37 protein-coding genes are annotated in these 55,937 nt (G+C 39.5%); 15 read left to right on the forward strand and 22 right to left on the reverse strand.

Going from position 1 to position 55,937, the window contains the following annotated elements; genetic code table 11:
• Window positions 1–32: 32 nt before the first annotated feature.
• The 3 genes from VB797_RS25590 to btpA form a co-directional block, all read right to left on the reverse strand.
• The gene (locus tag VB797_RS25590) at window positions 33–2,243 is read right to left on the reverse strand and encodes a CHASE2 domain-containing protein (RefSeq protein ID WP_323240573.1); all 2,211 of its coding nucleotides are present in this window, start codon (window positions 2,241–2,243) and stop codon (window positions 33–35) included.
• 866 nt (window positions 2,244–3,109) lie between these two features.
• The gene (locus tag VB797_RS25595; protein WP_323240574.1) at window positions 3,110–4,108 is read right to left on the reverse strand and encodes a vitamin K epoxide reductase family protein; all 999 of its coding nucleotides are present in this window, start codon (window positions 4,106–4,108) and stop codon (window positions 3,110–3,112) included.
• 272 nt (window positions 4,109–4,380) lie between these two features.
• Window positions 4,381–5,223 (reverse strand): photosystem I biogenesis protein BtpA, encoded by an 843-nt coding sequence (btpA, locus tag VB797_RS25600; RefSeq protein WP_323240575.1) that lies wholly within the window; start codon window positions 5,221–5,223, stop codon window positions 4,381–4,383.
• A 1,163-nt stretch (window positions 5,224–6,386) separates the two neighbouring features.
• Here btpA and rimO point away from each other — a divergent pair.
• Both rimO and VB797_RS25610 read left to right on the forward strand, forming a co-directional pair.
• Window positions 6,387–7,700, forward strand: a complete 1,314-nt coding sequence (gene rimO / locus VB797_RS25605; protein WP_323240576.1) for a 30S ribosomal protein S12 methylthiotransferase RimO — start codon at window positions 6,387–6,389, stop codon at window positions 7,698–7,700.
• A gap of 83 nt (window positions 7,701–7,783) precedes the next feature.
• Window positions 7,784–9,367: a DEAD/DEAH box helicase gene (locus VB797_RS25610; RefSeq protein WP_323240577.1), complete on the forward strand. Its 1,584-nt coding sequence runs from the start codon at window positions 7,784–7,786 to the stop codon at window positions 9,365–9,367.
• 263 nt (window positions 9,368–9,630) lie between these two features.
• On the opposite strand, the gene VB797_RS25615 is transcribed toward VB797_RS25610, so the two are convergent.
• Complete coding sequence (locus tag VB797_RS25615; RefSeq protein ID WP_323240578.1) at window positions 9,631–10,581, reverse strand: aldo/keto reductase; 951 nt, start codon at window positions 10,579–10,581, stop codon at window positions 9,631–9,633.
• A gap of 180 nt (window positions 10,582–10,761) precedes the next feature.
• On the opposite strand from VB797_RS25615, the gene VB797_RS25620 reads away from it, so the two are divergent.
• The gene (locus VB797_RS25620; RefSeq protein ID WP_323240579.1) at window positions 10,762–12,240 is read left to right on the forward strand and encodes a BCD family MFS transporter; all 1,479 of its coding nucleotides are present in this window, start codon (window positions 10,762–10,764) and stop codon (window positions 12,238–12,240) included.
• A gap of 404 nt (window positions 12,241–12,644) precedes the next feature.
• Window positions 12,645–13,445: an inositol monophosphatase family protein gene (locus VB797_RS25625; RefSeq protein WP_323240580.1), complete on the forward strand. Its 801-nt coding sequence runs from the start codon at window positions 12,645–12,647 to the stop codon at window positions 13,443–13,445.
• A gap of 340 nt (window positions 13,446–13,785) precedes the next feature.
• Here VB797_RS25625 and VB797_RS25630 read toward each other — a convergent pair whose 3' ends face one another.
• Both VB797_RS25630 and VB797_RS25635 read right to left on the reverse strand, forming a co-directional pair.
• A complete protein-coding gene (locus VB797_RS25630) occupies window positions 13,786–14,553 on the reverse strand; it encodes an ABC transporter ATP-binding protein (RefSeq protein WP_323240581.1) in 768 nt (255 codons plus the stop codon).
• Window positions 14,554–14,673: 120 nt separating this feature from the next.
• A complete protein-coding gene (locus VB797_RS25635) occupies window positions 14,674–15,924 on the reverse strand; it encodes an FtsX-like permease family protein (RefSeq protein WP_323240582.1) in 1,251 nt (416 codons plus the stop codon).
• 861 nt (window positions 15,925–16,785) lie between these two features.
• Here VB797_RS25635 and VB797_RS25640 point away from each other — a divergent pair.
• From VB797_RS25640 to VB797_RS25650, 3 genes are all read left to right on the forward strand, one after another.
• Complete coding sequence (locus VB797_RS25640) at window positions 16,786–18,492, forward strand: GH3 auxin-responsive promoter family protein (protein WP_323240583.1); 1,707 nt, start codon at window positions 16,786–16,788, stop codon at window positions 18,490–18,492.
• A 479-nt stretch (window positions 18,493–18,971) separates the two neighbouring features.
• The gene (locus VB797_RS25645; protein WP_323240584.1) at window positions 18,972–20,684 is read left to right on the forward strand and encodes a GH3 auxin-responsive promoter family protein; all 1,713 of its coding nucleotides are present in this window, start codon (window positions 18,972–18,974) and stop codon (window positions 20,682–20,684) included.
• Between the two features lie 234 nt (window positions 20,685–20,918).
• Window positions 20,919–21,671, forward strand: a complete 753-nt coding sequence (locus tag VB797_RS25650; RefSeq protein WP_323240585.1) for an aspartyl/asparaginyl beta-hydroxylase domain-containing protein — start codon at window positions 20,919–20,921, stop codon at window positions 21,669–21,671.
• A gap of 168 nt (window positions 21,672–21,839) precedes the next feature.
• On the opposite strand, the gene VB797_RS25655 is transcribed toward VB797_RS25650, so the two are convergent.
• The 4 genes from VB797_RS25655 to VB797_RS25670 form a co-directional block, all read right to left on the reverse strand.
• Window positions 21,840–23,045 carry an MFS transporter gene (locus VB797_RS25655; RefSeq protein ID WP_323240586.1) on the reverse strand — a complete coding sequence of 402 codons (1,206 nt, stop codon included), beginning with the start codon at window positions 23,043–23,045 and terminating at the stop codon, window positions 21,840–21,842.
• 222 nt (window positions 23,046–23,267) lie between these two features.
• A complete protein-coding gene (locus VB797_RS25660) occupies window positions 23,268–24,560 on the reverse strand; it encodes a cyclopropane-fatty-acyl-phospholipid synthase family protein (protein ID WP_323240587.1) in 1,293 nt (430 codons plus the stop codon).
• Between the two features lie 185 nt (window positions 24,561–24,745).
• Window positions 24,746–25,579 carry an acyl-CoA desaturase gene (locus tag VB797_RS25665; RefSeq protein ID WP_323240588.1) on the reverse strand — a complete coding sequence of 278 codons (834 nt, stop codon included), beginning with the start codon at window positions 25,577–25,579 and terminating at the stop codon, window positions 24,746–24,748.
• A gap of 189 nt (window positions 25,580–25,768) precedes the next feature.
• Entirely contained in the window at window positions 25,769–27,364 is a 1,596-nt protein-coding gene (locus tag VB797_RS25670) for a B12-binding domain-containing radical SAM protein (RefSeq protein WP_323240589.1), read from the reverse strand.
• A gap of 975 nt (window positions 27,365–28,339) precedes the next feature.
• Between VB797_RS25670 and VB797_RS25675 the strand changes: the two genes are divergently transcribed.
• On the forward strand, window positions 28,340–29,416 hold the full coding sequence (locus VB797_RS25675) for an aromatic ring-hydroxylating dioxygenase subunit alpha (RefSeq protein WP_323240590.1): 1,077 nt from the start codon (window positions 28,340–28,342) through the stop codon (window positions 29,414–29,416).
• A 499-nt stretch (window positions 29,417–29,915) separates the two neighbouring features.
• Window positions 29,916–31,202: an aminotransferase class I/II-fold pyridoxal phosphate-dependent enzyme gene (locus VB797_RS25680; RefSeq protein ID WP_323240591.1), complete on the forward strand. Its 1,287-nt coding sequence runs from the start codon at window positions 29,916–29,918 to the stop codon at window positions 31,200–31,202.
• A gap of 219 nt (window positions 31,203–31,421) precedes the next feature.
• On the opposite strand, the gene mnmE is transcribed toward VB797_RS25680, so the two are convergent.
• A complete protein-coding gene (gene mnmE / locus VB797_RS25685; RefSeq protein WP_323240592.1) occupies window positions 31,422–32,816 on the reverse strand; it encodes a tRNA uridine-5-carboxymethylaminomethyl(34) synthesis GTPase MnmE in 1,395 nt (464 codons plus the stop codon).
• 223 nt (window positions 32,817–33,039) lie between these two features.
• Here mnmE and VB797_RS25690 point away from each other — a divergent pair, with 223 nt between their 5' ends.
• A complete protein-coding gene (locus VB797_RS25690; protein ID WP_323240593.1) occupies window positions 33,040–33,243 on the forward strand; it encodes a hypothetical protein in 204 nt (67 codons plus the stop codon).
• A gap of 94 nt (window positions 33,244–33,337) precedes the next feature.
• Here VB797_RS25690 and VB797_RS25695 read toward each other — a convergent pair whose 3' ends face one another.
• From VB797_RS25695 to VB797_RS25710, 4 genes are all read right to left on the reverse strand, one after another.
• On the reverse strand, window positions 33,338–34,108 hold the full coding sequence (locus tag VB797_RS25695) for a Uma2 family endonuclease (protein WP_323240594.1): 771 nt from the start codon (window positions 34,106–34,108) through the stop codon (window positions 33,338–33,340).
• Between the two features lie 134 nt (window positions 34,109–34,242).
• Window positions 34,243–36,852, reverse strand: a complete 2,610-nt coding sequence (locus VB797_RS25700) for an isopeptide-forming domain-containing fimbrial protein (protein ID WP_323240595.1) — start codon at window positions 36,850–36,852, stop codon at window positions 34,243–34,245.
• Between the two features lie 132 nt (window positions 36,853–36,984).
• Window positions 36,985–40,650: a hypothetical protein gene (locus VB797_RS25705; protein WP_323240596.1), complete on the reverse strand. Its 3,666-nt coding sequence runs from the start codon at window positions 40,648–40,650 to the stop codon at window positions 36,985–36,987.
• Window position 40,651: 1 nt separating this feature from the next.
• The gene (locus tag VB797_RS25710) at window positions 40,652–41,584 is read right to left on the reverse strand and encodes a hypothetical protein (RefSeq protein ID WP_323240597.1); all 933 of its coding nucleotides are present in this window, start codon (window positions 41,582–41,584) and stop codon (window positions 40,652–40,654) included.
• Window positions 41,585–42,997: 1,413 nt separating this feature from the next.
• Between VB797_RS25710 and VB797_RS25715 the strand changes: the two genes are divergently transcribed.
• Entirely contained in the window at window positions 42,998–43,249 is a 252-nt protein-coding gene (locus VB797_RS25715) for a HetP family heterocyst commitment protein (RefSeq protein WP_323240598.1), read from the forward strand.
• A 469-nt stretch (window positions 43,250–43,718) separates the two neighbouring features.
• On the opposite strand, the gene VB797_RS25720 is transcribed toward VB797_RS25715, so the two are convergent.
• Window positions 43,719–44,225 carry a hypothetical protein gene (locus tag VB797_RS25720; protein ID WP_323240599.1) on the reverse strand — a complete coding sequence of 169 codons (507 nt, stop codon included), beginning with the start codon at window positions 44,223–44,225 and terminating at the stop codon, window positions 43,719–43,721.
• A gap of 32 nt (window positions 44,226–44,257) precedes the next feature.
• Here VB797_RS25720 and VB797_RS25725 point away from each other — a divergent pair, with 32 nt between their 5' ends.
• The gene (locus VB797_RS25725) at window positions 44,258–44,857 is read left to right on the forward strand and encodes a cytochrome b/b6 domain-containing protein (RefSeq protein WP_323240600.1); all 600 of its coding nucleotides are present in this window, start codon (window positions 44,258–44,260) and stop codon (window positions 44,855–44,857) included.
• 147 nt (window positions 44,858–45,004) lie between these two features.
• On the opposite strand, the gene VB797_RS25730 is transcribed toward VB797_RS25725, so the two are convergent.
• Entirely contained in the window at window positions 45,005–45,991 is a 987-nt protein-coding gene (locus tag VB797_RS25730) for a Rieske 2Fe-2S domain-containing protein (RefSeq protein ID WP_323240608.1), read from the reverse strand.
• A 171-nt stretch (window positions 45,992–46,162) separates the two neighbouring features.
• Here VB797_RS25730 and VB797_RS25735 point away from each other — a divergent pair, with 171 nt between their 5' ends.
• Window positions 46,163–46,825 carry a TetR/AcrR family transcriptional regulator gene (locus tag VB797_RS25735; protein WP_323240601.1) on the forward strand — a complete coding sequence of 221 codons (663 nt, stop codon included), beginning with the start codon at window positions 46,163–46,165 and terminating at the stop codon, window positions 46,823–46,825.
• 31 nt (window positions 46,826–46,856) lie between these two features.
• Here the strand turns inward: VB797_RS25735 and VB797_RS25740 are convergent, their stop codons facing one another.
• From VB797_RS25740 to topA, 5 genes are all read right to left on the reverse strand, one after another.
• Window positions 46,857–49,385, reverse strand: coding sequence for an HDIG domain-containing metalloprotein (locus tag VB797_RS25740; RefSeq protein WP_323240602.1), 2,529 nt, complete (start codon window positions 49,383–49,385; stop codon window positions 46,857–46,859).
• A gap of 210 nt (window positions 49,386–49,595) precedes the next feature.
• Window positions 49,596–50,489 (reverse strand): ADP-ribosylglycohydrolase family protein, encoded by an 894-nt coding sequence (locus VB797_RS25745; protein WP_323240603.1) that lies wholly within the window; start codon window positions 50,487–50,489, stop codon window positions 49,596–49,598.
• A 168-nt stretch (window positions 50,490–50,657) separates the two neighbouring features.
• Window positions 50,658–51,143 carry a type II 3-dehydroquinate dehydratase gene (aroQ, locus tag VB797_RS25750; protein ID WP_323240604.1) on the reverse strand — a complete coding sequence of 162 codons (486 nt, stop codon included), beginning with the start codon at window positions 51,141–51,143 and terminating at the stop codon, window positions 50,658–50,660.
• Complete coding sequence (locus tag VB797_RS25755) at window positions 51,133–51,255, reverse strand: DNA topoisomerase I (RefSeq protein ID WP_323240609.1); 123 nt, start codon at window positions 51,253–51,255, stop codon at window positions 51,133–51,135. Before VB797_RS25755 ends, aroQ begins: the two co-directional genes overlap by 11 nt.
• 326 nt (window positions 51,256–51,581) lie before the next feature.
• Window positions 51,582–54,242, reverse strand: coding sequence for a type I DNA topoisomerase (gene topA / locus VB797_RS25760; RefSeq protein ID WP_323240605.1), 2,661 nt, complete (start codon window positions 54,240–54,242; stop codon window positions 51,582–51,584).
• Window positions 54,243–54,717: 475 nt separating this feature from the next.
• Between topA and VB797_RS25765 the strand changes: the two genes are divergently transcribed.
• Together VB797_RS25765 and VB797_RS25770 are read left to right on the forward strand one after the other, a co-directional pair.
• Window positions 54,718–55,011 carry a hypothetical protein gene (locus tag VB797_RS25765; RefSeq protein WP_323240606.1) on the forward strand — a complete coding sequence of 98 codons (294 nt, stop codon included), beginning with the start codon at window positions 54,718–54,720 and terminating at the stop codon, window positions 55,009–55,011.
• A 374-nt stretch (window positions 55,012–55,385) separates the two neighbouring features.
• Window positions 55,386–55,715 (forward strand): RNA-binding protein, encoded by a 330-nt coding sequence (locus VB797_RS25770; RefSeq protein ID WP_323240607.1) that lies wholly within the window; start codon window positions 55,386–55,388, stop codon window positions 55,713–55,715.
• Window positions 55,716–55,937: the final 222 nt, after the last annotated feature.

Below are 55,937 nucleotides of genomic sequence, written 5' to 3' on the forward strand. Positions count from 1 at the left end.
TAACTCCCAACTCCTAACTCCCAACTCCCTATTCATTCAGCAAATTCATAACGATTTTTCCCCAGATGCTTCGCACGATACATTGCAGTATCCGCTTGCTTGAGTAATGTTTCTGAGTTGTAAGCAGTATACGGATAAATGCTGATACCGATGCTCGCGGAAACCTTGGCACTATGACCTTCTAAGGTAATTGGTTCTGTAAGACTTGTAAGAATTTTATCAGCAATTTTAGCAGCAACTTGTGGGTTAGGAATCCGACGTAAAATAATTGTGAACTCGTCCCCCCCCAAACGGGAAACAGTATCGCTACCACGCAAACAATTGTTAAGTCGTTGACCAACCGTTACTAACAAAAGGTCGCCCATTTCATGTCCTAAAGAGTCATTTACTTGCTTAAAACCATCTAAATCTACAAACAGCAATGCTAGCAAGTAATCACCGTTTTGGGCCCAACACAAAGACTCATGAAGTTCTTCTGTAAAAGCTTTCCGATTTGGTAATCCGGTAAGAGCATCGTGATAAGCAATATAGCGCAAATGGTCTTCTTGATGTCTTAGTTCTTTATTAGAACGATACAATTCATCGGCAGTACGCTTAAGTTCTTCTTCTATAAGTTTACGTTTAGTAATATCGCGAATTACACCAACTAAGAATAAGTTACCAGCAGCATCTTTATGAAGCGAACGTTTAGTCGCGAGTAGATGAAGCTTACCATTAGCATCTGTAAGTTCTTCTTCGTTTTCTAATAATTTTTGAGTTTGAAAAACATACTCATCTTTTTCTCTAAAATCATCAGCTTCATGTCTAGGGAAAAAATCATAGTCTAACTTATCGATTAAGTTATTTTTAGGACAGCCAACCAACTCACAGTAAGCATCGTTTAAAACAATCCATTCATGCTTTTCATTTTTAACGTAAATAGGGTCTGCGACTGTATTAATAACTTGTCGTAAAAACTCTCTAGAACGTTTAAATTCTTCCTGAGAATGAGCGATTTGACTGGTAATAAAAATTACTGAGGTAACGTAAGTTATTAAGGCAGGAACCAGTGGTATCCACCAGCCTTTTAAAAATAACAAATAAGCGCTACCTGTTAACATAAAACTGAAAAGCAATACTAATAATAAATTGGTGCTTGAACTCCTAATTCGCCATCTAGTTATTGCCCCTACATAAGCCCAAATTATAATCCATACGCATTCCATAGGTTCAGACCACACTTTAAGTAATTCCCTTCCTTCGACAGCTGCGGAAAGAATTTCATCAATAAAATAAGCCTGTAATTCTACACCAGCTATAGACTGCGGTTCTTTGTCCGTAAAATCGCTAGAGTATGGAGTTAATTTTAAATCCTGTAAGCTGGGTGCAGTAGAACCAATTAGCACGATACGGTCTTCAATCCAACTTCTGGGTACTTCTCCATCTAATATTTTTATTAAAGGTATTTTACGAAAACCATAGCCTTTTTCACAGCTTTCGTTACAAACAGGTTTGGAAAAGTTAGATAAAAATTGATAACCACCATCATCAGCTTTGATGTAGCCACCATCATTTTGTTTAAATCTAGTAAATGTAGCTTTACCTAATTGTAAATAGTCAGAATTTTCTGCATTTTTAGGTGTAATACCCTCAGCTTTCAAATATAGTCGCGCCAATTTTAAAGCAAAGCTTTCATATCCAGTATTATTAATATGCAAATACAGTAAACCGCGACGCACTTTACCATCAACATCCACTATCACATTATTAAAACCTACTTGGTTTTTTTTGCTTAATATAGGTGGTGGTTTAACCCGGTCGTTTGGATTATCTGAGAGTAATTCAATACCAACTAAATTCGGTGTTGATGCAAATACTTCTTCCAAGTTTTTACTACCAGGTGATACTGCTAAATCTCTATAAACGTCTAAACCAATAGCACGGGGTTTATAAGCTTTTATTTTTTCTAATAATTCAGCTACTTTGCGATCGGAAATGGGCCAAGAATTTAGTTCTTGCAAAGAAGCTTCATCTATAGCGACTATGGTAATACGTTCTTGATGTTGTTCAACTGGACGTAATTGAAAGAACTGGTCTAAAGCAGTCCATTCTAAAGATTGCAATAACCCTAGGTAGCGTAATACAAGTACACAAAATACAACGCTAGAAGCAGTTATTAATTCTCTGTGTCTTCTAAAAAGTTTTGTTTGCAGCGCAAAGATTGATTTTTGTACATCTTTGCCTAGTTTTTTTCTTGTTCCCATTACCAAATCGGGAGAAAAATTTTCAAGTAAGTCGGCATAAATAAAACCAACTATGTAACGGAATGTAAACTGGTATCAAAGCCTTGTCCCTACTCCCTGTGATGATTACGATTTTCAACCCCGACCTACTTAATACAGTTAAGGTGCTAACTATACTTTGTACTTAGAGATTTTGGTAAAATGATGAACATATGCATAAAATCTATTTAATTGAATGTAATTAATAGACCAAGTTGTTCTAACTGTTTACTAAAATTTTTAGAAATGTTTTAGCTGAGTATGGTTCCCTAGGGAAACTTACATAGCTCTATATTTTATGTCAGTGATTGTATCTATGAACCAACGGCACATTTTCAAGTAATTACAAGTATCTGTTTAGTACAAGTAGTGATTTTACATAATTAAAGGGTACTTACATAAACATCCTATCGGCAAGTGCTAAATATTAAATTATTGATGTTTGTATATAAATTTTAATTCTCCTTTACTATTTAGGTATAAACCGAATTTTATGTAAGTATGTAAAAAATTATCTTTTACGAGTAAATGTAGAATAGTCGCGAATATTCTTTTTGTGACTCACTAGGCATGGGTTCCAAAGAATTATTTGTTTTCGATTTTTAAGTACTTTAACTTATATAAAATAATATATAAATATATTTTTTATACATTGTATTGCGATTATCTTTTTAATGAAAATAAAAAGCCAACAGAAGCTAATACCTCAGTTGGCTTTTTAGATTTAATTTTTGCAAATTGGAATTTGTCTAAGGGACTTGCAAACTGAAAAATATCTAATTTTCCAACGGTAGCGCGTGCTAGGTCACATTACGATTATTAGATAAATTATTTTTTGCAATCCGATCTCAACGACGTAGATAATACTTGAAATTGGTCGGACCTTGATAACCAGAAACTTTTGCTAATTCTTCAAGACTTTGCGCTCCTGTATAGGTTTTACCCTTGATCTTCCAAGTAGGATAGCTTTCAATCCCGGCTGTTTTACACTCCGGTTTCACATTATTAGGATTATCAGCTGGAGCGCAATCTGTATGAGGTACTTCTTGATAGGCTTCCTTACCAAATAATAGCTTTTGCTCGTGACAGTGAGGACACCACCAAGCAATATATTCTTTGGCTCCAATTTCTTTGAGATGACGTGCTAATGCGATTTCTGCTTCCCCAGAAGTGGTGGTAACTTCCCAACCAACTCCGGGTTGAGGATTTGCTTGGGGAACAAAGCTAATTGGCCCACCTTTAGTAGAATCGGTTGTCTGAGTTCCATTAGGTGTCACACCAGCATAAACACCTAATGTCCCAATCAGCGTTACCATGCCGACAATTACCGCAGTAAAGAAAATTTGCCCTATATCTTCCCAACTACGACCGATAATAGTTAAGACCAGCATCGTTAGGGAAAATAGAGCGGATGCAATACAGTAAGGACAAACAGTTTTGATCTGGCTAAATAAAACATACATTAGATAGCTGCTGAAAACCGTCATGGCGATCGAGCCAATCAGCAGAAATGTCCATGTTAAGTTTTCTAACTTCTGACGCTGCTCTTTATTTTCCCCACTTTTTAAAAGCAAAGGTGCAAGAGCAAATACCAGCATACTAAAATATGCTAGAAACCCGAACAAAGCTAATGGCTGTCCGAGAACAGTTGCCCAAGGACTAGAAAGAACGCTGTTGCATCCAGAAGCCGACCCCGCAGTTGCAGAGGAAGCAGTACAGGCAACTTCTCCTCCTCTTAATTTGACAATGGTCAGATAGCCAGTTACTAAAGCACCGCAAGAAGCAATTCCTGCGATTAGTAAACGGGAGAAGCGATGAATCCAAGGAGTAGAACGACGACGAATCATAAGCTAAAACATTATTAATTGGGATTAATAAATCGGAAATAGGTAATAAACTAGGACGTTATATTCTAAATCTGTATAACACCAGCAATTAAAATCTGATGTCTCATAGCTTACATAGCTTAATTTAGTTAAAATTAACTTGTGTTGCAAACTAAACTTAAAATCCGTAAGTATGACGACAATTCAGGCAATACAATATTATTGTGTTGGTTCTTGAATGACGAACGCTAATTACTACAATTGTTAACCACTACAATTCCCAATTTCCGTTCTTAAGAATGTAGCTTGAAAGAAGCTGATTCGTGACCTTTGGAATTAAAATTGAGTCGAGCAGCTTCTACAAACTGGCTGACGCGGATTGGGTCTATAGTTTGGTCGCGGTTCCCGTGACGTTTCAAAGAACTAGAAACTATTACACCATCCGCAGCTTGCATTAGTGTAGCAATATTATCCCAACTCGCCCCACTACCAACAAATACCGGAGTCCCTTTCGCTGCATTTGATGCTAGTTCCAAATCATCAGGATTGGGAGGATTACCCGTAGCCCAACCCGATAAAATCACTGCATCCGCTAATCCCCGCTCAATTGTATCTTGAACGGCAGTTGTCAAATTAACCGAACCCAGGGGACGAGCGTGTTTCACCAATACATCCGCCATAATTTTGACATCACAGCCTAATTCTCGCCGGTATCTAAGTAATTGATGCGCTTCTCCTTCTATTAATCCTTGGTCTGTTGCCATTACCCCCGTTAGCACGTTAACGCGGATAAATTGCGCTTGGGTACAGCTGGCAATCGCGATCGCGCTTCTGGCATCGTTCCGCAACACGTTTAAGCCGATAGGCAAAGTGACAAGATTTTGTATCCGCTGTACCACTACAGTCATTGCACTGACAATCGCTGGGTCTACATGATTCTTTGTAAACGGCGCATCAAAAAAATTCTCGACAATAATACCGTCAATTCCGCCGCTAGCAAGGGCAACTGCTTCTTGTTCCGCACGGTCAATTATCGCTTTGAGACTACCTCCCCAGCGTGGTGAAGTAGGCAGTGGTAACAGATGAACCACACCAATAATTGGTCTTCGTGTCTTAAATAACTGATATAGATCCACGTCTTTTTTTTTTACGGACTTTATGTGGTTTCCCGGCAGAGAGGCAAATGGCACGTTTGTTTATTGTTAATAAAGCAAAAGCAACGTTGCTACGACCGATATTACCCTGGTATCCTGTTTGACTTGATAATATATAGTACAGTTCGGCGGTAATAAAACTACCATTCAAAATGGCTAAAAAGCATATAGAATAAGCTTTCTTTCGTAATAAATGCCTTTTTACTTTCGCCTTGCTGTACTAGTACGGGAATTAACCAGCAAAGGAGTGATTCGTACCATTAACTTGGATAAAACCCAAGTAAAAAACACATGAAGACTATTTTACAGAATTTCAAGCAAAAACCACCGCATTTATGGGTGGGATGTAGCGGTAGCACATTTATATGCTGTCAACGTTTTTTGGACGGTGAATAACTATATTATAATTATACAGCTTCAACTACCCCGCCCTGCCCTTTAGGGCTGAGAACGGGGATTGCTAAAAATAAATTTAGCAACGTAAGCAACAAAAAAGCAGTATGTCAACGCTATCTTTTAAAACCGGGATAAATAAATTTCCTTATTTGTGATTCTCTTTAAAAATTGACTTTAGATGAAAAAATAATCTACCTCTACCAATAGACCTAATTTGCCACAAAAAATTTCATAAGATATGTTAAGATAGAGAGAGTAAGACAAGAGGAGTCTGCCGCTCATATTCCTGCGGCTTGCAGCTTTACCTAAAAGAGTGTATGGTCTGCTACAGATACAGGCAATCGTCTGGGGAAAGGGTAATATTACCGCTAGCTAAAGCGTAACTCAGCCTGCGATTTCCTTTAGGGTAGCGACTTCTCTACAAAAAACCGATGTTAGTCGGTTGCTTCCTAATGAGCAAATTCAGTGTTGTTTACGGATTGCGGTAATGAAAAATACCACAAATTAATAATATGTAAATAAAACGATTCAAGGTTCAACAGTTAAAAAGACTGTTTTATACCTATGGAGAACGAATAGATTTTAAGTAAGGTAGAAAAAATATTTTACCTACAGTGGGTGTATATTGCTTAAGAATAGTGAGGTGTAAGTCTAGAAAATTTTTGCGATCGAAAAATGGCAAAAATCTATAACCAATCGCTCATTATGTCCGGAAATTTAACTCGAAACAGCAAAATATCTTTTATAATATGGGTGATAAGCCAACAATTGCATTTTCTCACCTAGGCTGCGAGAAAAACAGAATTGATACAGAGCATATGCTCGGTTTGCTTGTAGAAGCAGGTTATGGCGTAGATTGTAATGAAGAATTAGCAGATTACGTTATTGTCAATACTTGTAGTTTTATTGCGGCAGCGCGAGAAGAATCTGTTAAAACTTTAGTAGAATTAGCAGAAGCCGATAAGAAGATAGTCATTACTGGCTGCATGGCGCAGCATTTTCAAGAGCAATTACTCGAAGAACTGCCAGAAGCAGTAGCGGTTGTAGGTACGGGCGATTACGATAAAATCGTAAATGTAATTGAGCGAACCCAAGCAGGCGAACGTGTCAAGCAAGTAAGCGCCGAGCCTACTTTTATCGCCGATGAAACAACGCCTCGCTATCGGACTACTTCAGAAGGTGTAGCTTATTTAAGGGTCGCGGAAGGGTGCGATTATCGCTGTGCGTTTTGTATAATTCCTCATCTACGAGGGAAGCAACGTTCGCGTACTATTGAATCAATTGTCGCAGAAGCAGAGCATTTGGCATCTCAAGGAGTACGGGAGATAATATTAATTTCCCAGATTACGACAAATTACGGTATAGATATTTACAAGAAACCCCAGTTGGCAGAACTATTTCGCGCTCTGGGTAAGGTAGATATACCGTGGATTAGAATGCACTATGCTTATCCAACGGGACTAACCCCAGATGTGATTGCGGCGATTAAAGAAACACCGAATGTTTTGCCTTATTTAGATTTACCGTTACAGCATTCCCATCCTGAAATTCTTCGCACTATGAATCGTCCCTGGCAAGGACAGGTGAACGATGCGGTTATCGAGCGCATAAAAGAAGCGCTACCGAATGCTGTGCTGCGAACAACCTTCATCGTGGGTTTTCCTGGGGAGACAGACGAGCATTTTGAGCATTTATGTGAATTTGTCGAGCGTCATGAGTTTGACCATGTAGGTGTTTTCACTTTTTCACCGGAGGAAGGAACAGAAGCGTACAACTTGCCTTTGCAATTGCCGCAACAATTAATGGATGAGCGGCGAGATATACTAATGCAAATTCAGCAGCCGATTTCTTGGAAGAAAAACCAGATCGAAATTGGTAAAGTAGTTGATGTGTTAATTGAGCAAGAAAATCCCACTACGGGAGAACTAATAGGTCGTTCTGGTAGATTTGCGCCAGAGGTAGACGGACAAATATATGTTCGTGGAGAAGCTCGTTTAGGAGCAATTGTGCCAGTAGAAATACATAAGGCTGATACATACGACTTATACGGTAAATTGGTTTAAATTTAGCTTGCTGTATTTGATTAAGCTGACAAATTAATTAACACAAATAATCGATCAAATAAACTTAGAACATAGGAGAATTGATGAGTCTTACTTTTGAAGATTTAGGGATTTCACAACAGCGCCTTGCACAACTAGAAAAACTGGGTTTTACAACACCGACTAATATTCAAGAACAGGCAATTCCTCAACTGTTATCAGGTCGCGATGTAGTAGGTCAATCTCAGACTGGAACTGGTAAAACGGCAGCATTTTCCCTACCAATCTTAGAGCGGCTAGATGCTAATGAAAAAGCAGTCCAAGCTATAGTTTTAGCTCCAACTCGCGAACTTGCAATGCAGGTTCATAGTGCTATTGCAGAATTTGTTGGCACTGAAAGATTGAAAATTGTGGCAATTTATGGTGGTCAGTCAATTGACCGTCAAATGATGCAGTTAAAACGTGGAGTTCACGTTGTTGTTGGTACACCGGGACGAGTAATTGATTTGCTCGATAGAGGCTGCTTGAAGCTCGACCATGTAAAGTGGTTTGTGCTGGATGAAGCCGATGAAATGTTGAGCATGGGCTTTATTGATGATGTAGAGAAAATTCTTTCTAAAGCACCAAAAGAGCGTCAGACAGCTTTATTTTCGGCGACAATGCCGCCCTCAATTCGCCAATTGGTGAATAAATATTTAAACGACCCCGTAACAGTAACGGTTCAACAACCAAAAGCTGCTCCGAATAAAATTAATCAGGTAGCTTACTTGATACCGCGTCACTGGACTAAAGCTAGAGCTTTACAACCGATCTTGGAAATGGAAGATCCGGATACGGCATTAATTTTCGTTCGTACCCGACGTACCGCAGCCGAATTAACCAATCAGTTGCAGTCAGCCGGTCACAGTGCTGATGAATACCACGGTGATTTATCCCAACAAGCGCGGGAAAGATTGTTAGGACGCTTCCGCAATCGTCAAGTTCGTTGGGTTGTAGCAACTGATATTGCTGCAAGGGGCTTGGATGTTGACGAACTTACCCACGTAATCAACTTTGATTTACCTGATAGCGTAGAAACTTACGTTCACCGTATTGGTCGTACTGGTAGAGCTGGTAAAGAAGGAACTGCAATTTCCTTGGTACAGCCATTTGAGCGACGCAAACAGCAAACAATTGAACGTCACAACCGCCAGAATTGGCAAATGCTTTCTATTCCTACCCGCGCTCAAATCGAAGCGCGACAGTTGGAAAAACTGCAACTTCAAGTTAAAGAAGCTTTGAGTGGCGAACGTTTGGCTTCATTCTTACCAATAGTGCGCGAACTAAGCGAAGAATATGATGCTCACGCGATCGCAGCAGCAGCTTTACAAATGGCTTACGACCAAACCCGTCCGGATTGGTTAAAAGCAGAAAGCATTCCCGAAGAAGACGCGAACTATACGAGTTCAAACCAACCCAGATTACGTTCTTCTTCACGTCGTTCCTCTGGTGGTGGAGATAAAAACCGCCGTTGGGTGCAGGAAGGCAATAGTGGAAATGGAAATGGAAATGGAAAACGTGGTGGTGAACGTGGTGGTGAACGTGGTGGTGGATCTCCGAAACCCAAACTTAAAACAAACCAACGAGAAACTTCTGCCATGCATCAGAGTCAATACGGTTCTAGCACCGCAAAAGAATCTGCATCTTAATTAATAAATTGGTTTTGTTGTAGAAATAATCTCTACTAGTTAGTAAATTTCAGAATTTATTTAGAACAATACTGGTAGAGAGATCAAATCAAAAGTCAAAAAGTAACTGGTTCCAATGCAATCATGCTTCCGAACAAGGAAGAAGAAAGTTAAAACGATCGCAATGGAGCCAGTAATTATTTAATTTTAGATTTTAGATTAGTTAGTACCACCGGAGTTAAGAATTATCTTCCCAATGCCCAATCATTAATAATTGTTAATTGTTAATTCAACCAAGGACGGCTAATTCGATCTAATTGAGCAACCTCATCATCGCTCAATTTCCAACCCAAAGCACCAGCATTTTGTTGAACCTGTTCTGCTGTTTTGACTCCAGAAATAGGAATGACATTACCTTGAGCAATTAACCAGTTGAGAGCGACTTGCGCGGGAGTACGACTATATTTTTCGCCAATAGTTCGTAATAATGATATAACTGGCTCGATTTTTTGTAAGTTATCTTTACTAAATCGCGGGTCTATTTTTCTTGCACCAGTCGGATTTATAGTATTATCTGTCGTATATTTTCCTGTTAGCAATCCTTGAGCTAAAGGACTATATGCCAAAATTGTCACACCTAATTGTTTCGCGGCACTAATAATTCCTTGGGTTTCAACTTGACGAGTTAATAAAGAATAACGCACTTGATTAACTGCTAAAGGTATACCGCGACGAGCTAAAATTTCATGTGCTTCCTGCATTTGACTTTGGGAGTAATTACTTACACCAATAGCTTTAATTCTGCCGAGTTCTACCTCCGTTGCTAAAGCATTCATCAATGTTTCTTGGCTGAGAAAAAAAGTAAATGGCCAATGTACTTGATACAATGCAACTTGTTGTACTTGGAGACGTTTAAGACTCTCAGTTAATGCATCGCTAACAGATTCAGCAGAAAATCGCCAGGGTAAAGGACCGAACTTGGTGGCAATTTGCACTTGTTTATCCGTTTTTTTGATAAACTGTCCGAGCAATTCTTCTGAAAGCCCCAAACCATAGACTTCCGCAGTATCAAAAAACGTAATACCCGCCTCGATCGCAGCATTAAAAGCTTGTTCTACCTGTTCGGAACCGTATTCATTACCATAATTCCAAAATAGTTTATCACCCCAAGCCCAAGTACCCAGACACAAAGGGGTGACTGATACTGCATTTTGTCCTAATATGATGCTTTCCATTATTGATTAAATACTTTTACAATACTTTACCTAAAGTGTATCGCTGTTGTTGATATTAAAAGCTTTATTGATGAATCGTTAGTGAGATAATAGCAAAGCAACAACCGATTAAATTAGATAAGTGTTTCAGTTTAATTTTGGTTACTCCCGCTTGATTTATAGTTTTATTTTTAAGTAGTTATGGCAAGCAGTAATCCTAATCCAGAATCTAACAACTCGGAACAAATCAAATCGCTTCCTAGAATCAAGATTTTAACCATGTTCCGCTTGGGTTTGTTTCAAATGGGACTGGGGATTATGTCCCTGCTGACATTGGGGGTACTCAATCGAGTCATGATTGACGAACTCAAAGTTTTACCATTGATTGCAGCAGGTGCGATCGCGATGTACCAGTTTGTCAGCCCTGCACGAGTTTGGTTTGGTCAAATGTCCGATGCAAAAACGATTGGCGGCTATCATCGTTCTGGGTATGTATGGATTGGTGCAGCTTTTTTTACGGTAATTTCTTTTGTGGCGCTGCAAGTGGTGTGGCAGTTGGGCTATAGTTTACAGGCTCGCGGATGGAGTTTCCAAACCTACGGTTGGGCTGCAATACTGGCATCAGTTTTTGCAGTTTACGGTTTAGCTCTCAGTGCAAGCTCTACACCTTTCGCGGCTTTATTAGTAGATGTAAGCGACGAAGACAACCGTTCTCAACTAATTGGGGTTGTCTGGTCAATGTTGATGGTTGGGATTGTCATTGGGGCAATTGTTAGTTCTAAATTGTTAGAAACACCAGAAGTTTGCGGTTCAGCTATATTATCTTACGACCCTTCTCAAACAGGGAAAATAGCTGATATAGCGCAACTGCAAGCCACAATTAACCCCGTATTTATAATTATGCCAGCCATAGTTTTCGGACTATGTATATTGGCAACTTTCGGTGTAGAAAAAAAATATTCCCGTTATTCTTTACGTTCGCAAGCTGTAGAAAGAGAAGACCAAATAACTTTAAAAAAAGCATTAAAAGTTCTCACAGCCAGTCGTCAAACTGGTTTCTTTTTTGGCTTTTTGATGGTATTAACTATCAGCCTTTTTATGCAAGATTCAATTTTAGAACCTTACGGTGGAGAAGTTTTTGGAATGTGTATTGCCGAAACCACAAGATTAAATATTCCTTTTGGCATCGGTACTTTAATCGGAATTGGTTCGACTGGCTTTTTATTAGTACCGCGTTTGGGTAAAAAAAATACTACTAAATTTGGATGTATCGGCGCGGCGCTATGCAATGGTTTAATTATTATGGCAGGATTTAGCGCTAGTAAAAGTTTGTTGATGTTTGGCTTGCTGCTATTTGGATTATCATCTGGAATGTTGACAGCAGGAGCCACTAGTTTGATGTTAGATTTGACTGCTGCGGAAACTGCGGGAACGTTTATTGGTGCCTGGGGATTAGCGCAATCAATGGCCAGAGGTTCGGCAACTGTACTTGGTGGAGGATTTTTAAACTTAGGTAAAACGTTATTTGAATTACCAGCAATGGCCTATGGATTAGTATTTGTATTGCAAGCGATAGGAATGATTTTTGCTATTTTATTATTGCGTCGAGTTAATGTTAAAGAGTTTCAAAAAAATGCCAAGTTAGCGATCGGTTCTATTTTGGAAAATGAATTAGATTAAAATAGTTTTTCTTGTTCCCAGGTTCCACCTGTTTTCTTGTTCCCAGGTTCCACCTGCTTTCTTGTTCCCAGGTTCCACCTGCTTTCTTGTTTTTTCTTGTTCCCAGGTTCCACCTGGGAATAAAGTTTTCTTGTTCCCAGGTTCCACCTGGGAATAAAGTTTAGAAGGCTCTGCCTTCTTCTTGATCTCTAGAGGCAGAGCCTCTTGAAATGCGTTCCCAGCCGGAGTCTGGGAACGAGTGTTACGAGTGTTGCCCTATTCCCTATTTCTTGTTCCCAGGTTCCACCTGGGAATAAAGTTTAGAAGGCTCTGCCTTCTTCTTGATCTCTAGAGGCAGAGCCTCTTGAAATGCGTTCCCAGCCGGAGTCTGGGAACGAGTGTTTCCCTATTCCCTTTTAAAAAACATGAATGATTTTTGGAATAATATTTTAGAATTTTCTCAAAGTATTACGAATAGAGTCGGAAAGCAGTTAATGCAAGATTTTGGAAAGGTACAAGCCGATCGCAAGGCTGATGGTAGTTTGGTCACGAAAGCCGATAAGTGGGCTGATAACGAAATTCAAAATGCGATCGCTGCTCAATTTCCCGATCATGGTATTCTCTCCGAAGAAAATAACAAGGTTTTCCCCGATACTGAATGGTGCTGGGTAGTTGACCCTTTAGACGGTACGACTAACTTTACGAGGGGAATTCCTATTTGGTGTATTTCTCTAGGTTTACTCTACAAAGGTACACCTGTATTTGGCTATGTCTATGCACCACCAACTGATGAAGCTTTTTATGGATATTGGCAAGGTGATTCTGGATTAGATTTACCTTCAGGGGCATTTTGCAATCATCGTCAAATAAGAACTAGTAGGGATGATCTGAGTAAAAATCATTTTTTTAACTTATGTTCTCGGAGTACTTCGATAATTAATCCAGATTTTCCCTGCAAAATCAGAATGCTCGGTGTTGCTAGCTATAATTTCCTGACTGTAGCGACGGGGGCTGTATTGGGTGCTGTTGAAGCGACACCCAAGGTATGGGATATAGCAGGTGCTTGGGTAATTTTACAGGCTGCTGGAGGTTGTTGGATATCTTTGAAATCCGAGCCGTTTCCTTTGGTTGTAGGTGAGGATTATACTGCAAAATCTTTACCGACTTTGGCTGTAAGTCGTTCAGAATTAATTGAAGTATTTAAACCTTTTGTAGTTAATTGTTAGTTGTAGTTGTAGGTTGGGTTAGGCGCACAAAGAATGGTAGTTTTTAACTAGAAATTAGTCTATGCGCCGTAGCCCAACATCTTAATTTTTGGTATTCTACACGATCTTAAAAGAAGAATGTTGCGTTACGACATGATAATCATGAATTTAAGTTATTTTTGTGTCTAACCCAACCTACGATCTACGAGCTAAATTTTCGGTGTTTTACAATATCTCAAATTATCTTAAAAGAAGAATGTTGGGTTACGACACGATAATCATAAATTTACGTTTCCTATTTAACTTATTTTCGTGTCTAACCCAACCTACGAGCTACCAATTACCAATTACCAATTACCCATTACAAATAATTTTCCGTAATTTCACCATCTTCCAAGAATGCCACGTTGTCAGCAAAACTTTGAATTCGAGAATCGTGAGTTACCATGACAACAGTACTTCCACCTTCTCTAGCTAAATTACACAGCAATTCGATTACAGCTTGTCCGTTGTGAGAATCTAGTGCAGCAGTTGGTTCGTCTGCCATAATTAACCGGGGGTTTCCTGCTAAAGCACGTGCGATCGCAACCCGCTGTTTTTGTCCACCAGATAGATCGCGAGGAAGCACATTGGCTTTATTGGCTAATCCCACCATATCTAATAGCTCTAAAGCCTGATGAGTGGCGGATTTTCCCTTAATACCTTTGATTTCTAAAGCAACTTGCACGTTTTCTACTGCATTCAATGCACCAAAAAGGTTAAAGCCTTGAAAAATAAAACCAATATTATCTCTTCTAAACTGAGATAGCTTTTTGCGCGACATCCGCGTAATCTCTTCTCCCAAAAGATGCACTTTCCCAGATGTAGGGGTCAAAATCCCTGCCAAAATTGATAGTAAAGTCGTTTTTCCAGAACCAGAATGTCCCATTAACAGTTGGATGGTACCCTGGGGAACATCCAAATCGATTCCTTTGAGTGCTAAGTAGCGCTGTCTGCCAGATTGATATACCATTTCCACTCCTCTGGCAGAAATAGCAGAGGTTTTCAATTTACTTACATCAATAGACTGTGAATTATTCCAACTGTCAATTCTGGAAGTCACTATACATCGATTTTGAGAAATAGTCATTTCTTTTAGGGAAGGATATTGATTTTTGAGCTTTGTGCAAGGAGAAGTGTAAATTTACTTATAGTTGGCTATGTAAATAAAATTAACTTTTAAGATAAAACACTCTAGCCACATGAGATACTATGCTTTGAATACAATTGCGGGATCAACTTTACTGACTTTCTGAATTGCAAATAAAGCTGAACCGACACACATCAAAACGGTGATGCCAAAAACTCCCACGACCGTTAATGGACTAATTAAGATGACAATACCTTGAGTTGCTAATGTCCAAGCACCTAATCCCCAGCAAAGCAACATTCCGGGAATATAGCCAAGAATCGCCATCCACAAAGCTTGCTCGATAATTACGCCATATATCATTGTGTTAGACGCTCCCATCGCTTTGAGTGTTCCAAATTCTTGTAAATGGTCGGCTACGGCTGAGTATAAAATCTGACTGACAACTACCACCCCTACAACTACACCGACTGCGGCACCTAAGCCTAAAATGAATCCGATCCCCGTGGACTGCTGCCAAAATACACGTATCTTTTGAGACAATTCGGCGGTGGTATATGCTTTGGTTTCCGGGAAGGTGGCCTCTAAACGTTTTTTAAGCTGTTGGATATTTTGACCGGGTTGTGCTTGGATTAGCACATAAGATATTGGGGTATTTAAGCTCAATGCAGGTGGTGGTTCGTTAGCTGACTGCTGTTTTTTCGCATCAGCATCTTTTTGATAAACGTTCCGACATTGAAGTTCTTCTCCAACCCAGGTACAGTTAACGTTCGTGGTCACGCTAGCATTAGCGTAAGCATTTGCTGTTTCTAAGGAAGTAAATAGGAAGGGACTGGAAACAATTGATTGCGTGTTTTGAGTTAAGCCGACTACCTTTACTGGTAAAGACCCAATTTGACCAGCATCTGCTATTTTTTCGATTTCGAGAGACTTTAAATTGGTTTGATCAATTATTGCGGTGTATGGGTTTCTCAAAGATTTTACATCACCCTTAACCATATCTCCGGGTTGAAATAGTCTTCCCGTAGGAGAAAACCCGTATATTTTAACCACATTAATTTTGCCATCAGGTGCATTCCATTTAGCTGAACCTTGCAATAAAGCTTCTGCTCGTTTTACACCATCAACCTTTCTAGCTCTAACCGCATAATCGTATAAAAGCGGTTGAGTTAATTCGAGTTGTACCATCTTGTCCGATGTTAACCAGATATCGGCTCGGGAGTTTTCGACTAAAGTGGTAGTAGAGCGAATAACCCCATTGAATACTCCGGTTTGAATAGTCACCAAGCTGACAGCAAACATAATTCCTGCTTGAGCCACTAAAAAGCGAGGAATGTCTTCAAATAGATTTTTACGAGCAATCGAAACCATTGATACAGAATCACCAAAAAAATTTACTTGACTTGCAACCTACCTTTCTCTGTCAATTGATGCAAGGTAAGAAAACAATCATTAGAATACGGGGATTTAAATTTTGGATTTTTTACGGCTAAACTGTGCATTCATTTTTTTAATTTATATTTGGAACTAAAAGTATTTCAATGGCATATCTATATCATTATCATTTACTTAAACTTATTAGGAAATCAAGACAATTTAATTAAAAATTCTAATTTATAGTTAATACTCCATAACTAACCTCATTTCATAGACCATAAAATAATTCCTATGTTCCTTCTTACCAGGTTTCGGATTCTTGTATTCCACGAAAATTTGAAAATCAAAGCCAGATGACGGGTGAGAAGTAGATTCACAAATGCTTTTTAATGATGTTATAGTAATTATCCCTGGATACATCGAGCGATCAATAATTCTATAAATAAATGACCTACTCAATTTTGAGTTTTGTATTTTACACAGCCCAATTCTAGTTTAAAGCAAAGTGGTTCCAATTATGGAACTTTTTAATAATCCTTGAGTCTTTCGTTCGTAGAACTATTGCCACTGCAAAATCGATTTAGTGTATATTAAATTTCTAAATTTCAAAACTTCCAAATATAAAGTTGATTTTTATTCCTATAGATTTACGGCGATCGCCAACACTACTTAAAACATCATAAATACATTGTTTGTAAATTACTTCTCTCGACAGACCGAGATATAAGTAGTAATATTTTCCTCACTTTCAAGCTTTGGTAGTCATATTTCCCTAACTTTAATGAGTTATAAATAGTTTTGTAAAGTAGCTTCATAGATTGTTCATATTTCTTTAATAATGTGTCTGAGGTAAAAATGGTAAATTTCGCTTTAACCCTATTGAGTAATGGGGCAAGATTGTCTCAAATAGATTTTGTGCGTAAAACCCGCAATCCTACGATTGTTCAGGAGAGATTTTTGCTGTCGCTGCTTAAGGCTTATCAACATACAGAATTTGGTAGAGAGTACAAGTTTGCAGAAATTAAAAGTGTTGACGAGTTCCGGGAACGTCTGCCAATTTTACCTTACAGCAGCTACGAACCTTACTTAGAGCGGATTGCCAAGGGTGAACAAAATATTCTGACACCCGATCCGGTTGTTTACCTGAATTTAACCAGCGGTTCGACTGGAAAACAAAAGTTAATTCCAGTTACTCGACAATCGCGCAAAGTCTTAAATCGTGCCAATAGAGTTAGCATGGGCTTTGTAGCTGAAGCCGCACGAAGAAGGGGTTTACCAGTTGGTAAAATATTCCTCACAAGTTCCGTGCAATTATACGGACGCACCAGCGGGGGAATTGATTATGGTCCGGTCAGCGTTGGTGATTTACGTCTGAACAATTTTCTCTATCAGCAAGTATTTGCGCTTCCTTATGAAGCCTTGCAGATACAAGATAATTTGGCTCGTCATTACGTTTGTTTGCTTTTTGCTTTACGAAATCCGTCGTTAAGAATTATCGCTTCTAATTTTCCTGTTTTAGCACTACAACTGTGTAACTATTTGGAATCTAACAGCTTAGATTTGATCGAAGATATAGAAACAGGAACTATCGCTCCTTGGGTGAATTTGAAACCGGAACTACGAGCAAAACTAGAAAATCAATTATCCCCATCTCTGAAACGAGCCGCACAACTGTATCAGATATTACACGACCAAGGAAGACTTACACCAAAACTAGTTTGGGAAAATCTCTCATTCATTTCTACTGCTCGCGGTGGAACATCAAATTTTTATTTACAAAGATTTCCTGAATACTTTGGTGATACTCCGGTCTTTGGGGGAATCTATTCTTCTGCTGAAGGTACTTTTGGTATTCATCACGATTTTAATTGCGATGGATCGATTTTAGCGATCGAGACTAGTTTCTTTGAATTTATCCCGGAAGAGCAATGGAATGTTTCGCAACCGAAAACACTTTTAGCTGATGAGGTGGAAGTAGGAAAATATTACCGGATTTTAATGTCTAACTACAGCGGTTTCTATCGTTACGATATTGGGGATGTGGTGGAAGTTGTGGGTTGGTACGAACAAACACCTTTAATTGTATTCCGACATCGTTTGGGAGGTTTACTATCTTCCACAACAGAAAAAACAACTGAATTTCACGTTACTCAGGTAATGCAGCAGCTACAAAAGGAATTTAATGTGTCTTTAGAAAACTTCTGTATTACTTTATCGGAAGATGAAATTCCTCCTCATTATCTAGTAAACATTGAATTAGCATCGGGTCATACACTTAATAATCCTCAAGAATTTATCCTTGAATTCGATCGCATCCTACAAGAAATTCATGTTTCTTACGCAACGAAAAGAGCAACTCAAGTTCCATCACCCCAATTAAGAATTATGACTGCTGGAAGTTTTGCCACTATTCGCGAGCGGCTTTTAGAAAGAGGAATTCCGGCTTCACAATTAAAATTTCCTCATATCAGCGACGATAGACAATTTTTAGCGGGACTGACTGTTGAGCAAGAAATCAAAATGCCATTGACCACAAACCAGATCTCAAACAATGTGTTTTAGATTTAATAAATATTAATTCCCGATGAAAACTTTTATTTATTTTTTGAGGGCGCGATCGGCTGATGTGTAGGAAAAAAGCAAATCACTTTAATCTGACTGATAACTCTACATAAGCATACTAAGCTGATGTGCAGCTAAATTGTATAAGTCAAAAATTTAAAAGAATTGTAGTATGGGCATCTTGCCCGCTTACTGTATACAAACTAGATGCGTAGTAGCTTATTCTAACTATTCTATGATTGCGTCTTGTGTTAATACAAAAACTTGATCGCGGTTTTGTATATTTTTATTGCTTATCTTTTAATAAGACAGAATCTTTCCAAGTTCTTTACATTTCTCTTATAGGATAAGTGAGCAATTTAGTTTGTTGTGAAGAAGCAGATAAAATTTAACTCTGTATTTTTTACAAAACTAATTTTGTAATTTTTCTTCCTGAAGAATCATAAATTACAGTAGTTAAATTCATTTTATTAAATCAAATGACTAGCCTTTCTTCATCGCTTTTGACTGCTTATGCGACCTATCATAAAGTTAGATTTGCTCGTAAAACTCTTCAAGTATACTCAGTCCAAGAGCGGTTTTTACTCAATCTCCTCCAAGCCCACAAAAATACTGAAATGGGCAAAAAGTTAGGATTAAGTACGATTAAAACCATCGAGCAATTTCGCGAGCAAGTGCCGATTCTACCTTACGAAAGCTATGCACCTTATGTTGATCGCATTAGTAAAGGTGAAAAAAACGTTCTTAATCCCGAACCAGTAATCTACATTAATCTTACCAGTGGTTCCACGGGTAACAAAAAGCAGGTGCCTGTAACTCGCAGCTTTCAAGCTTCCTTGCGACGGGCCGATTTAGCTAGTATGGGCTTTGCACTCAAATTGCTTCAACAACGGGGGCTTAAATTTGGAAAAGTGTTACTTCCTAACTCAGCAAATTTACAGGGGATTACAAGTGGTGGTATTCCCTATGGTCCGGTGAGTGTCGGCAGTATTCGCAAGGGTCAGTTTTTGTTTGAGCAAATTTTTGTCTATCCCTTTGCAGCGCTTAAAATTGCCGATAGTCTGGCTCGTCATTATGTCTGCTTACTATTTGCCCTGCGGAATCGAGATTTGCGGGGATTTACGGCTAATTTTCCGATGTTGGTTTTGCGTACTTGCGGCTATCTAGAAGATTATGCAGAAGACTTAATTAATGACCTAGAAACAGGAGCGATCGCCTCTTGGCTAAAACTAGAGCCGCATATTCGCGTCAGCTTAGAGCGTAAATTGTTACCCGTACCAGGACGAGCCGCAGAACTCAGGGAAATCCTCAAAACAGAAGGTAAGCTTACCCCCAAGCAAGCATGGTCTGGTCTATCCTACGTTCTCACCGCTCAAGGAGGAACATCGGACTTTTATTTGCAGCACTTCCCCCATTATTTTGGTGATACCCCTGTGTTTGGTGGGGTGTATGGTTCGGCGGAAGCTACATTTAGCGTTTATCATAACTTCAATTCCGAAGCTGGCATCCTAGCTGTTGAAAGTGGGTTTTTTGAATTTATTCCCCAAGAACAGTGGGAGGTAGAAAATCCCAAAACGCTTCTAGCAACTGAAGTAGAAATCCACAAACTTTACCGCATTTTGGTTACAAGCTATAGTGGTTTTTACCGCTATGACATTGGCGATGTTGTAGAAGTATTAGGATTTTACAATCAAGCTCCTCTAATTGCGTTTCGCTACCGTCGCGGTGGATTGCTATCTTCCACGACCGAAAAGACAACTGAATGTCACGTAATTCAGGTAATGGAAGCACTACACAAAGAATTCAATCTGCGCTTAGATGATTTCTGTATTACACTGTCAGAGCAGGAATTTCCCGCACATTATATAGTTAATATCGAACTGGCTGCGGGAGAAACATTAAGTAATCCCCAAGGGTTTCTAAATCGCTTTGAGTATTGGTTGACACAGATAAATACTCCCTATGGAACCGTGCGTGACGGACAAGTACCATCACCTCGATTGCGAATTTTGCAAGCAGGTAGCTTTGATTTGGTTCGTCAGCGACAAATAAAAAGAGGAATGCCTGACTCTCAACTTAAATTGCCCCATATCAGCGAAGATCGTTCATTTTTAGCTGAACTAACTGTAGAATATGAAGTTAATTTATCTAATGAATACGTAAATCAGATTCCCGACTCTCTTGTGTTTTAAAAGGTTAAAAAATTTGTAATTTAATGGAAATAAGCCCAATTATTAATTAAGCTTATTTTCAATAAATTAGCAATTAATAGTTATGTAACCTCAAGAAAACACCGATACAAATTTATGTATCTAACTCTAGACATATTAAGCGGAAATATCTTGTTATACAAGGCTTTTGCTATGATGATTAATATCGAAAATTCCGTCAAATAGCACCAATTAATTTAAATTTTATGCATTTCTATGAATTTATCTAATATAGCTGTTAAACAATTAGAAAAATTACTAACTAAAGATGGTTGGTTAGAAACATTAGTTGCAAAAAACTCTAAAGTCGGAAATCCAGTATTTTTCGATGTTGAACAGTTTCCTTGGGCTAAAGATTTAGAAGCTAACTGGATGGTGATTCGTCAAGAATTAGATGGGGTATTGGAAAGAGTAGACGAATTACCAAATTTCCAAGATATTTCTAAGCGTCAAACTCGCATTGCTAATGATAATCGCTGGAAAACCTATTTTTTCTATGCATTCGGGTTTAAAGCTACTAAAAATTGTGAAAGATGTCCGGAAACAACTAAGTTACTTGAACAGATACCGGGAATGAAAGTAGCGTTTTTCTCGATTCTTGCTCCCGGTAAACATATTCCCAGACATCGCGGTAAACTTAAAACTTTGATTCGCTATCATTTAGGGTTAATTGTTCCAGAACCCAAACAAAAATGTAAGATTCAAATAGCAGATGAAATCAGATATTGGGAAGAAGGTAAAAGCTTAATCTTCGATGACACATTTTATCATGAAGTGTGGAACGATACGGATGGTTATCGCGTTGTACTATTTTTAGATATTGCTCGTCCCTTAAAATTTCCTCTTTCCCTTATCAGTTCTTTAGCTAATAAATTAATTACTGCTTCTCCTATAGTGCAAGAAGCGAAAGCTAGTCATAAATCTTGGGAAAATAACTTTGAAGAGAATAAAACAAAAGAATTGGTTTGAATCATAGATATTAGGAGACGTAGCAGTGCTACGTCTCTACATTTATAGGACTTACGCAACAACAACGGGAAATATAGTGTTCCAGAGAATTTTGATCCCCCCAACCCCCCTTGGGAAGGGGGGCTTGCGTAAGTCCTAATTTATTATGATTAATTTAAAACTTTAAATTTAAAAACGGTCATATTTTGCTTTTTCAAGTACTTTACTTTGCTGGATGCTGAGAAATGCGGTAATTAAAGCTACCCCAGCACCGACAAAAAATACTGTTATACCGGCGTTCTTCCAAACTGGGCCGAGAAAAATTGGCGAGAAAAATTGTCCTAAATTACTCGCTCCCGTTCCAATCGCTAAAACGCTGGAGCGTACTGCTGGAGGATTTGATTTAGATAAACCGTCATATAAATTGGGCATGACAATACCGAATCCCATACCGAAAATAATTGCGGTTGGTAGGATAAAATAAACTTGAGCTAAAAAAGGAATAGTAATTAATGTTACCGCCATTAAGATAAATCCCAAAGCGATCGACTTCGCACTGCCGAAACGCTTGGCTAACTTACTCGCACCCACAGCAGAAATCACAGCGGCTCCAATAGCTCGCGCTGCTAAAATTACTCCATTTAGAACCGAATCGGCTCCAATTGTTTCTTTAAAATATAGAGGAGCGTAGACAATTACTACATAAAAGATTGCCGATGACAAGGCTAAAGCTGTAAATAGAGTTAAAGTACTGGGAGATTTCAAGCTTTTAATCAGTTGGTCTTTTTGATTTAAACCGATTGATAAGGAACCTTTACCTTCTCGTTTTGGTAATATTAGATAAGCAATTAAGGCAGCGGGTAAACCTAAGCCATAGAGAAAAAAGGTGAATCGCCAATTATAAGAACCAATTAAACCACCTAAAAGCGGAAAAATAATACTGGCGATCGCTAATGCACTGGTGGTGTAACCGAGGACACGAGTGCGTCTTTCTCCTTCGTACATACTGCTCAGAATGCCGATACTCGCAGCCGCAACCCCTCCACTAGCAGCCCCCAATAATGCCCGCGAGATTAATAATGGGGTAAAACCCTGCATCAAACCCCCAATACTACCGAAAATTGCGTAGCAAATCAGTGACGGAATTAACACCTTGACCTTACCAATGCGATCGGCGAGGATGCCACAAATCGGACTAAATAAGAAGATAGTCAGACAATGCATACTCACCAAGGTTCCTACCCACCGGGGGTCAATGGCAAGTTGCTCTTTCAAATCCGGCATAATTGGTGCAACAACACTTCCCGTCATCGTGGTTAAGCTACCACAAACAAGCAATACCAATAATGTGGGAATTTGTTGGCGATTTTCTTTAGCTAGAAGCGACATAGACATATAAATAATTCCTGGACAAGGGATTAAAACTTATTTCTAAAACTTTTTCTGCTTTCGGTATCTTTTTAAAAACGGTGATAATTAGGGATATTGGAGCATAACAAGTAGATTAAACTAATTTATTCACTGTGAATAGGCAATTTTGATCGCAAAATACCCCCCATATAAATAGTTGGAGGGATAAATAGTATTTTATATTTTGAATACAAAGCCTTAATTCCGTTACGAGAAGCTTAAAGGAATATGCAATGGCCATTGTTTGCCTTTGTAAAACAGTATCTGATGAACATGAAGGCTACCGTAGCGAAACGAAGCTTCAAAAGACTGTAGATAAAGAAACCACATCCGCAAGAATCGCTCATCATAGGTTTTCCCTAATGATGAAATTTTGTCTCGGTTATTAGTAAAATTAATCGCCCAGCGCTTCATTGTCTCCGCATAGTGGGGCTTAAGATTTTCACAATGAGCAACTGGTAATTTTGCGAACCGAAGTTCCTGCATTATCTCGTGAAGTTGCGGAGCATAACCACCAGGGAAAATATATTTAGCACTCCAAGCACCGTTTCGTTCATTGCTTTGGGTGACAATTGTATGCAGCATACCCACACCGTTCGGTACTAAAAGTTCTGATACTTTCTGCATGAATGTCGCAAAACTGTCTTTACCGACGTGTTCAAACATCCCGATGCTGACAAATTTATCGTATTGCCCTTTTATCTCTCGGTAATCGGCAATCTCGATTTTGATTTGATCGCTCAAACCTTTCTGTTCAATCCTTTGTTTGGCTAATGCGGCTTGTTCTACACTTAGAGTGATACCCGTTCCCGAAACACCATATTTTTCGGCTGCGTAAATCAGCATTCCACCCCATCCACAACCAATATCAATCAAAGATTCTCCCGATTGCAGTGCTAGCTTTTTACAAATTAATTCGTACTTTTGCAACTGCATTTGTTCGAGGGAATCAGTTTCTTGAATCCGATAACCACAGGAGTAAGTTAAGGTTGGGTCGAGGAAAAGCTGATAGAAATCGTTGCCTAAATCATAATGATGCTGGACGTTTTTGCGACTATTTTGAATTTGGGTGGGAACTGTTTTCAGTCTCTGAGCTAATACCTTTATTAACAACGTAATTGTAATCCGTTGATTCGCTTTAGAGTAAACATTACTGCGATAAAACAAACCGATCAGTTCAACTAAATTGTTATTTTGTTCATCCCACCAACCATCCATATAAGCTTCACAAAACCCCAGTGCGCCAAATGCCAAAATACGGTCATAAGTATCGGGGTTATGAATTTTTAAACATAAGCCTGGAGAAAGTTCTTCACCAAAATGGAAAACCTGACCAGAAGGGTTAATGACTGTCAGATTTCCCTCTTTAATAAAGCTGAATAGCCGATAAAGATAGCGTTCTCCACTAGGTAGCCTAGAAATCATACTGCTCCAATTCTGGCTCGAAGGAGTAATGATTTCTTGTGTATTTTGTTTGTTCGGCGCTTGAGTTTGTGTCATTCAATTTTAGATTTTAGATTTTAGATTTTAGATTGAAGATGAGGAGTTAGGAGTTAAGAGTTAGTACCACCGTCCTTGATTAATCAGTGTCATCAGTGTCATCCATTTAATCCGTGTTCGGAGTTAGGAGTTATAAATTTAAATATTTCCTTGTCCCCTTGTCCCCCCATCTCCCCATCCCCCCATCACTCCTGCGGAAGCTTAACGTTGGTTGCTAATCCCAGCAATTGCAGTAATCTAATAGTCATCCAGGTAATATCAATTTCCCACCACTGCAAACCATGACGGGCAGAATATTGAAAAGCATGATGATTATTGTGCCAACCTTCGCCGAAAGTTAGTATCGCAACCCACCAACAGTTGGTAGAGCCGTCTTTGGAATCATGAGTACGGTATCCTACCATATGACAAGCACTGTTAACGAACATAGTGGAGTGAATGCCGACAAACAAGCGGACAAAGATTCCCCAAACTACAAAAGACCAGCCACCGAGCAAATATAAAATAACTCCTAATACCACTTGTAGTTCAATATAATATCGATGACAGAAACGATAGAAAGGGTCTTCAGCAATATCTTTCGTCATCCGTGGAAGTTCGGGTTTAGCAGGAACGGTGTGCATCAACCAGCCGATGTGACTCCACCAAAAGCCTTCATTGGGTGTATGGGGGTCTCCTTCTTGGTCGGAATGCAGATGATGTACTCGGTGATATCCAACCCAGCCCATAACACCACCTTGGAGAGCCAAAGTACCGCAGAGAATCAAGAAATATTCTAACCACTTGGGAACTTGTAAGCTGCGATGGGTTGCTAAACGATGAAAACCAAAAGCAATTCCCAAGCCGATTGTCATCCAGTGCAGAAACACTGCTACCCCTACAGCAGCCCAGCTAAAGTTTTGGGGTAGGAATGCTAATAATACTGCTAGATGAAGAATGACAGTAAAAATAATCACCTTCAATCGAGGAGAAGGTGGATTTAATTGCGGTAAAGAAGCTTGAGATAAATTGCTAGTCATGAATATTTTTTGACCTACACCTACTAAAACTAAAGATAATTTTTCGCTGTACTTTGTGCCGCGTTTTGTTTATGTTGAGAAGATGTTTTTAGAACTAACCTCCTACCCTAAAAGAAAATGAGAATTTCCAAGTCTCTCTTCTATAAGGAGAAAGGTTTTGAGTATATTTATAGATTTCCCCAACATCCTTTAAACAACCAAAGATTGATTAATCTCAACTTGGTCAGACTTTTGTTTGAGATTCAACTTGCGAAAATCAGCTATTTGTCCTTCAATTTCATTCTTGACAATTTGACGGTATTCAATATGATGCTCCAAAAGAGCGCACATGGTTATATAAGAAATTAATACTCTTGGATTGTGCCTAAGTATTGCGAAAAGTTGGCTCCAAAATTGAAAGCGTGTATCGCGTTTAATACCTTGTCGCCAAACAATAATTAATAGTGCCTTTAATTCTATTAATTTAGGCATTTGGAACTCTTTCTTATAAGGTCGAGGTGCCATTTCCAGGTAATGACGATAAACCCGTCCCAGAAATTTCTTTGGTTCGTATAATTCCCAGAAACAATTTACATATTCAGAGGCTAATTCTTCTATGGGACGAGTCGGGATAAAGTTAGTTAAGGAGGTTGTTTGATTGCCACTGTTGCCTTTTTGGTCAATCTCTAATAAACGTCCTTCTTTTTCCAATCGATGCCATAATGCTGTGTTTGGTAAAGCTTGTAGCAAACCAAACATTGCATTCGGAATTGCAGTCGTCTCCACAAAATCAATAATGCGATCGCCAGCTCCGGCTTTTTCTCCGTCAAAACCGAGAATAAAGCCAGCCATGACTCGCAAACCTTTACGATTAATTTTTTGAACGGCTTCTACTAGGGAATTACGGGTGTTTTGATGCTTCTTCGTTAATGACAAACTATCCGTATCGGGTGTCTCAATTCCCAAAAATACGGAGGTAAAGTTAGCAGCAATCATTAAATCGAGGAGTTCGTCGTCTTGCGCTAAATCTACTGAAGCTTCTGTTTGTAAGGTGAATGGATAACCTCGCTCTGCCATCCAAGGAATAATTTCTTGGACTAAAAGCTTGACATTGCGTTTATTACCGATGAAATTATCATCCACCATAAACACCGAATTTCGCCAACCTAAATCGTACAGCGTTTGTAATTCAGCAAGCAGTTGGGCTGATGTCTTAGTCCGGGGTTTGCGTCCGTAAAGCACGATGATGTCGCAAAATTCGCACTGAAACGGACAACCGCGAGAAAACTGCACCGACATCATGTCGTAAGCGTCCATCTCAAGTAAATCGTATCGGGGTATCGGTGTACCAGTAATATCGGGCTTTTCACCATCAGAACGGAATATCCCGGAAGTTTCCCCTCTACGGAGTGCTTCCACAAATAGGGGTAAAGTTATTTCTCCTTCATCTAAAACCAAAAAATCTACCCCTGCGGCTTGAGCTTCCTGGGGTACGGAAGTTACGTAGGGACCTCCCACCGCAACTAATTTATTACGCCGTTTTGCTTCTTTTATTAAGTGCAGCAAATCTGGTTTCTGAACAATCATTGCAGAAAGAATGACTAGTTCTGCCCATTCCCAATCAGCTTCGGTTTCTGGACCGATATTACGGTCAACTAAACGGAATTCCCAATCTTGGGGTAAAATAGCCGCGACTGTAATCATCCCCAAGGGAGGGAGAGTTACTTTATGTCCAACTAACTCTATAGCTCTGTCAAAAGACCAAAAAGATTTCGGAAACTCAGGATATAGCAGTAAAACTCGCATTTATATAAAAATTTAGGTAAAGATTGCCGAAGTTATTTTGTCACGCTCAAATCCGAGGCTTGAAAATTTTTAAAATTTTAGCTACCGATATTTAATCATTTTTTTACTATTGTAGTTGTCGATGCAATAATTTTTACTATTGCGGCAAAACCATAACAAAGAAGAGTGTTATTAGTCAATAAAATCTCCACGGGTGATTTGTTTATATGTCCTGAGTCAAGCAATCGCTCGGCAATTTCTAGTTTTTGAGAAAAATATATCAAAGTTTGAAAAAAATAAGCTTAATTTAAAACTTTTTTTATTTCTTGCCGCTATGGCATTATTGATGGGATTTTCGATCTTATGTTTCCTTATATTCAATATTGCGGTTACAAACGACTTAATTTTTTATACAATACTTCAGTTATGCGGTCAAAGCAATTTGTAGTCTTAAGTGCGATCGCGCTTGTGGTATTGTCTCCGAAATTTATGTTTTAATCTATGCCTATATGACACAAAGGATTGCAAGTTTTTCCAATTGCAGAGTATTTACAGTTACGGACTCAAAGCACAAACTTTTTTATTTATGGATAAATATATGAGAAGAAAAATTAATAGTCCAATGTGTTCTCAGTAACTTTATGTAATTGAATACTTTTTGTGTTTAAAAGGCTACAAAATATTTATAAGTGCCAGAGATAAATAAACGGATATTCAAGAACAAAAAAGTGTCATAATACACTCGACATTTCGCAAAAATCAGATAAAACTATGGAATTAAAGTGCTGACGGGGCGATTAAAATTTAAAATGTCTATAAAATGTCTAAAATAGTGTTTTTCTGGAGATGTTAGGTTTGTTTTATCATAAGTTCTTGCTTAATTTCTAAGAACTTTGTAAATTTCTAATAAGATGATCGGCAATTTTTAGAGAATGATACGCTAATTTTTTGTCGTAATTGCTCATATAGTTAATTACTTATACAGCGAGTGCCGTAATGGAAATAGCTCCAACTCTGAAAAGTCAAACCGTTCAGAATCGGGTGCGAGAAGTCGGGATAAATCCAAATTACTGGTATCCCGCAGCTTGGGCTGATGAAGTAGCACCGAATCAAGTAGTACCTGTAGTCATCTGGAATTGTGCGATCGCGCTTTACCGTTCGCAAGATGGTCAAGTTTACGCGATCGAAGATGCTTGTCCCCATAAAGGTATTCCTTTGCACAAAGGCAAGGTTACAGGGGATAATCTTACCTGTCCTTACCACGGCTGGCAATTTAACGGTGATGGAGTATGTACGAGCATTCCCTATTTTCCTCAAGACCAGAAATTGCCTTGCGCTCAAGCCGGTAGCTATGCGGTACGGGAGAAGTATAATATTGTGTGGATTTTCCCAGGAGCGATTGAAGATTCGGAAAATGCAGAATTTCCTGCGGTTCCCGAATATGACGACCCCAACTGGTTAGCAATTCCGATTCCGGGACATTTTAACGCTCATTTTTCCATCTGTAACGAAAATACGATGGATGTATTTCACGGCTACTTACACCAAAACTTGCAGGGCTGGTTCGACCCAAAACTACTTAGTTTGCAAGCTACAGAAGCATCAGTATTTGCTCAATATGAAGTATCTTATCAAGGTTGGATGACTAAATTTTTCGGATTTAGCGAACAAGGGAACGAAGTGACAACACGCACTGTCACAATTAAATATAAATATCCTCATTACCAAAGTACTTTAGAAGGAGTTTCTTCGATTTATTTAATGCGTCAGCCGGTAGGGACACAATTAACAAAATCTTTTTCCTTACTATTTATCAAAATTCGTCTTCCTCAATGGTTTGTTAAACCTTTAAAAAAACCCATAGCAACAATAATTTGGCATTTTGTATTAAAAAGTTTTCTCGATCAAGATGTAGAGATGATTGAAAGCGAACAACGTACTTATTTAGCTAACCCCCAAAGACGTTATGTAGAAATTAATCCAGCAATCATAGCCCTACAGCGCGTAATTGTCGGTCAATATGAAAAATTTATGCAACAATCTAAAAAACCATCGAATGGTAATAGTCACTGACTCAAGGCTAAAGCCATTGAGCGATGCTTGAAACAAATCTTGCGTAGTAGTGACTAGCCCGTTGAGCCATCAATCGGCAAAGACTTCCGAATGCTTCCCCAGTTCGGATTATCTCTAAAACTGTTTGTTCAGTTGCTTGCAGAAAGGACATCTTATTGATGGTGGGCGAGGGGATTTAACGGGGTTTGCTGGTTCCTAGGATTATATCCACTCAAAAACCAGTATCTAAACCCACTGTGGTTAAAACCATGCGAGGCGTTTTTTCTCTTGTCCTAAGAGGACACGCTGCGCGAACAGGTCTAAAAGACGCTGAGTTTCCAAACTACCAAGATTTCTTATGAGAACTACGCATCTTCATCTACGGTCGTCAAGTCAAATTTAACTACTTAGTTAGTTTTGATCATCTGACATAACAGATTGGTGCAGAACGCAAAGTGAATTTTCAACCGCAAACATATATTAAAAGCCAATTGTTAAATTTTAGGTGAGAGGAGTTATTGTGGAAGTTGTTGAAGAGTATATGCAGGGACTCTATCAAAGTGGTCTCTACCCAGATAAATTCATTTGTCATCAAAAACATGGAAATTTAGTTGAAGTTGAAAATGCTACAGATGGTAATCGATATAAACTTTTGACATTTTGTACTAATGATGTCTTAGGGTTAGCTCAGTCGGAAAAAGTTAAGCAAGCGGCGATTGATGCAGTGCTGCAATACGGTACTTCCAATAGTTCTTGCTCTGTATTAAGCGGTAGAATTGAGTTGCATCGTCAGTTGGAACAAGAAATTTCGGCTTTTAAACATTTACCGCATACTCATTTATTCCTCAATGCTTGGATGGCAATGCAAGCATTAATAGATGGCTTTTGTCACCTAGCTATTAACCTTCCTGGCTTTCGGAACACTAGAGAAACCTTGATTTTGACTGATGTTCTGAATCACGGCTGCATAGTTTCCGCCGTTACTAATGCTAGCAACCGTTCCGGGAAGATGTTTAGTCAAAGTCCCAACGTCCGCGTCAAAGCGTACCGTCATTGTGATGTAAATGACTTGGCGCGTAAATTGCGACGCTACGCTCAGCCTAACGATCGCATCTTAGTAGTTTCCGATGCGGTGTTCTCAATGGATGGTGATATTGCCCCATTACCAGAGATGCTGGACGTTTTAGAAAACTATCCCGGTAGCATCATCGTCATGGATGAAGCCCATGCCAGCGGTGCAATTGGTGCTAAAGGCGGCGGTATATACGACCACTTCGGTATTACACCCCAGCAGGTACTCGACCGGGGAATGGTGCCGTTAATTATGACTACCTTCTCTAAGTTTGCAGCTTCCGCAGGTGCAGCAATCAGTAGTCATATGCCAGAAATGATTGACTTGTTGGATGTTTCCCCGACTTCCATCGGTACAATATCTCTTCCCGCACCGACAACAGCAGCAGCATTAGAAAGTATTCGTCAGGTAAAACAAAATCCCGAATTAGTCGAAACTTTGCAAGCCAATACCCGTTACTTGCGATCGCGATTAATCGAACATGATTTTGCGGCGATCGGCGAAACTAATGTCATACCCGTACTAATGCCACCCGAACTAAATCCTAAAATGTTCACCCGTCATTTGATGGAACACCACGGTATTTGGGTATCTGCGATTTGGTTTATTGCTAAGCCCCGCTTAAGAATTACCGCAAATGCGCTTCATACTAAAGAAGAAATGGATAGTTTGGTAGAAGCAATGGTACAAACGCGAGAGCTTTTATATAAGCCTGCGACTGTTGCGACTGCTTAGGTTTTGAGGTTATAGAAACCCGGTTTTTTTAAAAAAAAAGAGCCGGGTTTTTCGATCCTAAAAGTCGCAGTTGATAAGCCGGTTTTTTATAAATTTGTATATATTACAGATACTTACTCTAAAAACCCGACTTCTGACGATCTGTTTTTTGTAGAGCAATTCCCTATTACCTATTCCCAATTACCTATTACCTATTCCCAATTCCCAATTCCCAATTCCCTATTTCCCAATACAAAACTTACTAAAAATTCGATCTAAAATAGATTCGGTTACTTCTTCTCCGGTAATCTCTCCTAAAGCGTTGACTGCACCCCGTAAATCTATAGTCCAAAAATCAAAGGGTAGTTCTTGTTCGATGGTAATTTGCACTTGTTCCAAAGATGTTTTCGCTTTAATTAATGCAGCAGCTTGACGTTGGTTGATTGCTAAATCCATATCAGTAGCTTCTATTTTACCTATTTTTACTTGTTCTAAAATTGCTGCTTCTAATGTTTCAATACCTTGATTTTTTGCGGCTGCTGTAACAATTTGGGATTTGGGATTGGGGATTTGGGATTGAAGTGATTCCCTTTGCCAAACTTCTACTAAATCAATTTTATTAATTACCAATATCACGGGACGGTGCTTTACTTGTTCGTAAATTTCTTGGTCTTCGTTTGTCCATCCCGTAGCTGCATCGATGGTAAACAATACTAAATCTGCTGCTTGTGCGGCATTGCGGGAACGCTCGACCCCAATCTTTTCTACAAGGTCTTGTGTATCGCGGATGCCTGCTGTATCTAGTACTTGTACGGGTATACCGCCCACCACTAACTGGGATTCAACTACATCACGAGTGGTTCCTGGTAAATCGGTGACAATAGCGCGATCGCAACGGCTCCAAGCATTGAGTAAACTTGATTTTCCGACATTTGGACGACCAACAATCGCCACTTTTAAACCTGTACGTAACAGTTCCCCTTTATCGGCAGTTGCTAATAATTTGGTAATTTCTGCGGAAACATCTTTAATTTGCGATACTATTGCTTTATCATCCAGCGGGGGTAAATCTTCCTCAAAATCGATCCGCGCTTCAATTTCTGCCACAATATCCAAACATTTAGCGCGTAAATGACGGATGGGATCGGCTAATTTTCCTTGCAAACCAGCTAATGCTGTTTGAGCCGCTTGAGGAGATTTTGCCCCAACTAAATCAGAAATGCTTTCTGCTTGAGATAAATCAATGCGTCCATTCAAAAAGGCTCTTAAGGTAAATTCTCCCGGTTGAGCGAGTCTTGCGCCTTGTTCCAGGCATAATTTTAACACCTGCTGCACTACCATAATTCCCCCGTGACAGTGGAATTCGACAACATCTTCACGGGTGTAGGAACGAGGGGCTTTCATGATTAGCAATAGCGCTTCATCAACCAATTGTTGGCTGTGGGGATGGCGAATATAGCCGTAGAGAATGCGATGCGATTCCACAACTTGTTTACCAGGTGCGTGGAAAATACATTCAGCAATTTGCAGCGCTTCCGAACCAGAAACCCGCACAATTCCCACGCTACCCTGTTGGGGGACAACAGCAGTAGCGATCGCCGCAATGGTTCCAGTTGTAACAAAGGTTTGAGACATTCGATTTTGGATTTTAGATTTACGATTTTGGATTGACTTCTAAGTAGTGAACAGCGTACAGCTATAAATTAACTTCTAACTCCTCATTCCTAACTCCTAACTCTTAACCCCTCATATTCAATCTAAAATCTAAAATCTAAAATCTAAAATCGGAATGCGCGTTAATATTTATCCAGAAGCTAATATCTGTTTTATAAAAGTGTTAGTAAGAGGGGAGTTGGTTATGGAAGAACAAAAAATTAATTGTGCTGAAGCCTGCGTTAACGGCTGTGTTTTGGGAGATAAATGTCCTAATATCGAGTATAGGGAAGAAGCATCACAGTTTATCCAAGATACTTCTCTAGAAAAAATGCTCGAAATTGCCGAAATCGCTAGAATGAAAAAAATATCGGAGCCGCCTAAATGGGTGATTCCCGATGAAATGTAAGTGAAGGTAGTGCGAGCATCCTGCTCGCTACTTGATAAATCTGGCTCGCTACTGCACAAATAAATTATATGCATAACAGCCTACTTCTCAAATTTTAACCTTGTAAATCATCAACATCTATATTTAATTCTCTCAGCTTTGCTGCTAAACGTTCGGCTCGTTGGGCTTCTCGATCGGCTCGTTGGGCTTCTTGATCGGCACGTTGGGCTTCTTGATCGGCACGTTGAGCTTCTCGATCGGCACGTTGAGTTTCCTGTTGTGCTAATTCTTCAGGAACAAGGAGCAGTTCACCTTCGTTACTAAAAAAGCGTAACTTTTGTTCATAAATTCCGAGAAATAAACTTAATTGCTGACTCCATAACCAACCTTGCGCTGAAGGTTGCAGTGGTTGATATTCACCATCAACTAAATGAAATCCATTAAATTCTAAACTATTAGGGTCAAACCAGAAATAATCTGGAGTGCGAAATATATCTTGATAAATTTGTTTTTTTAAATCTCGATCTGTTGCTGCGGTAGAATCTGAAAGCACTTCTATAATTATATTGGGATACTTACCACCTTCTTCCCAAACTACCCAACTTTTGCGCGGTTTGCGTTCGCATCCTAATACCGCAAAAAAATCTGGCCCGCGAAACTTCTCAGACTTGGATTGGCGATCGCTGTAATAAATCGTCAGATTTCCCGCAACATAAAAGTCATTGCGGTTTTGCCAAAACAATTCTAAACATTGTATCAGCAGAATCATCTGCTTTAAATGTAAATCGCTTTCCAAGGGTGGTTCGTCACTATATATATCTCCTGGGGGAAATATAACATCAATTGGAGTTTGTAAATCTGGTGTTTCTAATTTAGTGACAGACATGGTAGCAAGCCTTGAAGTGCTATCAATCTAGCTTAGCGTGCGATGATTGTTTTGATAAAAATAATATCACCCTCCCGTACTGCTCCCATCTACTTAGTAAGGAGAGGGGCTGGGGGTGAGGTTTTTATGCTGAATTAATCTACTTTCACTCTAAACCTGATAAAGCCGAAATTTGTCCCAAGAGTATGGTTGATAGTACCGAGATTTACGATTACCGCACCATTGGAATTATCTTGATTGGGACAGAAGTTGTTAGCAGGAAGCCCAGTTCCAGAAGCAAAAAAGCTGCCATTGTCGCCATCGGTATTATTAGTATTAGATGTAACTGTATTTGATAGATTCACAGAAATACCAGTACCGGAACCAAAAGTATCGGGAACAAAGCTAGTTCCGTTGGGGATAGGGTCGCAAAATCTGACGTTTTCTACTGGTCGATTACCGTCGGCAAGAAAATACATGGTGTATTCAACTTCGTCACCTATTTCTAAGGGTAATTGCGGACTAATATCAAAGACTCCTACTGGTGAAAGTTGAAACCAACCGGGTAAGTTATCGATGGGGTCGTTGGGGTCATCAATAAAGGAGTTGAAGTTAATGCCGCTGATTGGAGCGCCGTTTCTATATACATTGGTAATCCTTTTGAGTCCCCGCAAGCGTTCCGGGTCGGCAGGAACTGGAGAACCTACTATGACTTCTTCGCCAATTGTTGCCGCGTCGTAATTTACACTTGTGGTTCCATCTGGTGTGGTGCGAGTTGGGTCTAAATAAGTAGCAGTTGCTGGGTTATTATATTCACCGTTAGGGACGTTTTCGTTGATATTAGTAGTAAAAGTAACTGCAACGCTACCGCCGCTAGGAATATTAAAAGTACCAAAATTGGGGACGGTTTCGCCATCGGCTGGATTAATAGTACTAGTTTGAACCGAACCTCCATTTAAAGTAATTGTAGGATTGGTGGAACCATCAAAAGTAAAACCGCTGGGCAAGGGGTCGGATATATTCACGTTGGTTGCTGTAGATAAATTGGCAGCATTGGCAACTGTAATAGTATAAGTAGCTTGCCCCGGCTTGAGAATTGGACCTGGGGTAGAAGTGGTTTTAGTAATAGTTAATTGTGGCAGACATTCCGCACCGGAACTAGCACCATTAATATTACCAACATTAGAAGTAGTACCGTTAGTACCACGAGTCGCACCAAAAGGTTCTAAAGGGTTGCTTGTCTGACCTGATGCACCACCATTTGCACTGACATTAGCACCCGGACTGGTGAAGATAACACCACCACCACCACCACCACCAGGACCGTGAGGTTCATTGGCTAGTGAATTGCCACCTCTACCACCGTTAGCAGTTACTGCAAGACCTGTAAGATTATTATTGGCAGACGATACTACTACAGTACCACCAGCACCACCACCACCAGCTCCATCAACTCTTGTATCAAAAGCACTGACACCATCAGCATTAATAGTACCGCTACCGCTGACACTACCAGTACGAACAAATGCAATACCACCTCCCGCAGCACCGCTACTTGCTAAACCATTACGCAGGGGTCTACTGTTATCATCATTAGTTGTTCCGGCTCCTCCTCCTCCTCCAAGGATGAGACGATTGCTTGTAGAAGGAAAGACGGAACCACCAAAACCGCCTGTATAATAATTAGAACTAAAAGTTCTACCTCCCAAACCACCACTACCACCGTTACCGCCACCACCACCACCGGAGTTTTCGCCGTTAGGGAAGCGGAAAACTCCTAAAGGGTCGCCATCCGTACCACCACCACCAGCATTTCCCGGCGCACCGCGAGCTAGTGAACCATTGGGATAACCTTCAAAGCTATTATCTAATAAGCTATTATTTGTTGAATTAAAGATAAATCTTGGCGTACCGGCAGTACCTTCACCCTTAGAACCGTTGGTATTAAAAGTTGATAAACTTCTGTAGTCAACTTGGTTTAAAGCTGGAGCAGGAAAACTTCTTTCTCCTTGAAGCTGTCTTCCGCCACCACCACGGAAACCTCTGCCGCTAAGGTCTACAGCCGCACCACCTAAATTTAAGTTACCTGCGACATCATAGACCAAAATACCGCCAGTGGAACCATTCCAAGAACTCGCAGTTAATCCAGAAGACATGGTAGCGCTGGAATATTGCGGTATGCGAATTACTTGATAAGTTTTTTGTCCTTGAGTACCGAAGGGAGCATTACTATAGGAATTAATTAATCCTCCTCCCGCACCCGTACCTTGAATTGTTACCGAACCACCACCAACGGCTCCCGTGGCAACTACGTATTCATAATTACCGGCAATAAAGTTAGCATTATTCAGATTACCGCTCGCACCAGTTGGTGATGGAGGTGTAAAGTTTGATAAGACATCATCAGAACCTCCAGCGACACCATCTCCGTAAGAATTAGTATTATCAGAATTAATATCCGCTCCCTGCATTTGAATAACCAGCAGCAAGTCACCGGGTTGGATTGGTGTTGATGCACCAGTAGGAGTTCCGATAGGGATGGAAGTAGCACCAGCATTCACATCCGCCGCACCGGGATAATAAGTATTAATTACACCGTTTAAGTTACTCACCGGGCCATCTTTACCAGGAACGGCACATAATCTTGGTGCAGTCTGGGCTGCAACTTGAGAAAAATTTGCTTCAACCAGTAACAGTAAGCTTTGATAGCTGAAAGTTGTAAATAATAGGATGAAACTACGAATTAATTTAGATTTGAACGTCATAATTGATAATTGGGCATGGGACATGGGGCATGGGGCATTGAGCATTGAGCATTGGCAATGGGGTAGAAAATTAATCATTAACTCCTAACTCCGGTGGTACTAACTCTCAATCCAAAATCCAAAATCTAAAATCTAAAATTTGACTGATTCTTGTTGCTGTGGTGGGGCAACTTTTTGTCTGCCGAATCCACCGAATAATTCGTTAACTTTAAAGCTGACGTTGACATAGGGACCACCCGCAGAACGATAGCCTGTAAAGTCGCGGTCATCGGCGCTACCGAAGGCATAACCGACACCGACGCGGAAATCGGGTGTGAGATAATATCCAGCTTCTACAGCTACGCCAAATTCGTTGTAATCCTGGGTGGGTTGACCAATCCAACGTCCTTCTATTGCTAAATCTGTGCGGTATCCCAACTGATAATTTGCCCGTAGTTGCGCTAGGTTAACGCTGCTATTGCTAGTAAAATTATTTGCTAAGTAGCTATTACTATTACGGAAAGCGTATTTTCCATATAATTCCCATCTCCAACTAGGTGAGTAGATTGCTTCAGCTGAGAAAAGATGGTCGATCGCACCATTTCCGCTACCAAATAACAAGGTATCTGGTGTTGTTGAAGGATTTTGGCGGTATTCGTATTTAAGTAAAGCGTTTAATTTGTCGCTGCTGGGGTCGCGATATGCTAAACCGACGCGGAGGTTGGCTGTATCTGCTAATCCCTCTAATAGTTGGTTTGCTCCACCGGCTTGTTTGTACCGTACTGCTGCGGTTAATGCTGGTGAAACTTTACCGGCTGCTCCTGCGGTAATTACTGTATTGTTGCCTTGATTTCCATCGCGATATTCAAAGCGAGCGTTGGCGTTGAAGTTGGGATTATCGGTGTATTCCATGCCCACGCTGTATGTACTTCCCTGGAATAAACCCAAAGAAGAAGCACTTTGTCCGACTGCATAGGGTTGAGCAAATCTGACACCTGTCGCGGTGCTGCCGAAAATATCTTTAAATACTCGTTCGTAACCTAAATCTAACTTTAATCCAGGTGCAACACGGATACGATGATTTAACCCTATAGAACCTTGGTCGTTCATCCCGTCGATACCGGAAAGCACCGAATAGCGTCCGTTTATAGTGGTATCTTCTGTGAATTTATGTTCGACGAGGGTATCTAAACTAGTAATGCTGTTACCCTCCAACAAGCCACCATCAAAGAATTGGTGAGCTAATCGCATGGTTACACCGGGATACAAAGCCCAATCTAAACCGAGGGTGGTACGGTTGGGATAAAGAGGGTCGCTTTCGTTGAGGTTGAGTTCGTTTTGAGCGCGGAAAGCTAAAGACTCTGTGATGGGAACGTTAAGACTGGATACTAATTGACTCGCAGTTCCCTCAAACTGATTGTTAACTCGATCTTCACGGGAACGATTCACATATTCAAGTTTTAAATCTGATTCGCCGATTTTCTGTTGAACACCGGCTCTAAATGTAGATAAAGAGTTATCAACTTGACTTCCTGGTGTCGGTAGAGGCTGGGGGTTGAATAAGTCAAAAAATTGGGTTTGTTCGGCGGGAGCAATACCGAAATTTTCTTCGTGGTCGTAACCTACCTGAAGACTAGTTGTATCGGTAACTTTAGCGGCAACATCTGCACCATAACGGGTTTGTCCGGGAGCAAAACTCCAAGTGGCGTTATTCGCAAAATTTTCTGTTACCGAACGGTAATAAGCTTGTCCTTTAAAGTCACCAATGTTGCTATTTGCTTCTATACGGTAAGCAGAACCACTGACATCGCCGAAATTGAACGTATTGTGTTGCGATCGCGCATATTCACCCACGATGGAACCGGATGCAAAGGGAGCGTAAAAATCAACTCCGTAAAGTTGAAAGTCCTGCGCTCCTTGGTCTTCTTTTAAATAACTAGCTCCCAAAAATGCGGTTTTATCTACATTCGAGCTACCATTTCGCAAGTTATATTGCAGTCTACCCCCGTAAAGTTGACTGTCTTCACCAGCTTCGTTTTGATAAGTTACTACAATCCGATTTACCAAACTGGCTTCTAAAGGATTTAACTGGGTAGCTTGAATCGGACGACGGAATAAAATTGTCCCTCTGTCGTAATCGATTTCGTAATCAGCACCGCGATATAAAGGCTGACGTTTGATTACCGTACCGGGACGATTAATTTCTTCAGATTCGATAAATACGCTTTCACTACCGGGAACTACCAAGCGACGGGAAACGAAGTAATAACCGCTGGTTCCGTTGGGGGTAATAGTATCTCGCTGGAAACCTTGGATATTATTGGCAAATAATCCTGTTACCTGCAAATTACCGATATTGAAGTTGCTCTTAAACCCGTGCAGTTGTCTGGTAGTAGCAGTATAAAGTTGGGATTGTCTGGCGAATTCTTGAGTATTATAGTCACCCCACATGAAATAATCCGGCTCCGCTCCCTTGATATCGGGAGTGCGTTCGATGCGAGCATAAACGCTATCTGTGGAAGGAGCAGTATTCGTAACCGTTGAACCATCACCGTAAACGGGATATTGTTTTTCACAAGATTGAATACCCCCGAACAACCGATTATCTCCATTACAATCTTGATTCAAAGGGCGATCGCTATTATAAGCTCCTGTAAATAACCATTCTCCAACTTTACCTGTGGCAAAAACTGCTGCATCCAAATCTACAGTTGTACCTTTGTCAATTTCTGGGTTAACAAAGTCGCGGAAACTACCCCAGTAGTCACTACCACCCGCTCCAATTCTCAGATTTACTACCCCCGTGGCTAGGGAAGGACGTAAATTAGTCACAAATTCAACATATGTTACCGTTCCCAAATCTAGATTAGGAGAAGTTTTTTGACCGTAGATAGTAGCGCTGATTTTCGCACTTTGAGCTTGATTCCCTGCCTGTAAAGTCGCCGTAAACTCGCCCCCACGCGCTAATACTTGAAAACCCGGTGCATCTGGTTTGTAGTCTGCACCGATAAATTTTCCGGCATTAGTACCTAAAGTAACAATGACATCTTGCTTAATTAAATTACCTTTTTCGTCAGTAATTTTACCTCGGAAGTCAATATTGGAACGTCCATCAGCCGGAATTCTCGCTTCTCCGACTGGATTAATGGAAATTTTGGTTTTTTGTTCTTGAATGGTGACTTTAACGCTGACAGGATTACCCCCTTGAGCTTGAGCAGTAATCGTGTTTTCACCCTTAGATAAAGGAACGTTATACCAAATTTGAGTATGCAGCTTTTGCGATTCGTCTTTGTGAACGTAACTGCTAATAGATTCGTCTATGGGCTTTCCGTTTACCGTTACCTTGATTTTGGCACTAGGGTGGTGCTGAATTGCAATATTAGTAGTCCCAGTATTAATTACACCAGCTTGAGGAGTAATTATACTAACTTGATTTACTAAGGATAAAGGAATAGAAGAATTTTGCTTTTGCTGTTTCACTTCTTCAAAAGTTATTGGAGAGGAACTATTATTAGTGCGTTCTACTGCTCCCTGCTCCCTACTCCCTACTCCCTCTATTTGAGAATCTTTTAAAGGAATAGGATTAGTATCAATTAAAACTTCTTGTTGCTTTTCTTCTTGACTCGATTCCTCCGGTTGACTAGTCGGAGGTGAAAATAAAATTTCGCTATTATCTTCTACTGATAAATTGGATTCCGGTGAATCCGATGCTGGCTGTTCTATAATTACGTTTTGTGCGGATACACTGACAGTCGGTAATATTACAGCACCACAAGAAATTAAGATTAAATCTCGCTTATTTACACTAAAATTTTTCATATTAACGTCCTCCTCTTGGAAGCTCTCCAAAAGCTGGAGTAACTGCAAAATTGATTTTTCCCATACTTCCAGGAGCTAAACGCACCAAGCGAGACTGACTATTATTTTTGATTTTGTAAAGATTCGGAGCCTGAATATAGCCCGGTAAACTGGTATAGTCCAATGTTGCGGTACGATTACCCGAAATTACGTTAGCGACAGAATACATTCCGTTAGCATCCGTGAGAATACGATTACCATCATCCATAAAAATTACCGCATTCGGAACTCCAGGCTCCCCCGATTGCTGTTCTCCATCGAAATTTTTATCGACAAAAACACGTCCAATTAAAGTCGCACAATCAGAAACAATACCCGGACGAATTCTTAATAAATGGCTTGCTGTATTACTTCTCAAGTCTCCAGCAGAAGCCACAGCCAAGTTTCTGCCGCTTCCTCGCATTCCATCGGGTGTAACCGTAACCGCGTAAACCACACTGAGAATTCCTTGGGGTGGAATGCTACCAGCATAGTTAATTCCCACCGTGCGATTTTGTACTGGAGTAGTCGATACTGTAACTTGAGTTGTTGTACTACCGTCAGTTAAGGATGCTTGTACCGATTTTTCCGCTAATTTCAAACCTAATGGAAGGGTATCGTTAAGAGTTAAATTACTTGCCGATACCACACCAGTATTACGAATTGCAATCCGGTAAGTTACCGTGTCCCCAGGTTCAGCAGCACTTTTATTAGCAGTCTTAGTTATTTGCAAAGCTGCATTCCCGGCTCTAAAAGTTGTACTGTTAGTGTTAAAAGAGCCAATATTATCACCTCCAAACACTGCTGTATTAGTTATTTCGTCAGCGATCGCAGGTATCGCTTTCAAGATAATTCCAGGAAGCAACAACCACAGCAGAAGGTAACTATACCTCCACCGCTTTATTCTTAATCTCATGTGTAATTAGAAATTCTTAAATTGGGAAGGTTTTGACGTTTATAAATTAAAAGAACTATTCCCCGATAGATATCAATTGTATTTTTTTATACAAAATAATGCTTTAGCTTTAATACTCCAATACTTAAGCATTAGAGTAATATCACAGAAGTTTAGTCTTGCGTGGTAAATGCTCGATCAAATTTTTTAGGTAGATGCAGAGAGTACCCAAATACAAACGGTTTTTTGTTTGAAACCAAATATAGCAAGTTATCAATACAGCGGAAACAGGTTTTATACGGAGAAATAGATTTAAAAGTATGATTTTTCTGGCATTTATTCCGTAAAAAAGCGGAAAATTACTTATTTATCTCTTTATGCAAATCGCTTTCTAATGAATTGGATATTAAGAACGACCTCAAAACCTTTTTAATAAGCTGACACATACTTTACATATCGCTCTAAAGGATGCTTAAGTCTCATGCACTAACTAATTCTCGACAGGTAGCTTCTGAAAGCTAAAAAATATAATCGGTATTTTTGACAATATCAGGATGTATTCTCTTTCACAGAAAAGCTGAAATTTTAGTTTTTATTCGTTACTAAATAGTTGAGTATAAATAACGATTCAAAGCGCTCTATTTATCGGAAATTTATTTGAAATAATTATCGTATAAACTTATAAATCTACGTTTATTGGAGTAAAGATACATAATTTCATGAAAAGTTTTACAAGTAAATGTTTAATAATGTGTAAAAAAAGATGCCATATTACAAGTAAAAAATAATTATATGAACTTAAATAATCAAAAAATATAATTATTAAGAGGGTCTAACCCCCTGATATTGTTTGTCTGGTAATCATCTATAAATAATTAGATGGATATAAATTTCTTATTGATGGGATATTTGACAAACTGCTGATTTTTTTCAACGATAACTAGTACTTCTACCGTCTTTATTCGATGAAAACGTACCTTCATACTATTGTCTACTTCTATACAACTAATTAAGAATGCTTTGATTTAGGCGATTTTTCTAAGATTCTTAAATAAAAATTAATCTTTTTTGAGTAATTTTACAAACAGTAAAGTATTAAAAAAATAAGATCCGTTACTTCTATAAATTGATTCAACATTTCCAAAAATCTAAGGGTAATTTTATGAAGTATAAGACATCTAACTCTTTAGCTAGATGACGATATTTAAAAAAGAAAAAAAACTCAATTAAATAAATCATTTACATAAATGATTATTATTAGTATTTAAGCAAGACAGTAAAAATATTATAAATTTTATATAAAGATTTTGAAAAAGTATGAAATGCTGTTGCAATAAAATTATAAACTTTGTAGTAGAAAGATTTAATTTATCTATAAAGTGTTCCCCCTGATTCAATAAAGTATTTTTTTAGCTGCGAGCAAAATTGAAGGTAATGAATAATAAACAGGTTGAAGAAGTGATTAAAGCAATTCTTACCCGAAAGTATTCTTGGGCTTGTGTTTTAATCCTGCGTTTTCATGGATACGATCCGGTAGATTATATACCTTATCGCACTTACATAAGATTACTGAAAGATAATTACCAAGCTCATCAAAAAGACACAAGTGATGCCGTTGTTAGAACTGTAGATTTTAATGATTTTAAATCTAATAAAATGCAGCTTGTAAAACAGAAAAAAAGTTAATAAGTATTTTTTTGAAGGCTAAATAGAGATAGAAAAATTTGAGTAGCCAATCTTGGTTTGAAAACAAGTCAGTCTTACCTAAAGAGAATGATTTATCGAATTGGATTCTCTCCTTAGCTTGGTTTTGTGCAAAACTGTTTCCGGTCGAACTGGCTAAAAATAAATATTTGAGTCAGAGAATGCTAATTCACAAGTAATGCGATCGCGGGTCTTAAATCCCGCTTTTTTGCAAAATTAGAAATAGCTAGTAGTCTGTCACACTAACTTTGAGGGGTTAGCGTAGTGCGTGTGCGTAAGCGCAGACTCACGTTAACGAAGTTTGCCCGAAGGGTAGTGTGCGCTCGTTGCTTTTAGCCCGCTCGCTGGTTGTAACGAGCGACCAAGATGGTCGCACTACGAATTTCTTACCCCGCAAAATTAATGTGGTGGAGTATTAGTAGTCTATTGCATTAAAATTGACGGGTTTTCATCATAACCTGCCGGTGGTTTTCAACCCCCGTCTAATAGCGAAAGTCCTATAAATAGGACTGAAATACAAGCGGTCAAAATTAATGAAATGAAGTACTAATACTTGACGACACAAGTTCTGCGGGATCGAGGTAGTGGGAGCCGAAAAGCTCGCTAATTGTCTGGTAGTATTCGTTAACTGTCTGGTAGTATTCGCTAATTGTCCGGTAGTATTTGTTAATTGTCTGGTAGTATTCGCTAATTGTCCGGTAGTATTCGTTAATTGTCTGGTAGTATTCGCTAATTGTCCGGTAGTATTCGTTAATTGTCTGGTAGTATTCGTTAACTGTCTGGTAGTATTCGTTAATTGTCCGGTAGTATTCGTTAATTGTCTGGTAGTATTCGTTAATTGTCCGGTAGTATTCGTTAATTGTCCGGTAGTATTCGTTAATTGTCTGGTAATACGAGCTTCTAGCTCGCTGATTGTAACGAGCGAGCGGGACGCTCGCACTACGAATACATTACCCACCTAGTTATACTTCGCTTAAATACTTTAGATATATGACTTCTAGCATTCCGACTTCAAGAAAGAAGTTCCCCACCCAAGCAATACCGGCTAAGATTTTTCATTGGGTTAACATTGTCAGTCTCTTCATCATGCTTACTAGCGGATTGCAAATTTATAACGCTAACCCAGTTTTTGGTGGACGTGGAGGTTTGCATATTCCTGGAATCTTTACTCTAGGAGGTTGGTTAGCAGGAGGTAGACATTGGCATTTTGCTGCAATGTGGTTTTTTTCGCTGAATCTTTTATGGTACGGTATTTATGTTTTAATTAGTCGCAGATGGCAACATCGGTTTGTCAGCAACAAGGATTTAAAAGCTTTACAGAAAACCAAAAATTCCCAACGCTTAGTTTATGCTTGGCATCGTATCGCGTACACAAGCATTATACCGATTCTTTTACTGGCATTATTTACAGGAATAGGAATGTATAAACCGGCTCAATTTCCTTGGATTGTAGAAATGTTTGGTAGTTGGGAAGCACTACGAATCGTTCACTTTTCTTCTGTACCATTAGTAATTCTGTTTGCGATCGCGCATTCTTGGTTAGGTGCAAAAGCGGGTGGTTCGGAATTAACGGAATCGATGTTCTGGTAGGTACTCGCTTTCCAGCAGAAGATTACTGAGGAAAAAAACCGCAAAGACGCAGAGGACACAGAGAAAAGAATAGAGAGGTATAGGTAATTTTAGAGCGAGAAGGGAGTAGTTACTTATTAGTATTGTTTCTTTCCCTATTCCCTATTTTCAACTTTTAGATAAATTCGGTTCTACAACTTCGGGAAAATTATCAAAATTACGTTTGACCCAATCGATTCCTACTTCGTTATTCAACTTGATTTTTTGCTGAGAATTGGGATAAATCTTTCCTAAAATATCCGCATCTTGTTCTACTATAACTTTTGCAAATTCGAGGGCTGTTTTCCCAAAAAATTTAGATATGGGGCTATTTGCTTCTCCGAACATTAATATATATGTCCGGGTTTTATTTTCAGATTCCGGTACGAATAAATGACATTGAGCAAGTTTCCCAAATACTGTTTGTCCGTGGAATATTACTAAACTAGGAAAGTGATTTTCTAAATGAGCTTTAATAACTTTTGGTATTAACAATAAATCGGGTTTTTTAATTTTCTCAGCTAAACTTACAGGTGCTGTAGGCATATCATAAAAAGCATGAGATTGATGTCCGTTATCAATAAATTTTTCAAATAGTATCTCTTGAATTTTGAATAGAGGACGATGGGTACCGTTTTGATGGTTATAATCGTGCATATTTAACAGCATCGGCAGCAGTTCTGTATTTACGCTAGTGTCTGCTGTATGACCAATAAAATCGTATTTAGATGCAATTTCATTCAAGATATTCGGGATAGGTATTTTCGGTTCTATTCCTCCATAAGACCAAATAAAATCTCCTTGAATAATCAATTCTAAAGGCTTTAATTGCGGTAAAGTTTTCTTATTAGAACTTGGTAAAACAGTACAACCTGCGCTGTCAAATTCCAAAGCGTGAAACGGACAAACAACCACGCTGCTGTTATCTTCTTTTGATTCACACCAGCCTTCAGACAACATTGCTCCCATGTGGGGACAAGCATTAGGTAAAGCGTTGATTTCTCCTTTTGCGTCTTTCCACACTACGTAATCGGAACCGTAGAGAGAAATTTTTGTCGGCTGATTTACCTGTAACATTGATTTGTGCGCTAACAGCCAAGGTGCGCCAAAAAGCATTGACATAGTTATTTTTTCCTTTTATTTATAAAATAGTATTGAGATTGAATAGCGGCATCAATTTAATTAACTAAAAATTTAGTTAGTTAATAATATAGGTAATTTATTTCTTATTGTCAACTATTAACCAAATTTTTAGTTAAGATGATTTGGTCGGTTTGATGGAGAAAAGTGAGTCGTTCTAAACAGTCAAAACCCTTATTTCGTAAACCTCGTCAAGTACGCGATGCAGAAGCTACGAAATCTCAAATACTTGATGCAGCGATGGAAGAATTTGCTAAATACGGTTTGAATGGTGCGCGTACAGAAAATATTGCATCTGGTAGTGGTGTTACGAAAGCGATGATTTACTATTATTTTGAGAGTAAAGAAGCCTTATATCAAGCAGTATTGAATCAATTAGCCTTACAGTTGAATGAATTAGGACTAGCTAAACTAAACTTAAACGAATTGCATCCAGAATCAGCTTTGAAAACTGCCGTATACGCATTCATCACCTATCAAGCGACTCATCCTTGCTTCGGTAGAATATTGTGGCAAGAAGCACTTCAAAATCAAGGCAAGTATTACAAGCAAATTGATTGGAACCAAAGCTATAAATATCTATTAGAAATTTTAGAAAGAGGAATAAACATCGGTTGTTTCCGTCAGTTCGATCCTTTTTTAACCGCAATGCATATCAATGGAGTTTGTAATTTCTATTTTGATGCTTACGAAAATATTAAGCATTTGACACCAAACCTAGATTTACGAAGTCCAGAAATGATTGAAAAGCACGCTCAAGCAGCAATCGATTTTATTATGGCTGGAGTTGCGAACAGAGGAGAAGAGTGAAAAGTAAATTCCAATTACCCATTACCCATTCTTAATTATTCGCTTTCAACTTAGGATAAGCAATTCGTTTGTGATGGAACTGTTGCCAAACTCTGACAAAGATTTCAGCTATTTGTGTCATTTCTTGTCGTGTTAAGCCGGAATCCGCGAGTTGATTATCTTTCCACCTAGCCCGTAAGATATTGTTAACCATATTCAAGGCTTTTTCTGGTGTAGCATCTCGAAGCGATCGCAATGCGGCTTCGCAAGAGTCAGCTAACATGACTATTCCGGTTTCTCGTGACTGGGGGGTTGGTCCTTCGTAACGAAAATCTTCGTCTTTTATCTGTAAATTTGGATTATCTTTAGCTAATTCTTGAGCTTGATGATAAAAATAAGCAATTTGCATTGTTCCTTGATGTTCGGGAATAAATGCCTGTATTGCTGTGGGTAAACTGTGCTTTCTTGCCATAGCTAATCCCGCACTTACGTGCTTTTTGATCAAATCGGCACTGATCCAAGGGTCATTAATTTCTTCATGCTTGTTTGGACCTCCCATTTGATTCTCGATAAATCCCATTGGGTCGTGCATTTTACCGACATCGTGGTATAATGTCCCGGCTCTAATTAGTTCAACGTTGCATTTAAGTTCTTTGGCTGCGGCTTCGGCAAGAGTGGCTACAAATAAAGTATGTTGAAATGTTCCGGGGGCTTCTGTTGCCAAACGTTTAAGTAAAGGACGATTGGGAGAAGCAAGTTCTGCTAAACGAATCGGAGTAACTAAGTCAAACAGTTTCTCTAAATAGGGACTTAATCCCAAAGCTATAATGCTCCAACCCAAACCGGATAAAGCTAATAATCCGGCTTCCTGAAATACAAGATAAGAGGTTGAAGTAAACGCAGTGCCTAACATTACTTTTAATAATAAGTACACACCACCTTCAGTTAAAGAAATTCCAAAACCTAATACTGCCAATTCTTCACGAGAACGCAGGTTTTGTGCCATACAGGTACCGAGTATTCCTCCTGCTGCACCAGCTAAAATTGCTGTATTGCCGATATCTAAATTCATGGGCAACAACAATATCGACAGCAATCCTATTACCGTAATTCCTAAAGTGCGTCCGTAAAAACTGCCTAATAGCAATCCAACAGCACTCCAAGTTGCAAAAGGAATACCTAAAATAAGTAAAGATGGACACGATAGTGCCAGTAATAATACTAAGAACCGATCACTTTGACGCAATCGAATTTCTAAACGTTTTTCGATTAAAGCATAAATACCAATTGAGAAAGCGATCGTGCTTCCTAAATAGGTTAATCCCAGCCAATTAGTTTCGCGACGAATCAGATTATAGTTTTCTAATACTGCTAAATTCCAAGCTGTAATTTCCTGTCCTTTTCTAACAATTAATTCGCCTTTTTCCACCATTACCATGACTGGCGGTACTTTGGCTGCGGCTTCATCCGCTTGTAGTTCTGTTTGTTGTTCGTCTTTTCTTAAATTTGGCTGTAAAACGCTTACCAATAATTTAGTTGCCCATATTTTAGCATCTGCGGGTACTAATAGCTCAGATTTCTGTAAATGCAGGTTAATTACGTACTCTAAATTTTCGTGGGGTAGTCCGGGGTGAATACCTTGAGCTAAGATTAATTGGGCGCTTTGTAAGATGCCTACTTGAATTGTTGACCATTGATCGTCGCTAAATTTGAGTACGCTGTTGTCGTTATATACTATTCTTGCTGGCTTGGAAACGCCGAACGTTGCAAGCTTTGCTTCGGCTTGAGCGTACATTTGTCGTCTTTTTTCGATTATTCCAATTAGCGATCGCAGATTTTCGGGAGAAGTTTTAGCACGATATAGCTGTAGTTGACTTAATGCTTGTTTAAAATTGGGGTTTTCCGTCGTAGTATCAATAGCTGGGGTTTCTGTAACGGTACGATTACTCCTATTAGCAACAGTCACACCTTGGATTCCACTCCTCGCAACGTTTTGATTCCCATCTTCTAAAAATATTAATATTTGCTTCCATTCCTGCTCGGAAGCGGAACGAAGGAAATCTTGGGTCAAAGGATTCAATACCTCAGTGTCAAAAAACGGAAAAGCTCCAGCAGCAGCGCGAATTTCGTTTCCTTGTTGTAGCAATTTTCGTAAATCTTTCTCGGCTGTTTCGTTAATTTGCTTGTCTACCATTAACCATTGCCGAGAATTTTCCCTAGCAGTTTCGCGCAGCAATTCTGTTTTTTGCTTGTTTTCTATTTGAGCAGTATAAGGTGCGACTATTGTTTCGCGAGCGAGGGCTTGTTCTTGCAACTGGGGCTGGCTGTATAATTTGTATCCTATCACTCCTGTCATCGCAACCAAAGCAATTGCAAACACAACCAAAGAATGTTGAGGAATAAAACCCCAACAAGCTGCGTAAATACCACGTTTAGCTTTAACAGACTTTACCATTGGGTTGGAGAAGGATTTTTTATACCGATTTTCACTCTTAGATACATAATTACGTAGCGCTTTGTATCGTCGTCCCCAAATAGCTGTTGCTTGTATTAAGGATTTAAGAAATGGCTGCATTTTCATGACCTATGACCGCAGTGCTTATAAGAATGGTTTGACATCAGACATTCCTGAACCGAAGCAGACTTTAAGCTTGCTGCCATCATAGTTACCATTTAATATAAATCCTGGATTACTTGTTAATAAGTATAGTTTTTTGCTCGAAAAAGATTTTTAATTATTTGATGCAAGATAAAGGTACTGTGTTTGTTGAGATTTTTTTGATAAATATCGTTAACGCAAACGGATGATATTTGGGGCTGCAATTGCCTCATGGGTCGAAATTAAATCTGGAACCTCCTTTTTCTCTAAAAATTGTGGTGATACATAATATACTCCCGACCATACAGCCACTAATGCATCAGCTAATTTTACCATTTGGGAAAAACTAGTTAGTTCCCCCAAAGCTAATTTTGCATTATCTAACCCTAAGTGCCAAGTTATGGGTATACCAGCCATGCTGTTATAGGCTCCCGAAATTGCCCCCGCGATCGCGCTACAAATTTGTGAGTTTTGCTTGTCTATGGTAATTGCTTGCAAGCAGGTTAGGCGAAAATCTTCTTGATTACTTGCAAAACAATAAATTGCTGTGGCGATCGTATTGCTCAAATTATTTTCTTTACCCAAGCAATTTTTCCATTCTACTAAGTCAGCATTTTCTATCAATAGATAGTTGACTTGGTGTAGCTTTTTTGGTATATCGGTTGTAGTTTCACCAATAAAAGAAGTTATCTGTGGTATGGTATTGCAATTAATTTTCTCATTTAATGATTGAGCGATTAAATAAGATACTGCTAAGACTGCATCTCTTAATAAAGGATGATGATAATTTTTAATCGCTAGGAGCAAATTTTCTCTGAGTTTTAAATGATTGTCGTGAAAAAATAATGTGATAGGTAAAGTTGATAAAATCAAGTCTGCCAATATTAAATTGGATGGTGCTTCTAAAATTGTTTGTTGAATCTCACCTTGGTTTAAATCAAACCTACCCTGGTATAGTAAGCCGTTTATTTGTTGGGCTGCTGCTTTGCTCCATAAAAGAGGTTGTTCGGTGATAGGAGCTAAATTTTGCCCAATTAGACACCCGACCAAAGCACCCCGGACTCTACTTGTAAGTGAGTAGCGCATATAGTTACTGAATTAACTAAAAAATAGTCAAATAAATCATGCTTTTATAGGTTATAACTACAACTGTGCAAATACCTATTCGGAATACAATGCAATTTTTTCATATTTTTTGATAATTTTCGCGGGTGTAGCGCTAATATCCGCTCTGAATTATTAGTTTTAACTAACTCAAGGCTTTCTTAAGTGGTCAACTAAAGCCTGCAATCCCAAAACATAGCTTTTCGCGCCAAAGCCACTGATTTGACCAACTACGACAGGTGCAATATAGGAATGATGTCGAAATTCTTCCCTACGATATATATTGCTTAAATGAACTTCTACAGTCGGTATATTCACTGATGCGATCGCGTCTCGTAATGCTACACTCGTGTGAGTATAGGCACCCGCGTTAATAATGATGCCTTGATGTTGATGTTTAACTAACGCATCGTGGATGGCATCGATTAAAACGCCCTCGTGGTTAGACTGCACGGCACATATTTTGGCTGACAAAGAACGTCCTGCTTCAACTAATAGACGATTAATGTCATCTAAATTAAGCGAGCCATAAATTTCTGGTTCGCGAGTTCCTAGTAAATTCAGATTCGGTCCGTGCAGTACTAAAATGCTTAAAGAAGGTGAATTTCCTTCACGAGCATTTGAGCTATCTACCACGGCGAGAACGCTCGTTTACAGGAATTGGAATTAGTTCAGCTTCCGGCTCAGCTTGTGGCCCTAAAAGAGCATCAATCAGCTTGCGTGCTAATTCCTTAAGCTTTTCAAGCACTTTATCGATATAATCCATTTAACTGAACGCTCCTGAGTACTAACTCAAATGTCAACTATCGGTTACGGAAAAACTGAGGTAAAAACAGCACCGCTGGTTGAGAAATTTGTTGATACCAAACCCCTCCACACGGGGAGCAAGTCATTAGATGATAACTACGAACTCTCCCTTTATTATTTTAGGTTATCACATTAGCCACTGGTAGGGCAGAATCTAACTTCTTCAGAATGATTTTGCAATTGTAATTGTTAACCAATAGTTGAAAATCAATAGTCCGAAAGTATGAGAACATCCAGACTATTGAATGGTAATAGAAGCACGCTGCGTCAGCTTTTTTCAGTTTCCGCAGTTTTCTTTTTAGATTTAGCGGTGGAAGTCTTCTTAGTAGTGGAAGTTTTGGATTTGGTTGTTTTACGAGTGGATTTACTTTTAGGTGCTTTATCGGCGATTAACTTGAGTGCTTTCTCTAAAGTTATGCTTTCTGGTGTTTCACCTTCTGGAATGCTGACGTTGGTTTTACCATGCTTGATATAAGCTCCATAAGGACCGTCATAGATGTTCACTACTTCTTCAGTATCCGGATGAGAACCCAGTTCCCGTAAAGGCTGCTTGGATTTACTTTTGCTACCGCGTCCTTTTTTCGGTTCGGATAATAATTCCAATGCTCTTTCTAAGGTGATACTCAATACGTCATCACCGGCTTTTAAGGAACGGTAGTCTTTTGCATCTTTGAGATTGTGAACCACGTAAGGTCCGAAGCGTCCCAAATTAGCTTGGATGCTAGCCTTTGTTTCTGGATGTTCTCCTAATTTTCTCGGCAGCGATAGCAGACCAACAGCCATTTCTACCGTTACGTCTTCTGGCTTGACATTTTTAGGCAGTGATGCTTGCTTTGGTTTAGGATTTTCTTCGGATTTCTCACCCAATTGGACGTAGGGACCATAAGGACCAATCAACATGAAAATTGGTTGGGCTGTTTCTGGATGAATGCCGACTTGATCGGGACCTTCAGTTTTTTGCTTGAGTAATTTTTCGACTTGTTTGGGGTCGAGGTCGGCTGGAGTAAAATCTCTGGGAATAGAAGCTGTAATTGTTTCATCGCCATTTTCGGCTTCCAAATAAGCGCCAAATTTACCAATGCGAATTATCACATCTGGGATGTTCAAGTCCACAGTTCGGGATTGATTTGGATCGATGATGCTTTCTTGTTCCTTAACCAAAGTATCCAAGCCTTTTTCGCCGAGATAAAATTGTTTGAGATAAGGTAGCCATTCTGCTTCCCCGGTAGAAATATCATCAAGAGTTTGCTCCATTCTCGATGTAAAGCCCGGATCTACGACTTCGGGGAAATGGGTTTCCAGCAACTTGGTAACGGCAAATGCGGTAAATGTGGGAATTAAAGCATTATTTGTTAATTGAGCGTAGCCTTTGTCGATAATGGTACCGATAATGCTGGCGTAGGTACTGGGACGACCGATTCCTTCGCTTTCTAAGGTTTTCACTAAAGTTGCTTCAGTGAATCTGGCTGGTGGTTGGGTTTCGTGACCGACAGTTTCTAAGTTTTGGCAGTTAGGGCGATCGCCGACTTTCAGGTTAGGTAAAATTACTTCTTTATCTTCGAGCGCTGCTTCTGGGTCATCGGAACCTTCTACGTAAGCTCTTAAAAAACCTGGAAAATCAATTCGTTTACCCGAAGAACGAAAACCTGCGTCTTCCACCTGTAAATGCATGGTGATTTGAGTTTGTCTCGCATCTGCCATTTGACAAGCTACGGTACGCTTCCAAATTAAATCGTACAGTTGCAGTTCTCTACCGCTCAAACCAGTTTCTTGCGGGGTACGGAAGCTGCTTCCAGCCGGACGAATCGCTTCGTGTGCTTCTTGCGCTCCCTTAGATTTGGTCGTGTACTGTCGGATTTGGGGAGACAAAAATTCTTTGCCGTAGAGCTTTTGTACGCAGTCTCTTGCAGCGGTAATAGCTTGTTCCGACAAATGCACGGAGTCGGTACGCATATAGGTGATGTAGCCTTGTTCGTAAAGGCTCTGAGCAACCCGCATGGTATCCCGCGCCGAAAGCCGCAACTTACGGTTAGATTCCTGTTGCAGGGTGGAAGTTGTAAACGGAGGTGCCGGTTTGCGCGTTACCGGACGTTCGTCAAGGTTTGTAACTTCCCAAGTTTTATTAGTTAACCGTTGTTTTAGAGCTTCGGCTTCTTCTTCGTTGAGCAGAACAACTTGACGACCTACGGTAATTTGCCCAGTTGTAGAGTCGAAATCGCTACCAGTTGCTAGTTTGGTTCCAGCCAAAGTTACCAGTACGGAATTAAATGATTGCTCTTTACCCTTACTAGATGCAGGAGTTAAAGCTGCTTTCAAATCCCAGTAGCTACCGATGTTAAAAGCACGACGTTCTTTTTCTCGCTGTACCAGCAATCGTACCGCTACAGACTGTACTCTTCCAGCAGATAAACCCCAAGCAATTTTTTTCCACAACAAAGGTGAAAGGGTATAGCCGACGAGTCGATCTAAAATTCGTCGCGTTTCTTGAGCGCGAACCAGTTGCTCGTCTACATCGCGGGTATTTTTGAGGGCTTTTTTAATGGCTTCCGAGGTAATTTCATGAAATACCATCCGCTTTGTGGGGATTTTTGGTTTCAGCAATTGGTATAAATGCCAGCTGATACTTTCCCCTTCTCGGTCTTCGTCAGTCGCTAAAATCAGTTCGGTTGCGTCTTTTAGCGCTTCTTTTAACAGCGTGACAACCTGCTTTTTGTTTTTGGGAACTACATATAACGGTTCAAAGTTAGCTTCTACGTTTACTCCCAACTGCGCCCATTGTTGTCCTTTGACAGCAGCGGGAATTTCACTGGCTGACTGCGGTAAGTCACGTACATGACCCATAGAAGCTTCTACTCGATAATCCGATGGTAAGTAGTTACGAATAGTTTTAGCTTTGGTCGGAGATTCGACAATAACGAGAGTTGACATGGAAGTTTCAAGAAAAAAATAGCGGCTAAGCTAAACAGTCAATTAGGGGACAATTAATCGGAAAATGTCAAGATAAAATCTTACTAAGGAGCAAGGCATAGCTTTTACATTAACTGCTTGACTCGATCGGCATTCAATGATGCCTACTATAAAGTTAAGATAGTTGAAATTGGGTTATCGAGAGCAGTCCTCTTCAATCTTTAACTTATCTTGAGCATAATTGGCGACTACCATTTTTATTTGTTACGCTTTGATGTCGGCGATCGCGTTGCTGGAAAGACTTACCAGATAAGGTGGGACAAAGTTTGACAAGCATATTTAATAATTTTTCTTTTGGATAACTGTTTTTTGTGATTTTTGTCAATATTTAGTATTGTGCCAAAATAGAATTTAATTTATTTTCAATTGATTTTAATTTATTTAAATTAAGTACCGGATTTATTTCCGATAGTTTGACTACCTTGTGAGGAAAATCATGAAACCAATTCGTCAAGGTGACGTAATTTTACTTCCTGTAAAGCCAGTCGAGGGACTTCCTGAATCGGGGCTGACTTTAGCTCGCGGAGAAGTTACCGGACACCGACACCGTATTTCTCAAGGAGATGCACAATTATTTACAAAGGAGGGCAATTTATATTTACGCATTTTTTCTGCAAATGCTCTCTTAGCCCACGAGGAACACGGTTCCATTACTGTACCTCAAGGACATTGGATGGTGCGAATTCAGCGCGAATATGAACCAGAAGGATGGCGTTATGTTGCCGATTAGTGGGGGTGGGATTTGATTTACGTCGCAATGACGTAGCTGCATAGTCCTCACGCAAGTCCTGCGAATAAATCGGTTTAGACAAAGCCGATGGGTTGCCCTTTATTAATAGTCAATGCATTGTCGGGAAGCGCGATCGCCCCGAAATAACGAAAAGGACAAAAAATGTTCGTACCAACTATTAGTTTATTTGCATTAAACTATCAATAATATAGTAAAAACTGATACTTATTTTTGTATTGCGTAGTTAGCGAAAAAAAGTTGTGGTAGGATAATGCAGGAGTAGTACGTTCGGTAAATGTGTTCTTGTTATTAAGTAAAAGTCGCAAGCAGCTTTCCGGATGTCCCCTCTACACGATTGGATTCTAGAGAGTTTTATGTCAATCTACGTTGGAAATTTAGCCTACGATGTTACTCAGGAAGACCTTACTAAGGTGTTTGCTGAGTACGGTGGTGTGAAGCGGGTTCAGTTACCTACCGATAGGGAAACTGGTAGAGCGCGGGGTTTTGGTTTCGTGGAAATGGAATCAGAAGCCGCAGAAAACGAAGCCATCCAAGCCTTGGATGGTGCTGAGTGGATGGGTCGGGTAATGAAAGTTAACAAAGCTAGACCGCGAGAAGACAAAGGTGGAGGTGGAGGTGGAGGTGGACGCTCCGGTGGTGGACGCTCCGGTGGTGGAAGTTGGGGTAGAGATAATAGCTATTAGATATTATGCAAGTCTTAATATTTGATTGAGTTTATTCTAAGCTAACCTTAAGCTAATTATAATTTTTAAGTAGGGATGTTTCACAATGGAATGTCCCTACTTATTATTTTGGTTATTTGGAGTTTTGACATACTTTCCGGCGTGAACGCACGGGGATTCTAATTCATGGGTAAATGGTCGCTTTGCTGAGCCTAGTAGTTATGAGGGGTTAAAATAATTCGT

The sequence above is a fragment of the Rivularia sp. UHCC 0363 genome (assembly GCF_034931125.1).
GTDB lineage: Bacteria > Cyanobacteriota > Cyanobacteriia > Cyanobacteriales > Nostocaceae > Rivularia.

Coding starts and splice junctions, on each gene's coding strand:
- VB797_RS25615 (WP_323240578.1), bottom strand. CDS start 10,581: ATGGAAAGCATCATATTAGGACAAAATGCAGTATCAGTCACCCCTTTG.
- VB797_RS25625 (WP_323240580.1), top strand. CDS start 12,645: ATGAATGATTTTTGGAATAATATTTTAGAATTTTCTCAAAGTATTACG.
- VB797_RS25645 (WP_323240584.1), top strand. CDS start 18,972: ATGACTAGCCTTTCTTCATCGCTTTTGACTGCTTATGCGACCTATCAT.
- VB797_RS25710 (WP_323240597.1), bottom strand. CDS start 41,584: ATGAGATTAAGAATAAAGCGGTGGAGGTATAGTTACCTTCTGCTGTGG.
- VB797_RS25630 (WP_323240581.1), bottom strand. CDS start 14,553: ATGACTATTTCTCAAAATCGATGTATAGTGACTTCCAGAATTGACAGT.
- VB797_RS25730 (WP_323240608.1), bottom strand. CDS start 45,991: ATGCTTTTTGGCGCACCTTGGCTGTTAGCGCACAAATCAATGTTACAG.
- VB797_RS25590 (WP_323240573.1), bottom strand. CDS start 2,243: ATGGGAACAAGAAAAAAACTAGGCAAAGATGTACAAAAATCAATCTTT.
- VB797_RS25770 (WP_323240607.1), top strand. CDS start 55,386: ATGTCAATCTACGTTGGAAATTTAGCCTACGATGTTACTCAGGAAGAC.
- VB797_RS25725 (WP_323240600.1), top strand. CDS start 44,258: ATGACTTCTAGCATTCCGACTTCAAGAAAGAAGTTCCCCACCCAAGCA.
- VB797_RS25635 (WP_323240582.1), bottom strand. CDS start 15,924: ATGGTTTCGATTGCTCGTAAAAATCTATTTGAAGACATTCCTCGCTTT.
- VB797_RS25650 (WP_323240585.1), top strand. CDS start 20,919: ATGAATTTATCTAATATAGCTGTTAAACAATTAGAAAAATTACTAACT.
- VB797_RS25705 (WP_323240596.1), bottom strand. CDS start 40,650: ATGAAAAATTTTAGTGTAAATAAGCGAGATTTAATCTTAATTTCTTGT.
- VB797_RS25675 (WP_323240590.1), top strand. CDS start 28,340: ATGGAAATAGCTCCAACTCTGAAAAGTCAAACCGTTCAGAATCGGGTG.
- topA (WP_323240605.1), bottom strand. CDS start 54,242: ATGTCAACTCTCGTTATTGTCGAATCTCCGACCAAAGCTAAAACTATT.
- VB797_RS25765 (WP_323240606.1), top strand. CDS start 54,718: ATGAAACCAATTCGTCAAGGTGACGTAATTTTACTTCCTGTAAAGCCA.
- VB797_RS25655 (WP_323240586.1), bottom strand. CDS start 23,045: ATGTCTATGTCGCTTCTAGCTAAAGAAAATCGCCAACAAATTCCCACA.
- VB797_RS25660 (WP_323240587.1), bottom strand. CDS start 24,560: ATGACACAAACTCAAGCGCCGAACAAACAAAATACACAAGAAATCATT.
- VB797_RS25595 (WP_323240574.1), bottom strand. CDS start 4,108: ATGATTCGTCGTCGTTCTACTCCTTGGATTCATCGCTTCTCCCGTTTA.
- VB797_RS25700 (WP_323240595.1), bottom strand. CDS start 36,852: ATGACGTTCAAATCTAAATTAATTCGTAGTTTCATCCTATTATTTACA.
- VB797_RS25620 (WP_323240579.1), top strand. CDS start 10,762: ATGGCAAGCAGTAATCCTAATCCAGAATCTAACAACTCGGAACAAATC.
- VB797_RS25640 (WP_323240583.1), top strand. CDS start 16,786: ATGGTAAATTTCGCTTTAACCCTATTGAGTAATGGGGCAAGATTGTCT.
- VB797_RS25695 (WP_323240594.1), bottom strand. CDS start 34,108: ATGTCTGTCACTAAATTAGAAACACCAGATTTACAAACTCCAATTGAT.
- VB797_RS25715 (WP_323240598.1), top strand. CDS start 42,998: ATGAATAATAAACAGGTTGAAGAAGTGATTAAAGCAATTCTTACCCGA.
- VB797_RS25690 (WP_323240593.1), top strand. CDS start 33,040: ATGGAAGAACAAAAAATTAATTGTGCTGAAGCCTGCGTTAACGGCTGT.
- rimO (WP_323240576.1), top strand. CDS start 6,387: ATGGGTGATAAGCCAACAATTGCATTTTCTCACCTAGGCTGCGAGAAA.
- mnmE (WP_323240592.1), bottom strand. CDS start 32,816: ATGTCTCAAACCTTTGTTACAACTGGAACCATTGCGGCGATCGCTACT.
- VB797_RS25740 (WP_323240602.1), bottom strand. CDS start 49,385: ATGAAAATGCAGCCATTTCTTAAATCCTTAATACAAGCAACAGCTATT.
- VB797_RS25665 (WP_323240588.1), bottom strand. CDS start 25,579: ATGACTAGCAATTTATCTCAAGCTTCTTTACCGCAATTAAATCCACCT.
- VB797_RS25745 (WP_323240603.1), bottom strand. CDS start 50,489: ATGCGCTACTCACTTACAAGTAGAGTCCGGGGTGCTTTGGTCGGGTGT.
- VB797_RS25610 (WP_323240577.1), top strand. CDS start 7,784: ATGAGTCTTACTTTTGAAGATTTAGGGATTTCACAACAGCGCCTTGCA.
- VB797_RS25670 (WP_323240589.1), bottom strand. CDS start 27,364: ATGCGAGTTTTACTGCTATATCCTGAGTTTCCGAAATCTTTTTGGTCT.